The sequence below is a fragment of the Mesorhizobium sp. WSM4840 genome, from assembly GCF_055811755.1.
Window position 1 is genome coordinate 1 of record NZ_JBVVQD010000030.1, and the last position, 57,671, is coordinate 57,671.

A 57,671-nucleotide genomic window follows, 5' to 3' on the forward strand; every position below is an offset into this window, starting at 1 on the left:
TCTCCATAGCCATCGGCCGTGGCCCGCGGGTTCCTTCCTCGGGGACTTTCGTACGCCTGCCGGCGCCCGAAACTCTTCACGGAACCGGAATGGCTGCTTTGCGGGACACACTGGCAGAAGCGGACGTGCTGGAGAGTTGAAGGGGTTCGCCGGAGACGCCGCGCAATTAACCAGTCCGTGCTTTTAATCAGCGGGAGACCCTGATTGTCACAAGCATTATCAGGCCTGAGCCCGCGGCTGGATGTTCTGGTTCATCCGAAAGAGATTATCCGGATCGTATCTGGCTTTGATTTGTTGCAGGCGTGCATAGTTCGAGCCATATGCGGCGGCAACGGATCCGCCCATCTCGTCGTCACCAAGATAGTTGACGTAGCGGCCGGGCGCGAAGAATGGCTGCATCCTTTGGTAGGTTGTCCGCGCCCACGCGATGCACCGGTCCGTCGCATCGGGGTCTGTCCATTGCGCGAGCGCGAGAAAGTTGTAGCCCTCCTTGCGATGCACAAACGCCGTCTCGTCGGAGGGAATCCGCGTAGCCGCCCCGTGGACGTGCTCAAGCAGAAGCTGGCTCATTGTCGTTGGACATTCCGCAAAGCACTTAATAATCGTGGATATTGCGGCATCACTCAGTTCAATCAGGAAGTTCGACTTCCAGTAATTGAGCGCGCCCTTGGGGAAGCTCGCGTCGAGCATGCTGTTAACGTCCGAATAGGGCATCGGCCCGACGCCATCGAGGATCGGAGACCCGAACTGCTTGAGCGAGCGCATCGCTTCCTCGCCCTCGGCCAACGGGCCGCAATGGCAGGCGACGAGCGCCGCCACTGGTGTCCCGGACCCGTCGGGAGCATGGGTCAGGGCTGCGAAAATCGTGTGCTCGTCCGGCAACGCCGCGGTCGTCTCGCGGTAGAACGTCAGCAGCTCACGTGCTTGCTCGATTGCGTGGACGACGGGGCCTGCCGTGACGCTCGGGCCGACCGGGTGCAGCTGGAACTCGAACTCGGTTACGACGCCGAAGTTGCCGCCACCACCACGAATGGCCCAGAAGAGGTCTGGCTTCTCATCACTACTGGCCCGCAAGAGACTTCCCTCGCCGTCGACGAGTTCGGCCGAGAGGAGATTATCAAGCGTCAAGCCGAACTTGCCCATGAGCCAGCCGAGCCCGCCGCCGAGGGTCAAGCCGGCGATCCCGGTAGTGGACACGACACCGCCCGTGACTGCGAGACTATGGCGCTGCGTCTCGCGATTGACCTCGCCCCAGGTCACACCAGCTTGTGCTCGCACCGTGCGGCGCTCGGTGTCGACCTGGATTTTTTTCATCGGGCTCAGGTCAATCATGATCCCGCCGTCGATCGTCGCACGTCCGGCCACGTTGTGCCCGCCCCCACGAACCGCGACTTCCAGGCCGAGATCGCGCCTGAGCTTGATCGCCTCAACGACATCCGGAGTATTGTGGCAGCGGGCGATGAGTGCGGGACGCTTGTCGATCAGGCCGTTGTGGACGCGCCTCGCCTCGTCATAACCAGCGTCCGACGGACGCAGGAGCTCACCAGGGAACGCAACAGTGGCCTCGGGCCTGGCATCATTGACGGTTCGAACCGGGTTCATAGGCTGCCTCCGAAGAACGTCCGAGTGTCGCTCCGACCGCGCTTCGATTGCAAACGCGAAAATTTGAGCCTTAGATGAGTTCTGACTCATCTACGTTGGTCCGCCGATGTACAAGCTTCCACCTCTTGCCGAGCTACGCGCTTTCGAAGCCGCGGCGCGGCATCTCAGTTTCAAGCGTGCCGCGGCCGAACTGGGCGTCACGCCGACGGCGGTAAGCCATCACATCCGCTTGCTCGAGCGCCATTGCGGGCGAGCGTTGTTTCGCCGCCGCCCCCGACCGTTGACATTGACGGCGGCCGGAGCTCGCCTCTTTCCCGTGATCCGCGACGGGCTGCAATCGTTTTCAGCAACGATTTCGAGCATCAAAAGCGAGCGCGAAACCACACCTCTTCGCATCACGACGACGAACGCTTTCGCGAGCCGCTGGCTCGTGCCGCGGCTTCCGCTCTGGCGGGAAGCTCAACCCGGTACTCCCCTGGATGTAATCGGGACTGACAGCGTCCTGAGTCTGGAGTGTGGCGACGCAGACCTAGCGATCCGGTACTGCCGCTTGGCGCCCTCGGACGGAATAGCCGACCTGTTGTTCCAGGACACCTTCTGGCCGGTGTGCCGTCCCGAACTGTTCGGCAGTGGGGGCTGCCTGACTGGGGCGGAGCTTAGGAAGCATACGCTAGTTCATTGCTACTGGCCGCCGTCGGACGTTGAAGCGCCGACCTGGAGAAAGTGGCTTGCCGCCGCTCGAAGCAAGTGGCCTGATGTTCCTGAATTCAAGGAGATGGATCATCTGAGCTTTCACGAGGAGCTTCACGCGATAGAGGCGGTTATCGCCGGTCAGGGAATCGGCGTTTTCAGCGATATCCTTGTTGGTCGTGAACTCGCCTCAGGGAGGCTCGTGAAGGCTTTCAGTTTGAGTTTGCCGGGGTACGCGTCCTACTTGGTTCGTAAGCCCGAGCACCCGCGCGAGAAGATCATCTCAGCATTCGGCAAATGGCTGAGCGCGGCCGCTTAGCATGACTTCGTCATGCGATCGCAAGGTCCGCTTTTGGGAAGCCTGGGTCGGCGGAGGCGGCCGACATCGGGCGCAGAGCTGCCATTCAGAATCTGACGTGTGGGCGTCGCCTTCGGGTCATCTGTGCGATTCGTCCTTGGCTGACGAACTTCCGCTCGCGCCAAAACAACGTCGAGCCACGCCTCAACCGGCGGGTGCGTAGCGCAGCAGCGTCACGCCTTGGGTAAGGTTTTCCGTGCCCAGCGGCTTCAACGTCAGCGACAGGCCGGACTGGAAGTACGGCTTGCCGCCGCCCAGCACGACCGGGTGCATGTAGAGCCGGTACTCGTCGATGAGGCAGGATCGTGCGAGATGCGCGGCAAGATCGGCGCCGGCGACGGTTATCTGGCCACCCGCTTCCGACCTGAGAGATTTCACCACGTTCTCGACATCGCCGTTCGCCAGACGGGCATTAGTTCCGACTTCCCGAAGTGTCGTCGAAAACACGATCTTCGGGGTTTCGCGCCAGGCGCGGGCAAAATCCCGCTCGATTTCGCCACCGGTCTCTCGGTCCGGGCTGTCCCAGAAGCGCATCACCTCGTACATCCGGCGTCCACAGAGCGCGATCGAGGTCTGCCTCATCATGTCGTTAAAATGCCGGTGCAGCTCCCCTTCGGGTACCGGCAGGGCAATGTCTCCGTCCGGCCCGGCGATGTAGCCGTCCAAGGACATCAGCATGGCGTAGACGATCCTGGCCATTGGTGCCTCCGTCTGTCCGCGCACAAAGGTGCAAGACCGATTGCATCTCGCAACCAGTCTATCGCAAGATGCGTGGAATGCAAGCATGAGGCATCGTCGTCGCCAATTCAGATTTCATGCCATTGACAAAGATTGCCAAACACTCATTTATCCGGGCGAAGCCCAGGGCAGAGGAAGCGACATGGCAACGATGAACGTAAGCCTTCCAAGCGACATGGTCGAATTCGTGGAGCATGAAGTCTCCCAAGGCGGGTACGGTTCCTCGAGTGAAGTCGTCAGGGAAGCGCTGCGCTTGCTGCGACACGAAAAGGCCCAGCAGGCGGAGAAACTCGCCATCCTCCGGCGCGAAATCAGCATAGGGGTGGAAGCCGCCGACGCAGGACGCTTCTCGAAGAGAAGCGTCAGTGACATTCTCGACGAGGTGATGCTCGAATCGCCCAAGAGATGAGACACGGGCTTACCGAACCCGCCGAACGCGATATCCGGGACATCTTGCGAAATACGATGCAGATGTTCGGTCCGCAGCAGGTCCGGGCCTATGCCCGCATAATCGAACTTGGTATCCAGCTAGTCTCGGAAGCCCCGGATCGACCAGATTCCATCGAGCGCGGCGAACTCGCCGCGGGTGTTCGACTGCTGCACCTGGAGATCGCTGCGAGAAGGCGCGGAGGTGCTGCGCATTGCCTTTATTATATGAGGGGTCGCCTCTCGGACGATACGATCGGCGTCATTGTCGTTCGAGTTCTTCATGAGCGCATGGAGCCACGGCATAGAGTGATCAGAGCACTCAAGAAGAGCCAAGGTAGATAGCCCGGAGATACCCGGCGGTGATGAGTCGTCCAGTGGTCCGGGTTCCTCATTCGAAAGCAGTTGACGTTTCCATCGCCTAAAGTGGTCAGGCCAGGCGCACCAGTTGCCAACAAGCGAGGGTGTCTCCGACGCTTCTTGATCGATGGTGACTGAAATCAGCCGTTAACGGCCTGCTTGTGCTGAACCGGGTGGCTCTTCTTGAGCAGGTCCGACACCAGGAACGCCAGTTCGATCGCCTGGTCGGCGTTGAGGCGCGGGTCGCAATGGGTGTGGTAGCGATCCTGCAGCTCCTCGGCGGTGATGGCGCGAGCGCCACCGGTGCATTCGGTCACGTTCTTGCCGGTCATCTCGATATGGATGCCGCCCGGATGCGTGCCTTCGGCGCGATGCACCTCGAAGAAGGTCTGCACTTCCTTCAGGATGCGATCGAACGGCCGCGTCTTATAGCCGGCAGCCTCGATCGTGTTGCCGTGCATGGGATCCGACGACCACACCACGCTGCGGCCTTCCTTCTTCACTGCGCGGACCAGCTTCGGCAGATGCTCGGCGACCTTGTCGGAGCCGAAGCGCGCGATCAGCGTCAGCCGGCCGGGCTCGTTTTCCGGATTGAGCAGGTCGATGAGCTGCAGCAGGCCGTCCGGCGTCAGCGACGGGCCGCATTTCAGGCCCAGCGGGTTCTTGATGCCACGGCAGTACTCGACATGGGCATGGTCGGGCTGGCGGGTACGATCGCCGATCCAGATCATATGGCCGGAGGTTGCGTACCAGTCGCCTGAGGTCGAATCGACGCGGGTCAGCGCCTCCTCGTAACCGAGCAGCAGCGCCTCGTGGCTGGTGTAGAAATCGGTCTCGCGCAGCGCGTAATTGGTCTCCGAGGTGATGCCGACAGCCTTCATGAAGTCCATCGTCTCGGTGATGCGGTTGGCGAGCGACTCGTATTTCTCGCCCTGCGGGCTGTCCGACACGAAGCCCAGCATCCATTGATGCACGTTCTCCAGGCTGGCATAGCCGCCCTGGGCGAAAGCGCGTAACAAGTTGAGCGTCGCCGCCGACTGGCGGTAGGCCATCTCCTGGCGTGCGGGATCGGGAATGCGCGACTTGGCGTCGAACTCGATGCCGTTGATGATGTCGCCGCGATAGCTGGGCAGCGTCACGCCGCCCTTGGTCTCGTTGTCGGACGAGCGCGGCTTGGCGAACTGGCCGGCGACACGACCGACCTTCACCACCGGCTGCGCGCCGGCGAAGGTCAGCACCACAGACATCTGCAGGAAGACGCGGAAGAAGTCGCGGATGTTATCCGCGCCATGCTCGGCAAAACTCTCGGCGCAATCGCCGCCCTGCAGAAGGAATGCGTCGCCGGCAGCGACGTTCGCAAGCTGCTTCTTCAGCTTGCGTGCCTCACCTGCAAAAACCAGCGGCGGAAAGGTGGTGAGCTGGGCTTCCGTGTTCTTCAGCGCGGCAAGATCCGGATAGGCAGGAACCTGCTGGATCGGCTTTGCTCTCCACGAATTCGGCGACCATTTCGTCATCGTTGCACCCAACGTTCTTTCCAGCGGGTGCCATCGCCCGCCAATTCGCCCCCCAAATGGGGATCGCGGCTCCATACACGAAGCCGATTTCCTATTCTAGACCGGATTTCGACGTGTGGCGAATGACGTGACGCGACGAACAGCGGCGGAATGTTTGCGGCGAAACGCTCAGGCCAACGCCGTGCTAGACCGTTTTCTCCGCCAGCCTTGCCAGCTGCGTCATGACAACTGCGGAACCCGCCAGCCGCTTTTCGGGTGTAGACCAGTCGCGGACGAACACCACGCTGTGGTCCGGCCGTATCTTGGCCAAAGAGCCCTGCTCGCCGATGAACGTAACCAGCCCGACAGGATTGGAAAACTCCCGCTTGCGGAAGTGGATGACGACGCCCTTTGGCCCGGCATCGAGCTTTTCGACGTTGGCCTTGCGGCACAGCGCCTTGATGAAGACGATCTTCAGCAGATGCTTCACTTCCTCCGGCAGCGGTCCGAAGCGGTCGATCAGCTCGGCGCCGAAGGCGTCGATCTCCTCGGTGTTTTCGAGGTCGCCGAGGCGGCGATAGAGCGCCAGCCGCAGCTGCAGGTCCGGAACATAGCTTTCCGGGATCATCACCGCCGTGCCGACGGCGATCTGCGGCGACCAGCCGCCATCCTGCACCTCGCCGGAATCCTTCACCTCGGCAACAGCTTCCTCCAGCATCTGCTGGTAAAGCTCGAAGCCGACCTCCTTGATGTGGCCGGACTGCTCTTCGCCGAGAAGATTGCCGGCGCCTCTGATGTCGAGGTCGTGGCTGGCGAGCTGGAAACCGGCCCCCAGCGTGTCGAGCGACTGCAGAACCTTCAGCCGGCGCTCGGCGGTGTCGGTCAGCTTGCGGTTGGCCGGCAGCGTGAACAGCGCATAGGCACGCACCTTCGAGCGGCCGACGCGGCCGCGCAGCTGGTACAGCTGCGACAGGCCGAACATATCGGCGCGATGCACGATCAGCGTGTTGGCGGTCGGGATATCGAGGCCGGATTCGACAATGGTTGTCGACAGCAGCACGTCGTACTGGCCGTCGTAGAAGGCATTCATGATGTCGTCCAGCTCGCCGGGCGGCATCTGGCCGTGGGCGATAGCCACTTTCAGCTCGGGCACGGATTCACGAAGGAAATCATGAATTTCCGCCAGATCGCTGATGCGCGGCACGACATAGAAGGAATGACCGCCGCGGTAGCGTTCCCTGAGCAGGGTCTCGCGGATGACGAGCGGGTCGAAGGGCGAGATGAAGGTGCGCACCGCCAGGCGGTCGACCGGCGGCGTGGCGATCAGCGACAGTTCGCGCACGCCGGTCAACGCCAGCTGCAGCGTGCGCGGGATCGGCGTCGCCGATAGCGTCAGCACATGCACGTCGCTCTTCAGGTCCTTCAGCCGTTCCTTGTGCTTGACGCCAAAGTGCTGTTCCTCGTCGATGATCAACAGGCCAAGGTTCTTGAACGAGATCGACGAGCCGAGCAGCGCGTGAGTGCCGATGACAATGTCGACCGTGCCTTCGGCGATGCCTTTCTTGGCCTCGGCCAGTTCCTTGGCGCCGACCAGCCGCGAAGCCTGGGCGACGCGGATCGGCAGGCCGGAGAAGCGCTGCGAAAAAGTCTTGAAATGCTGGCGTGACAACAGCGTCGTCGGCACCACCACCGCGACCTGAAAGCCTTCCATCGCCGCGATGAAGGCAGCGCGAAGCGCAACTTCCGTCTTGCCGAAGCCGACATCACCGCAGATCAGCCGGTCCATCGGCTTTCCGGCGCCCAGGTCGCCCATGACCGAATCGATCGCCGTCTGCTGGTCGTCGGTCTCCTCATAGGGAAACCGCGCGGCGAATTCGCCATAGAGACCGTCCGCCGGCACCAGCGAAGGAGCGGCGCGCATTTGCCGCTCGGCGGCGATGCGAATCAACTGCCCGGCCATGTCGAGCAGCCGCCGCTTCAGCCGCGCCTTGCGCGACTGCCAGGCGCCGCCGCCAAGCTTGTCCAATGTCGCTTCGGCCGAATCCGAACCATAGCGCGACAGAAGTTCGATGTTCTCGACCGGCAGGAACAGCCGGTCGTCGCCGGCATAATGGATTTCCAAGCAATCATGCGGCGCGCCGACCGCCTCGATGGTGCGCAGTCCGATAAAGCGGCCAATGCCGTGATCGGTATGGACGACGATGTCGCCGGAGGACATCGCCGAGGCCTCGGCGATGAAGTCCGAAGCGCGCTTCTTGCGCTTCGAACGACGGATCAGCCGGTCGCCCAGGATGTCCTGCTCGGCGATGATGACCAGTTTCTCGGTCTCGAAGCCGGATTCGAGCGGCAGCACGGCAAGTCCCGCCTGCCCCGGTTCGAGCTTTTCCGCCTCGGCCAGTGTGGCGACCGGCCTGAGATTGCCGAGGTGATGCTCGGCCAGGATCTGGCCGAGCCGGTCTAGCGAACCTTCGGTCCAGCCGGCGATGACGACGCGGCGGCGAGCGGCCCGCTCATTGGCAATGTGTTTTACGACGACGTCGAAGACGTTGACATTGGGATCGGCGCGTTCCTCGACGAAGCTGCGGCCATGCCGCGAGCCGGCATGGAAGATTTTCTTGGCGCCGGCGTCGGGCGCGTCGAACGGCGTGAAGTCGATCCCTTCGCGCGGGCCAAGCGAGGCGATGAGGTTTTCGGGCGACAAATAAAGCAGGTCGGGCGGCACCGGCTTGTAGGGGACGGCGTCCTTCAGCGCGCCGTCGGCCTGCTTCCTGCGCGCCTCGTAATGGTCGAGGATCAGCGCATGGCGCTCGGCCAGCGCCTCATGCGCCAGATGGTCGAACACGACAGGCGCGTCCGGCAGATAGTCGAACACCGTCTCCAGCCGCTCGTAGAAGAACGGCAGCCAATGTTCCATGCCGGCGAAACGCCGTCCCTCGCTGACCGCCGCATACAGCCCATCGTCGCGCGAGGGTGCGCCAAAGGCATCGATGTAGCTGCGGCGGAAGCGGCTGATGGTCTCCGGCGTCAGCGCCACTTCGCTCATCGCCTGCAGCGCCATCGACTTGCGCTGGCCGGTGGTGCGCTGCGTGGCGGCGTCGAAGACGCGGATCGATTCCAGCGTGTCGCCGAAGAAATCGAGCCGCAGCGCTTCCGTCCAGCCCGGTGCGAACAGGTCCAGAATGCCGCCGCGCACGGCAAACTCGCCGACCCCGCGCACGGTCGGCACCCTTTCGAACCCGGAAATCTCCAGCCGCGACACCAGTGCATTCATGTCGATCTGGTTGCCGGGTTCGGCGTGAAACATCTGCGCCTCGACGAGGCTTGCCGGCGGGATGCGCTGCAGTAGCGCATTGGCTGTGGTGAGGATGACGGCGCGGTGTGGTTTCTTCGCCAGCGCGATCATCGCTGTGAGTGCATCGAGCCGCCTTGCCGCAGCATCCGCCCCGGGCGAAACGCGGTCGTAGGGCAGACAGTCCCAAGCCGGCAGTTCGAGCACCGGCAGGCCAGGCGCGGCGAATGAAAGCGCCTCGACGATCGAAGGCAGGCGCTGGCCGTCGCGTGCCACGAACAGCACCGGCTTGTCGGGCGCGATCTCGTGTGCCGCCTGCACCAGCGCAAAGGCTTCGTAACCGTCGGCGACACCGTCGACGATGAACTGGCCGGCGCGGCCTTTCGGCAGGCCGATCGAGGGAATGAGGCTCATGGATTACACGTCGTTCAGAATGTCATCGTCTGGCGCGACGCCAGGATTTTTTGCAGGACGGCACAATCGATATTTGCCGGAATCGGGCGTTCGCCGGTGATCACGGGCAGGAATTCGGTGTCGGGAACATCGAGGAGCCTCTCATATTGGTCGAGTTCGTCGCCGGTCAAGGCGCCGATCTCGGCGTCTGCGAAACTGCCGAGAATGAGGTCCATTTCGCGCATGCCGCGATGCCAGGACCGAAACAGAAGCTTGCGGCGGCGGGCGTCGAGCCCCTCGCTTGATCGTCTCGTTCCCGTCATTGACCAGCATCCTTGCCTGAAGCGGCGCATATAGCGTGGATAGAGGGCGGTGTCAGCCTTGCAACGGTGCGGTGGGTGTCTAACATCCCGGTGTGACGTACACTCCTGACAACATCAGCCCAGACACCCCCCTCTGTCCTGCCGGACATCTCCCCCTCAAGGGGGGAGATTTGCTGTCGCGCCTGGTTTCGTCAATCTCCACCGCTGCAAGATGGGCGATGAGGCCAAAGCTGCCAATCTCCCCGCTTGAGAGGGAGATGCCAAGTGATGGCAAAGTGGGCAGGCCGGAGGGGGGTAAGCGCCAACATCGGGTAGTCTCTCACCAATGAGACCTTCCCTCCTCGATCCGCTGTTTGTCCCGATCACCTCGCTTGCCGGCGTCGGGCCGAAGGTCGGCGCACTGATCGAGAAGGTCGTGCCGGCCGATCTCGGCGACCGCGCGGCGCGTGCCGGCGATCTTCTGTTCGTGCTGCCCCACACGGTGATCGACCGCCGCAACCGGCCTGGTATCGCCGGTTCGGCCGAAGGCGCGATCGTCACCCTCGAAGTGCGCATCGACCGCCACCAGCCGCCGCCGCGCGGCAACAGATCGGTGCCGTACCGGGTCTACGCCCATGACGACACCGGCGAGATCGCGCTGACCTTTTTCCATGCGCACGCCGCCTATCTTGAAAAGGCGATGCCCGAGGGCGAGCATGTCGTGGTCTCCGGGCGCATGGAATGGTTCAACGGCCGCCCGACTATGGTTCATCCCGACCACATCGCGTTGGCCAGTGAGGCGGAAAACCTGCCGCTGGTCGAGCCGGTTTATCCGCTCACCGCCGGGCTCTCGGGAAAAGTGCTGCGCCGGGCAATCGGCCAGGCGCTCGCTCGCTTGCCGGTGCTGCCGGAATGGCAGGACGGCGAGTTTCTGCGCCGCCAGACCTTTCCTGCCTTCGGCGACGCGCTCGCCCGCATCCACAATCCCGCCGACCCGCTCGACGTCTCCGTCGACGGCGCGGCCTGGCGGCGTCTCGCCTATGACGAGTTTCTGGCAGGCCAGGTGTCGCTGGCGCTGGTGCGGGCAAAAGTCCGCCGCTTGTCCGGAAGACCATTGGTCGGCGACGGACGCATCGTCGAAAAGCTGCGCGCCGCCCTTCCCTATTCGCTGACCAATTCGCAGGATATGGCGCTTGCCGAAATCAACACCGATCTCGGTGACCCCGAACGCATGCTGCGCCTGCTGCAGGGAGATGTCGGCTCCGGCAAGACGGTTGTCGCGCTGCTCGCCATGGCACGCGCCGCCGAGGCCGGCGGCCAGGCGGCGTTGATGGCGCCGACCGAAATCCTGGCGCGCCAGCATCTTGCGACGATTGCACCTTTGGCGGAACAAGCCGGCCTGCGCATCGCCATCCTCACCGGCCGCGAAAAGGGCCGCGAGCGCACCGAGACGCTGGCCGGTCTGGCCAGTGGCGAGATCGACATCGTCGTCGGCACCCACGCCCTGTTCCAGCAAACAGTGACTTTCCACGACCTTGTCCTCGCCGTCATCGACGAGCAGCACCGTTTTGGCGTCCACCAGCGGCTTGCCATCACCGCCAAGGGCGACGCGCCCGACATGCTGGTGATGACGGCGACGCCGATCCCGCGCACGCTGGTGCTGACCGCCTTCGGCGACATGGATGTGTCGAAGCTGACCGAAAAACCGGCCGGTCGTCAGCCGATACGCACTGTCACCCTGCCGCTCGAACGGCTCGACGAGCTGATCGGCCGCATGCGCGACGCCGTCGCCGACGGCCAGAAGATCTACTGGATCTGTCCGCTGGTCGAGGAATCCGAAGAGATCAAGCTGATGTCGGCGGAGGACCGTTTTGCCTCGCTGTATCAGCTGTTCGGCGACCGGATCGGCCTGGTGCACGGCCGCATGAAGGGCGCCGACAAGGACGAGGCGATGCGCGCCTTCAAGGCCGGCGAGACACGCATCCTGATCGCCACCACGGTCATCGAGGTCGGCGTCGATGTGCCGGATGCGACGATCATGGTCATCGAGCATGCCGAGCGCTTCGGCCTCGCCCAGCTGCACCAGTTGCGCGGCCGGGTCGGGCGCGGCGAAAAACCGTCCTCCTGCGTGCTGCTCTACAAGGATCCGCTCGGCGAGACGGCAACGCGCCGGCTGTCGGTGATGCGCGAGACCGAGGACGGCTTCCGCATCGCCGAGGAGGATCTGAAGCTGCGCGGCGAAGGCGAGCTGCTGGGCACCCGCCAGTCCGGCACGCCGGGCTTCCAGGTGGCGCGCATCGAGGCGCATGCCGACCTGCTCGAAGCCGCCCGCGACGACGCACGGCTCATCCTGTCGCGCGATCCGGAGCTGCAATCCGAACGCGGCGCCGCCCTTCGCATGCTGCTTTATTTGTTCGGCCGCGACGAGGCGGTGCGGCTCTTGCGCGCCGGCTGAGGCCCGGCACCCACCGGCGGATTGGCGATCTGCACGCCGATCGGCTTGCCGTTCAACGTCACCATTTTCGTCTTGACCTCCGGTGCCACCAGCCCGGCCGAGACGATCAGCTTGGCCCCGTCCTCGATCGTCATGTCGAGCAGCACGACATCGGATTTCGGCACATACATCAGGAAGCCGGTGGTCGGGTTGGGCGTGCACGGCATGAACACCGCGATCAGCGGGTTGCCTTCCTGGTCGAGCTTCTGGTTGATCTCGGTTTCCTTCTCGCTGGCGACGAAGACCAGCGACCAGACGCCCTTGCGCGGGTATTCGACCAGCCCGACCTGGCGAAACATGTCTCCCTTGTTCGACAGCACGGTCTCGAAGATCTGCTTCAGCGAGCCGTAGATGCCGCGCACCAGCGGCATGCGGCCGAGCAGGCGCTCACCAAACAGGACGATGGCGCGGCCGACGATATTGGCGGTCAGGAAACCGATCAGGGTGATCAGGATCAAGGCGACGATCAGGCCAAAACCCGGAACCGGCGCCGGCAAATAGCTATCGGGGTTGTAGCGCGCCGGAATATAGGGTTTCACCCAGGAATCGACCCAGCCGATGAAGGACCATGCAATGTAGGCGGTGATCGCCAGCGGCGCGCAGACAACAAAACCTGTCAGGAAATAATTCCGCAGCCGGGTCATGCCTGAGGTCTTGGAAGCATCGGACATGGTTCACCGCAGCACTGATTGCGGCACAACATTAGTGAACCGCAATCGGCTTTGGAACTGCAAAATTTTTAAACCACGGCTATTCCACAGTCACCGATTTCGCCAGGTTGCGCGGCTGGTCGACGTCGGTGCCCATGAACACCGCGGTGAAATAGGCCAGCATCTGGATCGGCAGCGCGTAGATGATCGGCGAGATGATTTCCGGCACGTCCGGCAGCACGATCGTCTCCATCGTCTTCACCGTGGCGTGCGCGGCACCCTTGCTGTCGGTGATCAGGATGATCTTGCCGCCGCGCGCAGCCACTTCCTGCATGTTCGACACGGTCTTTTCAAAGATGCGGTCATGCGGGGCAATAACGATGACCGGCATGTTCTCGTCGATCAGCGCGATAGGCCCGTGCTTCAGTTCGCCGGCGGCATAGCCCTCGGCATGGATATAGGAGATTTCCTTGAGCTTCAGCGCGCCTTCCATGGCCAGCGGGAAATTGGTGTCGCGGCCGAGATAGAGCACGTTCTTGTAGTGCGAGAGGTCGCGCGCAACCTTTTCGATCTGGCCGTCGAGCTTCAGGACCTGGTTGGCGTAGCGGGGCGCTTCCGACAGTTGGCGGACCAGCGTCGTTTCCTGCTCGCGCGAAATCGTTCCGCGCGCCACGCCGGCCCGCACGGCAAGCGAGGCCAGCACCGACAATTGACAGGTGAAGGCCTTGGTCGAGGCGACACCGATCTCCGGCCCGGCCAGCGTCGGCAGGATGACGTCGGACTCGCGCGCCATCGTCGATTCGCGGACATTGACGACCGCGCCGATCTTCATCCCGGCCTGCCGGCAATAGCGCAGCGAGGCCAGAGTGTCGGCGGTCTCGCCCGATTGCGAGATGAAGAAGGCGGCGTCTGTCTTCGACAGCGGCATCTCGCGGTAGCGGAATTCCGAAGCGACATCGATGTCGACCGGCAGCCGCGCATAGCGCTCGAACCAGTATTTGCTGATCAGGCCGGCCAGATAGGCGGTGCCGCAGGCCGAAATCGCCAGCCGATTGATCTCAGCGAAATTGAACGGCAGCTCGAGCGGCTTTGAGACGCCGCCAACAAAATCCACATAATGCGCCAGCGTGTGCGAGATCACCTCGGGCTGTTCATGGATTTCCTTCTCCATGAAATGGCGCCGGTTGCCCTTGTCGACCATGAAGCTGGTGCTGAGCGACTGCTGGCGCTTGCGGTCGACCTTGTTGCCGTCCATGTCGAAGATGCCGACGTCGTTGCGGCGCACCACCGCCCAGTCGCCATCCTCCAGATAGGTGATCGAATTGGTGAAGGGGGCAAGCGCGATGGCGTCGGAGCCCAAAAACATCTCGCCATCGCCATGGCCGACGGCCAGCGGCGGGCCGTTACGCGCGCCGACGATGAGATCCTCGTCGCCCTTGAACATGATGGCCAGCGCAAAGGCACCTTCCAGCCGCTTCAGCGCCTGGTGCGCGGCCTCGACCGGCTGCAGGCCCCTGGCCAGTTCGCGACCCACCAGGTGTGCGACGACCTCAGTGTCGGTCTGCGATGAAAATGTGTAGCCGTCGCGCATCAGCTCGTCGCGCAATTCGGCGAAATTCTCGATGATGCCGTTATGGACGATGGCGACGCCGTCGGAAAAATGCGGATGCGCATTGGTCTCGTTGGGCACACCATGCGTCGCCCAGCGCGTGTGGCCGATGCCGATCATGCCGTCGAGCGGTTCGTCCTTCAGCCGGCGTTCGAGATTGATCAGCTTGCCCTCGGCGCGGCGACGCGCAAGCTTGCCGTGCTCGACGGTGGCGACGCCAGCCGAATCATAGCCGCGATATTCGAGCCTTTTCAGTGCATCGACGATCAGTGGCGCGACCGGCGAGTGACTGACAATTCCGACGATACCGCACATAGACGTTGCCCCCGATTCCGGCATAAAAGCCCGGCGCCATTTAGGGTTGGCCGGGCTGCCGCGAAAATCACATTGCGTTTCGTCCCGTATCAGCCGGAACGATCTTGCACAGATGCACCATGACAGGGCGCTCTTGCAATCCGGTTACAGCAATCGCTCAGTTTCTCCGAGCATGCATCCTATCTCGCCTCGGTGGTTCCTGAAATCCGTCGAAGACATGATGCAGCTCGTTGCGGAGCTCCGTCAGGCTAGCCTTTTTTCCGGGCCGCCGCAGCCGAAGCAAAACGCTCGCGCAATTCCTTGCCCTTGCCGGGCAGCGTCCTCTGGCGGGCGCGGCCGAAGGCCAGCGCATCGTCGGGCACGCTTTCGGTGATCACGCTGCCCGAAGCGATGTAGCCGCCCTTACCGATGTTAACAGGCGCCACCAACGAAGAATTCGAGCCGACGAAAGCGCCCTCGCCAATGTCGGTGAAGAACTTCGAATAGCCGTCATAATTGCAGGTGATGGTTCCAGCGCCGATATTGGCGCCGGCGCCGACGCGAGCATCGCCGATATAGGTCAGGTGGTTGACCTTTGCGCCCTCCTCGATCGTCGCCTGCTTGACCTCGCAAAAATTGCCGACCTTGGCTTTTTGCCGGAGATCGGAACCCGGCCGCAGCCGCGCGTACGGTCCGACATCGCAATCGGAAGCGATCGTGGCGCCTTCAATATGGCTGAAGGCATGGATCTTGGCGCCCGGGGCGATCTTCACGCCGGGCCCGAACCAGACATTGGGTTCTACGATCGTATCGGCGCCGATCTCGGTGTCGTGCGAAAAGAACACGGTTTCCGGCGCGATCAATGTAACGCCGGAGAGCATGGCCTCGCGCCGCCGGCGCGTCTGCCAGATGCCTTCCGCCGCAGCGAGTTCGGCGCGATTGTTGATGCCGAGCACATTCTCGAAGCCGGCCTCTGCGGCAACGACGTCAAAACCCTGCCCGCCGGCGATCTCGACGATGTCGGTGAGATAATATTCGGCCTTGGCGTTGTTGTTGCCGACCTGGTCGAGCAGCTTCAGCGCTTGCTTGCCGGCAATCGCCATCAGCCCGCCATTGCAGAAGGTGATTTTCTTCTCCTCGTCGGTGCAGTCCTTTTCCTCGCGGATGGCGATGAGCTTGCCGCCTTTTTCGATCAGGCGGCCATAGCCGGAAGGATTTGATGTGCGGAAGCCGACCACCACGACGGCAGCGCCCTCGGCCAGTTTCAGGCGTGCAGCAACCAGCACCTCCGGATCGATCAGCGGCGTATCGCCGAACATTACCAGGACGTCATCGTAACCCTTTGATATCGCATCGCGAGCCGCCAAAACGGCATGCCCCGTGCCGAGCCGCTTGTCCTGGACGAAGGTCTCCGCCTTCGGCGCGAACTTTTGCGTGGCCTTGCGCATCTCGTCCGCGCCATGGCCGATCACCAGCGCCAGATCAACGCTGCCTGCGGCTTCCGCAGCCTTGACGACATGGGCGACCATCGGCAGGCCGGCGATCGGGTGCAGTACCTTTGGCACAGCGCTCTTCATGCGTGTGCCTTCGCCGGCGGCGAGTATGACGGACAGGCAGGTTCTCTGGCTCATGGAATGGCAACCATATGAAAAGGGTTGGGAATCAAGGCATGTCTAGCATTGGCGCCAATGCTGCGCCAATGCGGTTAAATTCCAGTGAGGTGGTTGTGCTGCGTCGCAAATTCGATTTCTAATCCGGCCAATGATCTATGCTGGCGCTGCCCCTCATCTGCCTGCCGGCATCTTCTCCCCGTATAGTGACGGGGAGAAGGAGGCTGGCCGCAACCTCGGCACCCTTTCTGCAACGCTGGAGATTGGCGAAATCCTTTGCGAAGGCGTCCTTCTCCCCGTCACTATACGGGGAGAAGTGCCCGGCAGGGCGATGAGGGGCGGCGCAAACCTGAAGCGATTACCGTGCCGGCAACGCCAGCTGCGATAGCTGTGAGTCGCATCAAGCTTTCGACTTGATCTAATCAACCCAGTTGCCCCAGCATCGGGAAATTCTCCAGCAGCCAGTAGGACGCGGCCTGCACGCCGCCGGTCAGGAAAAACACGCCGGCGACGACCAGCAGTGCGCCCATCACCTTTTCGACACGGCCGAGATGGACGCGGAATTTCGAGAGAAAGCGCATGAAGGCGCCGGAAAACAGCGCTGCGATCATGAACGGTATGCCGAGGCCGAGCGAATAGGCGGCAAGCAGCAGCGCGCCCTCGCCCACCGTCTCGCGGCCGCCGGCAAGCGTCAGGATCGGCCCCAGTACCGGTCCGATACAGGGTGTCCAGCCGAAGGCGAATGCCAGTCCCATGACGTATGCGGCAACGATACTGGCCGGCTTGCCCTGTGACTGGAAGCGCGCCTCACGCGACAGCAGCGGGATGCGCAATATGCCGAGGAAATTCAGCCCCATCAGGATGATCAGCACGCCGGCGGCCATGGCCAGCGGCTCCTGCCAGACGCGCAGCAGCCGGCCAATGGTCGAGGCGCCGGCGCCCAGCGCCACGAACACGGTCGAGAAGCCGAGAACGAATGCGATCGAGGCATAGAGCAGCGCGCTGCGTGCGTCGGCCTTGGCCGCGACGCCGGCATTGCCGCGGAAATCATCGACCGACACGCCGGCCATGTAGCAGAGATAGGGCGGCACCAGCGGCAGCACGCAAGGCGACAGGAACGAGATCGCCCCCGCCCCGACCGCGCTGACATAGCCGATATCCAATGCCATTTCCCGAACTCCAACTGTATCGGCGCCGATATAGCGGCGCACGAACTTGTCCGCCAATCACCATTGCGTGGCAAGTTGCCGCCTCGAATCGAGGAAGAAACGACCCACCAAGCGCGTTGATTCAACGAGGCCGCGGCTTTTCCGCGCGCTTCTCGATCATATCAGGGAGAGCGTCATGAAATCGATCACAGTTGGGCTGGCGGTGCTTTTGCTCGGCACCGCCACCTCATATGCCGCCGAAGCGTGGAAAGAAGCCGATGTCGGCGGCACCAAGATATACACCGATGCCAACGGCATGACCCTTTACACCTACGACAAGGACGAGATGGGCAAGTCGAACTGCTACGACAAATGCGCCGCCAATTGGCCGCCGCTGAAGGCTGAGGCCGACGCCAAGCCCGAAGGCGAATGGACAATCGTCGACCGCACCGACGGCACCAAGATGTGGGCCTACGAAGGCAAGCCGCTCTACACATTCATCAAGGACAAGAAGGCCGGCGATGTGACCGGCGACGGCGTCGGCGGCGTCTGGCACATCGCCAAGGCCGACTAAGCCCCAACCTCAATCCCCGCCCTTGACCGGCGGGAAATCCCTGGCTGCCGCGTATCCCTGCAGGCCTCCCGGCGGCCAGCTTCTTGTGCTGTCCCGCTGGACACACGAACCCCACTCGCCACGCCAGTCTCGCCCGCCAGCGTCGTCTCATCATGCCGGGCGTCCCTCAGCTGGGGCTGGCGCGTGATCGATGTTTCTCTTATATCCGCAGAAGATTTTGTCCCGTTTTCCCGGATTCATGCCGGCTTGTCCAACGATAGGGCAGCTGCTCCCCTTATCTGGGATTGCGGATATCACATGATGCGCCCTTGGGTTGCGCGCTCAATGCAGGACTGCATTTTGGGCGCTTCCCCTTGACCGGATGCAAAAGCGCGGCCATGTGAGCGACAATTGTACGAGATTTCGTCGCGCGCAGCGGAATTCTTCTGCCGCACCACAGCTGATATGAGACCTCATGGACGTCGTCGTCGTCGAATCGCCGGCCAAAGCGAAGACAATCAACAAGTACCTCGGAAAGAACTATAAGGTCCTGGCCTCGTTCGGCCACGTCCGCGATCTGCCGGCAAAGGATGGCTCGGTGCGTCCGGACGAGGATTTTGCCATGTCCTGGGCTGTCGATACCGCCTCGAGCAAACGTCTTGCCGACATCGCCAAGGCGGTCAAGGACGCCGACGGCCTGATCCTCGCCACCGATCCGGATCGCGAGGGCGAAGCCATTTCTTGGCATGTCCTGGAAGTGCTGAAGCAGAAGCGCGCGCTGAAGGACAAGCCGGTCAGCCGCGTGGTCTTCAACGCCATCACCAAGTCGTCGGTGCTGGAAGCGATGGCCAATCCGCGCCAGATCGATGCGCCGCTGGTCGACGCCTATCTCGCCCGCCGTGCGCTCGACTATCTCGTCGGCTTCACCCTGTCGCCTGTCCTGTGGCGCAAGCTGCCCGGCGCCCGTTCCGCCGGCCGCGTCCAGTCGGTGGCATTGCGCCTCGTCTGCGACCGCGAGTTGGAGATCGAGCGCTTCATTCGCGAGGAATACTGGCAAGTCGCCGCCATTCTCGGCACGCCGCGCAAGGAAAATTTCGAAGCGCGGCTGACCGCCTTCGACCGCAAGAAGCTGCAAAAGCTCGACATTTCGAACAAGGCGCAGGCCGACGACATCAAGGCGATGCTGGAAGGTGCGACCTTCAAGGCGCTGTCGGTCGAAGCCAAGCCGACCAAGCGCAATCCAGGTCCGCCCTTCACCACCTCGACGCTGCAGCAGGCCGCCTCCTCGCGCCTCGGTTTTTCGGCAAGCCGCACCATGCAGGTGGCGCAGCGGCTCTATGAAGGCATGGACATCGGCGGCGAGACCACCGGCCTGATCACCTATATGCGAACCGACGGCGTGCAGATGGCGCCCGAGGCGATATCAGCCGCGCGCGACGCGATCGCAAAAGAGTTCGGCCCAAAATACCTGCCTGAAAAGCCGCGCTACTACACGACCAAGGCCAAGAACGCCCAGGAAGCGCATGAAGCGATTCGCCCGACCGATTTCATGCGCACGCCCGCTTCGGTCAGGCAATATCTCGATGCCGACCAGGCACGGCTCTACGAGATAGTGTGGAAACGCGCCATCGCCAGCCAGATGCAGCCGGCCGAGATCGAGCGTACCACTGCCGAGATCGAGGCGGTCAACGGCGCCCGCACCGCGGAGCTTCGCGCCGTCGGTTCGGTCATTCGCTTCGACGGCTTCATTGCCGCCTATACCGACCAGAAGGATGAGGATTCGGAAGACGAGGAAGACCGCCGTCTGCCCGAGATCCGCGCCGGCGAACAGCTCGACCGCGAGGCGATCAACGCCACCCAGCACACCACCGAGCCGCCGCCGCGCTATTCGGAAGCCTCGCTGATCAAGAAGCTGGAAGAGCTCGGCATCGGCCGGCCGTCGACCTACACGGCGATCCTGAAGACGCTGGAGGACCGCGACTACGTCACCCTGGACAAGCGCAAGCTGTTGCCGCAGGCCAAGGGCCGGCTGTTGTCGGCCTTCCTCGAAAGCTTCTTCGAGCGCTATGTCGAATATAATTTCACCGCCTCGCTCGAGGAAAAACTTGATGAAATCTCCGACGGCAGGCTCGCCTGGAAGGATGTGCTCCGCGATTTCTGGAAGGATTTCTCGGGCGCCGTCGCCGACATCAAGGAATTGCGTGTCACCGACGTGCTCGACGCGCTCAACGAGGAACTGGCGCCGCTGGTGTTTCCCGCGCGGGAAGACGGCTCAAATCCGCGCATCTGCCCGAAATGCGGCACTGGCAACCTGTCGCTGAAGCTCGGCAAGTTCGGCGCCTTCGTCGGCTGCTCTAACTATCCCGAATGCTCCTTCACCCGCCAGCTCGGCGACGCCGCCAACCCCAATGGCGAAAACGGCAATGGCGAGGACGGCACCAAGGTGCTGGGCAAAGACCCCTACACGGCGGAGGAAATCACGCTGCGCAGCGGTCGTTTTGGCCCCTACATCCAGCGCGGCGACGGCAAGGAAGCCAAGCGTTCCAGCCTGCCCAAGGGCTGGACAGTCGATTCGATCGACCACGAAAAGGCCCTCGCCCTGCTGTCGCTGCCGCGCGACGTCGGCAAGCATCCGGAATCCGGCAAGATGATCTCGGCCGGTCTGGGGCGCTACGGCCCGTTCGTTCTGCATGACAGCACCTACGCCAATCTCGACAGCATCGAGGACGTGTTCTCGATCGGTCTCAACCGCGCCGTGTCGGTCATCGCCGAGAAGCAGTTGAAGGGCCCGGGCGGCCGCAATGGCGGCACGCCCGCCGCCTTGAAGGAGCTTGGCGAGCATCCCGCAGGCGGCGGCAAGATCGTCGTGCGTGACGGCAAATACGGGCCTTATGTTAATTTCGGCAAGGTCAATGCGACGCTGCCGAAGGGCAAGGACCCGCAGTCGGTGACAATCGAGGACGCGGTGGCGCTGATTGCCGAGAAGGAAGCCAAGCGTGGCAACGGCGGCAGAAAGCCCTTCCGCAAAGCGGCCGCACCTGCCAAAAAGCCTGCGGCGGCCAAAAAACCGGCGGCCCAAAAACCGGCGGCCAAGAAAGTGGCCAACAAAAAGGGATAGTGCATCGTGGCGCGCAGGGTATCCGGAAGAAGTCATGGCGATCTGCGCACCGCCGACACCAGGGCCAAAGTCAAAGACAACTACCGCCCGTCCCGTGACGAAATCCTGCGCTACATCGCCGAAAACCCGGATCGCTCCGGCAAACGCGACATCGCCAAGGCGTTTGCGCTGCGCGGCGAGGACCGTATCTGGCTGAAGGACATTTTGCGCGACCTGCAGGACGAAGGCCTGCTGACCAAGGAGCGCAAGCGGCTCGCCCGTGTCGGCGCCCTGGCCCATGTCGCCGTGCTCGACATCTTTGGCCGCGACGCCGACGGCGTGCTGCTGGCGCACCCGACCGAAGCCGTGGGCAACGGCGAGCCGCCTGTCATAGCGATCCGCGTGTCGCGCGGCGGCGGCCCGACACCGGGCATCGGCGACCGCGTGCTGGCCAAGACCTTTCCGACCGACGATGTGACAGGCCCTGCCTATACCGGGCGGGTGATGAAGATCTTCGAGAAGCGCACCGAGGCCGTTCTCGGCGTCTTCCGCGTGCTGCAGGACGGCACCTTCCGGATCGAGCCTGTCGAAAGACGCCAGCCGGAGCTGATCGTCGACAAGGAATTCCAGAACGGCGCCAAGAATGGCGATCTGGTCGAGGTCGAGCCGGCGCGGGCCTCCCGCTATGGGCTGCCCAGAGCCAAGGTGCTGGCGGTGCTCGGTTCGCTGACCAGCGAAAAAGCGGTCTCGATGATCGCCATCCACGCGCATGACATTCCGCATATTTTCCCGGCAGACGTCATTGCCGAGGCGGAGGCGGTCAAACCGGCGACGCTGGCCGGCCGCGAGGACTGGCGCGAGCTGCCGCTGGTCACCATCGATCCGGCCGACGCCAAGGACCATGACGACGCGGTGTCCGCCATATCGGATCCGGACGAGAAGAACCCCGGCGGCGTGGTGGTTACCGTGGCGATTGCCGATGTCGCCGCTTATGTGCGCTATGGTACCGCGCTCGACCGCGAGGCGCTGAAGCGTGGCAACTCGGTCTATTTCCCGGATCGCGTCGTGCCGATGCTGCCGGAGCGCATCTCCAACGACCTTTGTTCGCTGCGCGAAGGCCAGGACCGCCCGGCGCTGGCGGTCCGCATGACTTTCTCGGCCGATGGCCGCAAGCTCAGGCATTCGTTCCACCGCATCATGATGAAGTCGGCGGCGAAACTCGCCTATCGCCAAGCGCAGGCCGCGATCGACGGCACGCCGGACGACAAGACCGGCCAGATCCTCGACACGGTGCTGAAGCCGCTGTGGGACGCCTACGCCGTGGTGAAGCGCGGCCGTGAGACGCGCCAGCCGCTCGAGCTTGAATTGCCGGAGCGGAAAATCCTGCTCAAGGAGGACGGCACTGTCGACCGGGTCGTCGTGCCGGAGCGGCTCGACGCGCACAAGCTGATCGAAGAGTTCATGATCCAGGCCAATGTCGCGGCGGCCGAGACGCTGGAGGCGAAACGGCAGGCATTGGTCTACCGCATCCACGACGCACCTTCGCTCGCCAAGCAGGAATCGCTGCGCGAATTCCTGCAGACGCTTGGCCTGTCGCTGGCACGCGGCGCGCAGATGCGACCGAACCAGTTCAACGGGATTCTGGATCGCGTCCGCGGCGCCGACCATGAGGGACTGGTCAACGAGGTGGTGCTGCGCACGCAGATGCAGGCCGAATATTCGCCCAGCAACATCGGCCATTTCGGCCTCAATCTGAAGCGCTACGCGCATTTCACCTCGCCGATCCGCAGATATGCCGACCTGATCGTGCATCGCGGGCTGATTGCCGCGCTCGGCTTCGGTGCGGGTGGACTGACGCAGGATGAGGCGGAGCGGCTGGAAGAAGTTTCTGCGCTGATCTCAGCCACCGAGCGCCGCGCCATGGCTGCCGAGCGCGACACGGTCGACCGGCTGATCGCCGCCTATCTCGCCGAGCGTGTCGACGATCGTTTCGATGCACGCATTTCGGGCGTCACCAAATCGGGACTATTTGTCCAATTGCCGCAGTATGGCGCAGATGGTTTCATCCCGGTGTCAAGTCTGGAGGGCGATTACTACATATACGACGAAACTGCCCGATCGCTTTTCGGAGAACGCACCGGCAAGGGCTACCAGCTTGCCGACCGCGTCGAGGTTCGCCTGATCGAGGTGGCGCCTATGGCCGGCGCGATGCGTTTCGAGATGCTGACCGACCCGAAGCCGCTGCCCGGCTCCAAACGGTCGTTTCACAAGGCCAAAGGCCGCGCCCGTGCGTCGCAATCGCGTCCAGGCTCGCGCGGCAGGAGACGGTAATGCCAAGCGATTTGAAAATGAATCAACAGGTTTTCGGCGGCGAACATCACTCGGGCCGGATCGCCCGCCCGCTGTGGACGGCGATCAAGCGTGGCGCGCTTGGCCGCTGCCCGCATTGCGGCGAGGGAAAGCTGTTTCGCGCCTTCGTCAAGACCGTCGATAAATGCGATCATTGCGGCGAGGAGCTTCACCACCACCGCGCCGACGATCTGCCGGCCTATCTGGTGGTGGTCATCGTCGGTCACATCGTGCTCGGCGCCTTCATGGGCGTCGAAGCGACCTCCACCCTATCCACCTGGCAGCACATCGCCATCTGGGTGCCGCTGACCATCCTCCTGGCGGTCGTCTTGCTGCAGCCGGTCAAGGGCGCCGTCATCGGCCTGCAATGGGCGTTCTATATGCATGGCTTCGGCGGGGAAGAAGACCTGATCGAGTCGCATCCCGAGGCTTGAAACCGAGGCTGACGCAAATCGGCATGGCTGGACGCCACTTTCGCATCGGAGAAGATTCCGCTAGGTCGTGCGCATGGACGTTATGACCAAGGCGGAAGTCGACAAGGTTGAGCGGATCGCGCTCGACGCCAAGCCTATACGCCCGCGCGACGCCGCGACGCTGATCCTGCTCGACCGCAAGGGCGACGAGTTCCTGGTGCTGATGGGCCGGCGCCACACCCGTCACGCCTTCATGCCGGGGAAATTCGTCTTTCCCGGCGGCCGCACCGATCCGGCCGACAGCCGAATTCCCGTCGCCACCGCGTTGCACCCTGAGGAACAGGCGAGGCTGACCGCCGGCGTCGGCCGCACCAGCCCGGCCCGCGCCCGCGCCATCGCCCTGTCGGCGATCCGCGAGACCTATGAAGAAGCCGGCCTGCTGATCGGCCAAAAGGGCGCCTTCGCCACGACGAGGCGCGATTGGCAGGGTTTTGTCGAGCACGACGTAAGACCCTCGCTGGAAGCGCTGCGCTTCATCGCGCGCGCCATCACGCCGCCAAACCGGGTGCGGCGCTTCGACACGCGCTTCTTCAGCGCCTGGCGCGAAGATGTCGCCGTGGAGCTGCCGGACGGCGGTCCGACCAACGAGTTGGAGGAACTGGTCTGGCTGCCGCTCGCCAAGGCCAGAGAAGCTGATATTCCCGACATCACCAGGGCTATCCTCGAAGAGCTGGAAAAGCGGCTCGTCGATGATCCGCTGCTGCGCCCCGGTGGTTCCGTGCCGTTCTACCGGCTTGTCGGCAATCGCTTCGTTCGCGAAATTCTGTAGAGCATAGAGCATTCACATCCCATGACAGTCGATACCCAGCAAGAGGTCGAAGAACGCGTACATTGGCTGCCAATGATCGCGGCGATCTCGTCGATCAGCGTCGTCGGCATCGCCATCGGCCTCGGCATGCCGCTGCTCAGCGTCATCCTCGAAACGCGCGGCCATTCGGCGTCGATGATCGGCTTCAACACCGCTGTCGCCGGCCTCGCCTCGATCGTCGGCGCACCGCTCGCCACCCCGCTCGCCATGCGGTTCGGCGTCGCCTGGACGATGCTGGCCATGATCGCCACGGGAGTGCTGGCCTTTGTCGGCTTCCACTTCGCGCCGGACTTCTGGATGTGGTTTCCGCTGCGCGTCCTGCTGCACATCGCGCTGACGGTGCTGTTCATCCTGTCGGAATTCTGGATCAGCACATCGGCGCCGCCGCACCGGCGCGGCCTTGTCCTCGGCATCTACGCCACCGTGCTGTCGCTCGGCTTTGCCGCCGGGCCGTGGCTGTTCGCCCATCTCGGCAGCACCGGCTTCCTGCCCTTCGGCGTCATCATGGCGCTGGTGACGCTGGCCGCCATTCCAGTTCTGGCGGCACGCAACGAGAGCCCGACGATCGTCTCCAATGGCGAAACCAGCAACTTCCTGCGCTACATCTGGTTGGTGCCGACGGCGACCGCCGCGGTGCTGGTGTTCGGTGCGGTCGAGACCGGCGGCTTTGCGCTGTTCCCGGTTTATGGCAATCGCATCGGCTATTCCGAGGCCAACGCCGCCCTGCTGCTCACCATGATCGGCCTCGGCAACGTGCTGTTGCAGATCCCGCTCGGCATGATCAGCGACCGTGTCAGCGATCGCCGCTATCTGCTTCTGGCTTGTGCAATCATCGGCCTTGCCGGCACCATCTTCATGCCGCACTTCGCGCAGAATTGGCACCTGATGGCGGCGCTTCTGTTCGTCTGGGGCGGCGTGGTCGCGGCCATGTACACGATCGGGCTGGCCCATCTCGGCTCGCAGCTTTCCGGGCACGACCTGGCCTCGGCCAACGCTGCCTTCGTGCTCTGCTACGGTGTCGGCATGGTGCTCGGCCCGCAGGCGATCGGCATCGGCATGGACCTTTTCGGACCCTCGGGCTTCGGCTGGGCGCTCGGCATGTTCTTCGCCTTCTATATCGCGCTGGTCGGCGCCAGGCTGGTCCGAAAAATCCTGTAGAAAGACCGATCGATGCCTCATGTGGCGCGAGGCTGCTGACATAACCGTGTCAGCAGCACTTGGATAGATTGTCAGCAACACGCCACGAATTTGAGGATGCCACCATGATCGACTCCGGGTTCGAAACAAAATCGGTGCGGATGGAATTGCTGCTGCTCGTGACCTTTCAAGCACCGGTCGGCGATGTTGACCGCATCATGGAAGCGGTGGTCGCGATCGCGCCGCTGACCATGGACAAATACGACAGCAATGCCTACCAGTCGGAGCATGGCATCGAGCGCTACCGGCCGCTCGAAGGCGCTGCCGCCGGCGCCGAGACGGAATTGCGCCGACGGCCGGGTACGGTGGAAGTGTCGTTCGAGCTGCCCGACGACCAGGCGCTGGCGGCCCGCATCGTCGAAACGATCTTCCAGGCCCACAGCTATCAGGAGCCGGTGATCCGCATCCAGCCGATCCTCGCCAGCCGCTCCAAGGGGTTGGACGACCGCTCCAACCCGAACCGCTGGTGGAACACCACGGGAGACTGGAAGAAGGCCGCTCCAATTAAGGAAGATGCATAGAATCGGAAAGCAGCCTTCCCTTCTCCCCGTGTGGGAGAAGGTGGCCGAGCCCACGGGTCTTGCCTCCGGCAAGCCCGAGGACAGGCTCCGCTCGGTCGGATGAGGGGTGCTCCAGCTTGGCACTGACGGCACTCCGTCCAGCACCCCTCAACCGTCTTGGCGCTGCGCGCCAATCCACCTTCTCCCACAAGGGGAGAAGGACGAGGCAGCCTCACGGGGTTGACTTTCCGGGCGCGTTCTTTATGTGTCGCGCCAAGTTTCCCGCGTCCGGGTGTTTCCCCGTGCTCCAGCGGCCAAAACCCCACGAACATAACGGACTGATACAATGGCCAAAGCCGCAAACATCAAGATCAAGCTTCTGTCGACCGCCGACACCGGTTTCTTCTACGTGACCAGCAAGAACAGCCGCACCAAGACGGACAAGCTGTCGTTCCGCAAATACGATCCGGTCGCCAAGAAGCACGTCGAGTTCAAGGAAACCAAAATCAAGTAAATCTGGTTTCCTGCTTTAAAGCCAAAACGCCGCCCTGTGGGCGGCGTTTTTGTTTTCAAGGCTTCGAAAAGTCCAAAATTCCAATGCTTGGCGCAGAGTCTTGATGTCATTTTGAGAGGGGGCCGGTCGGCGTTTGGCAGCGGTACGAGGAGGCCACTATGTGCCAGCGCCGGCCGGCCGACCCCACGGACCCAGGAGATGCGGCGGACCTGAATCATGGGGTATTCTTCGGATCGACCCGGCGATCTACCCTCGCGCCGGTTCCGTCATTGGTCTGCACATTTGCGCAACAGCCTGTGAAAATCAACAATTTCTTAACCAAGCCCGGCGAATCGCTTGCGTTAAGGTAAATTCGTAACCCTGTCGCACTGACTGGATAATCAGGCGTCGGCGCCTGCCCCTGAACTGAGGTCTGTTGAGATTCAGGTGAGGCTGAGTCGAAAATGGCTCCCGAAAACCGGGACGGAGCGTGCGTTCGGGTAAGTCAGTACCGGAAGCGCAGGACACTGCCATTTGCAGGTCAGCTGAATATCAACGGACTTTAGGCCGCGTTGGCGACGACGCGGTTGCGGCCGGCGCTCTTGGCTTCGTAGAGCGCGAGGTCGGCGCGCTTCATCAGCCCGGCAACCGTATCCACGCCCTTCAGCACCGACGACACGCCGACGCTGACGGTAACCTCGATCGTGTTGCCGTCATGACCAACGGCAAACGGCATATGGGCGATCTCGGCGCGAATGCGCTCTGCGACCTTTTCGGCGACCGCGCCGTCCGTGTCCGGCATCACCACGACGAACTCCTCGCCACCGAAGCGGCAGGCGAGATCGATGCCGCGCACATTCTTGCGCAGCCGCCGCGCGAATTCGCGCAGCACCTCGTCGCCGCCGTCATGGCCATGTGCGTCGTTGATGGTCTTGAAGCGGTCGAGATCGGTGATCATCATCGACAGCGGCCGTCGCCGGGCCACGGCACGGTCGAACAGCGTCTGCAGATGGCTGTCGAGGTAACGGCGGTTGTGCAATCCCGTCAGGGCGTCGGTCACCGCCATCTCGATGGTCTGGGTGACGCTGGCGCGAAGCTGGTCGTTGTAGCGCTTGCGGCGCACCTGCGTGCGCAGCCGAGCGGTCAGCTCCTGCTGGTCGATCGGCCGCATCAGATAGTCGTTGATGCCGAGTTCGAGGCCGCGGACGATGCGCCCCTCCTCACCCTGCTGCGCCAGAAGGATGATCGGCACGAAACGGGTGCGATCGAGCGAACGCAGTTGCGAGCAGAGCCTGAGCGGATCGAAATCAGCAAAGGCCGTCGAGATCATCACGCATTCGTAGGGCGTCTCGGCGGCCTGGAAGAAGCCGGCATGCGGATCGGTGGCAATGTCGAGGTCGGCGCTGCCGCGCAGCATCTTCTGGACGCGCTCGACGGAAGATTTGCGCTCGTCGATCAGCAGAACCTTCGGCGCGGTGTCTGCGGATGCGAAGTTGCGGCTCAACAGCTCCTCGATGCCGATATTGCGCGTGGTCGAGGCGCGCAGGCGCAGCTCGTCCGTCAACGTCTTCAGCCTGACCAGGCTTTTGACGCGCGTCATCAATTGCAGATCATTGACCGGCTTGGTCAGAAAATCGTCGGCACCGGCCTCGAGGCCGCGCACCCGGTCCGAAACCTGGTCGAGCGCGGTGATCATGACGACCGGGATGTGCGACGTCGCCGGATCGCTCTTCAGCCGCCGGCAGACCTCGAACCCGTCCATATCAGGCATCATCACGTCGAGCAGCACGACGTCGACCTTGCCGTTTTCGCAGGTCTCGATCGCGTCCAGCCCGTTGGTGGCTGTCAGCACCTCGAAATATTCGGCAAGCAGCCGGACCTCGAGCAGCCTTACATTGGCAGGGATGTCGTCGACGACGAGGATCCGTGCGGTCATCTTATAAAGCTCCGGCTCGGCTGGAAGGGCGCATCAGGCGTCGCCCAGGTAGGATTTGATGGTTTCGATGAAACGCGGCACCGAGATCGGCTTGGAAATATAGGCTTCGCAGCCACCCTGGCGGATGCGCTCCTCGTCGCCCTTCATCGCGAATGCGGTGACGGCAATGACCGGTATGACATGGAGGTCGTCGTCCTCCTTCAGCCATTTGGTCACTTCCAGCCCCGATACTTCGGGCAGTTGGATGTCCATCAAGATGAGGTCCGGCTTGTGCAGTCGCGCCAGATCCAGCGCTTCCAGGCCGTTGCGTGTGCGTACCGTCTCGTAGCCGCTCGCTTCGATGAGGTCGCGAAAGAGCTTCATGTTGAGCTCATTGTCCTCGACAATCATGACCTTCTTAGGCATCAAATTCCCGTCCCGGCCTGCCTTCCGCTCGAAGGTTGCCGTCATGCGCCCTCGCCGGTACGCACCAAACCCTGCTCGACTCTACGGCAATATAATTGACGAAACGGAAACCGGCTGCCGGAAAAGCTTCGGATTTCACCTCGAACACCGCATTGCAGAGCTAGGTGGCTTGCCGCAGCCGACGCTTGCGATTACTGCCAAAAAGAGACTCATTCCACCGCGCAAGAAGGTAGTGATGGCAAACGCAGCGTCAATGCGCGAGGAAGCGGAAATCATTGCCGTGAAGGCATTGGGCTTCGTTGCCGCCGATCCGGAACTTCTGCCCCGTTTCCTGGCGATCACTGGCATCGAGGCGCATTCCATCCGCCTTGCCGCCGGCGAGCCGGGGTTCCTGGCCGGCGTGCTGCAGTTCATCCTCGCCCACGAGCCGACGCTCATGCGGTTCGCGGAGGAAACCGGCACGCCGCCGGCTTCCGTCGGCAAGGCGCTGCGGGCGCTGCCGCTTGGCGACGACGACCATGAACATTCGATATGAGCGACGATCGGATCGCGAAAACGCCTACGGCGTCGTTTCTTCTTCGCTGTCGTCGCCTTCATCATTCGAAACCGGATCGGCCGGCTTCACCATGACACCATTGACCGTGACCGAACCGTCCGGCTTGCCGTTGACGACCCATTCGATGCGGCCGTCCGGCAGCGTCTTGCCGAATCCCTTGATCGCAAGCGCCACCGGCACATATTGCGCGGCTTCCGGCTCCGACTTCGCCGCCGCCTGCAGGCTTTCCACAATTCTGTCGTAGCCTGCAATATCGATCGTCACATTTGCCTCGGGCTTCATGCCGGGGAACGTCATCTCGCCCTCCATCGCGATTTCCATGTCGCCGTTCTTCACCGTGCTGTGGCCGATGACAAATTTCGGCGTCTTGGCCATGAAATCAGCTTTGATCTGATCGCCAAAGTCAGCCGGCAGCGGCGGATTCTTGTTTAGATCAAAGGCTTCGATCGCCTTTTTCGCCATGCTGTAGAGATCGAAGTTGGCGCCGCCGAAATTCAGATTGATGTCGGTGGGCAGCAGCGCCGTACCCCAGGCGGGCACAAGATTCGGAGGGATCGTCAATCCTGCGGCCTTGATCGTATAGTTGATTGCTCCGTTCTGGGCGATGCCGTCGGACCCGAAGCTGGTGCCCAGCTCCGCCGCACCGAAATGTCCAACCGGGCTTTCGACAGTAACGTCCTTCAATCCGTAGCTGCCGTCGATCCGCTCCCACAGCGGCAGCGCGGCGAGCAAAAGTGATTTGAGCTGCGCCTGGTTGGCCTTCAGCTTGGTCTCGTCTTCATTGGCGACGGCAAATGCCAGCAGATCGAGAAACGGCTTTGTCCGCACGCCTTTGCCGGTCGCATTCACCGACAGCTCCGGTGATTTGATCGTAAGCGGGAATTTCAACCCGCTTTTGGGGTCGTCAAAATCAAGTGCTTCGGCGAAATCGGCGACCGTCTGCGTCGCGGTGAAATCCACGCCGCCATTAGCAGCTTTGGTTGCGTTCATGGTGGCAGTACCGGCGCCGGTACTCACCTTGGCGCGCTGCATGGTGTCCCGGGAATTCATCGTCATTCCGGCCATCGAGTGTGTGGCGCTGGTGAAAGCTGCCAGTTCGGGATCGTAGACGCCGGAAAACTTGCCGTCTGTAATCGAGAACTGCATGCTCTGCGGGCCCTCTGGCCCCTTGAACTCGAAGGAACCGCTTTGCGACACATCCGCCGAGACGCTCCATGTCCCGTTGCTGCCCGGCTTGACGAGCAATGCGTAGGGGCTGAAGTCGAACTTGAAGGAATGCTGCGCCGCCAGCAGGTCCACGACAGGTTTGACGTCGACAGCGAGTTTGTAAGCGTCGCCTTCCACGGAAACCTTCAGGAGACTGCTCGCCTTACTGCCGATATAGCGGGACAGATTTTCGGAGAGCTGCTTCGCACCCTCGTTGTCAACGGTCTGGCCGAAGACGGGTGCGCTGAGCGCGAGGACAAAGACGGCCGGAAGAACACGGTTCACGCAGAATCTCCGTTGCTATTCTTGTGACAAAAACGCCAACCGCAACCGTAAGCGGAAACGGACGAGGTGCAATCCCTCCTTGGCGCTAGAAGCCGATTTGTAGTGATCCTTCGCGCCCCCGGCTGTCCCTTCGGCATCAACAGTGAAGCTTCACGTCGCCTTCCTCGGCGTGACGACGCAAGCCCCGCGGGCATTGAGCAGGCCCCAGCCGAAGACGGCGTCCTTTCCCGGCGCGCCGAGATCTTCCGCCGACTTGCCGAGCGCGTCATGAATGTCGGCTGCGGTGGCGTTGCTGTTTGCCGATTTCATCAACGCCGCTGCGGCGGCAACAAATGGCGCCGCGAAGGAGGTGCCGGTCTTCGGCCGTCAGGCGAACTCAGCCCGGTCGCCACGATCTGGTCCGGCGCCTGCAACGGCAAAGGGACGGCGGGCTGCGCATCGACTGCCGGCAATTTGCGGAACCAGTCCGGCAAGACCGTCTTGGCCGCCACTGGCGGCGCGATGACGCCATGATCTTCCGGCCGACAGACAAACCGGATCGGGCGAGTGGTCTGGGAAAAATGAAACATCGATAGCCTCCATGGAAAAATCCGAGGAGGAACGGGCCGCAGGCGGATTTATTCCTGCTGGACGTCAACTGTCTGACTATGCAGGCCGGCCGCGACGGTTTGGCCGCCGCCGAGCGACCGCCGCGGCAGCGGCGCGCACAGCGGCACTGGCTCAAAGCACCAGTCGCATCAGCGGCCGGCCTGCCTTGCGCTCGACCAGCCTCTCGAAGCCGGCTTTCTCGAAGACCCGCGACGAGCCGACGAACAGCCCGATCGAACGCGAATCTTTCGACAGGTCGATCGGACACGCCTCGACCAGCCGCGCGCCATTCTGGCGAGCAAACTCGATGCCGCCTTCGACCAGCCGGTGCGTCACGCCCCTGCCGCGCGCCTTAACGCGGATGAAGAAGCATGAGATCGCCCAGACGCCCGGATCCGTGGCGTCGGCGGGATCGACCGGCGCCGACCCCCTGCCCTTATTGTTCCATTCGGGCACGTCGGCGCGCGGGCCGATCTGCATCCATCCGACCGCCTTGCCATCCTCGAACGCCAGCAGGCCTGGTGGCGGCCCGGCCTCGATCCGCGCCTTGATGTGGTCCTTGTTGCGCTCCCGGTTGCTGGCGCGGCGCACTGCCGGCGACAGCCGGAAATGTGTGCACCAACAGCCGTAGCAGGCGCCTTGCTTACCGAACAGATCTTCGAAATCCGCCCAAAGCTCGGGCACCAGCGGCGCTATGGTCGTATTCACGAGCTCTCTCCCGGCCCACCGCCTTGTCGTGGCGTCCGTCCTGACGTACCATTGCCTTTGTTCTCTTTATGTTCGCAGCGATGGCGGCTCCTGTCAACAATCCCGATCACGGTTTTTGCCGCGACTGCCTGACCTTTCAGCGCAGCGAGGCACGGCGCTGCGAACGCTGCGGCAGTCCACGGCTTGCCCGTCATCCGGAGCTCTACCGGCTGCATCTCGCCCATATCGATTGCGACGCGTTTTATGCGGCGGTCGAAAAGCGCGACAACCCGGCGCTGAAGGACCGGCCGTTGATCATCGGCGGCGGCAAGCGCGGCGTCGTCTCCACCGCTTGCTACATCGCCCGCATCCATGGGGTGCGCTCGGCGATGCCGATGTTCAAGGCGCTCGAAGCCTGTCCGGAAGCGGTCGTCATCCCGCCGGACATGGAAAAATATGGTCGCGTCGGCCGCGAGGTGCGCGCCATGATGCAGGCGCTGACGCCGCTGGTCGAGCCGATCTCCATCGACGAAGCGTTTCTGGACCTTGCCGGCACCGAGCGCCTGCATGGCTTGCCACCGGCGGTTGTGCTGGCGCGCTTCGCGCTCGGCGTGGAGAAAGAGATCGGCATCACCGTTTCATCAGGCCTTTCCTACTGCAAGTTCCTGGCCAAGGTGGCGTCGGACTTTCGCAAGCCGCGCGGCTTTTCGGTGATCGGTGAGGCCGAGGCGACCGGATTCCTGGCCGGGCAGCCGGTGACGCTGATCTGGGGCGTGGGAAAAGCTTTCGCCGCCACGCTTGAACGGGACGGCATCCGCACCATCGGCCAATTGCAGCGCTTGGAGCGCAATGACCTGATGCGCCGCTACGGCGTGATGGGCGACCGGCTCTACCATCTTTCACGCGGCGAGGACGAGCGCCGCGTCCATCCCGACCAGGATGCGAAAAGCGTCTCGGCGGAGACCACCTTCGACACCGACATTGCGTCCCTGGATGAATTGGTTTCGGTGCTGAGAGCGCTGTCCGAAAAAGTCTCGGGGCGGCTGAAGAAATCCGGCATCGCCGGGCGCACCGTCGTGCTGAAGCTGAAGACCCAGGATTTCAAGACCCGCACGCGCAACCGCCAGCTCGGCGACCCGACACGGCTGGCCGACCGCATTTTTTCGACCGGGCTCGAGCTGCTGCGCAAGGAAGCGGATGGCACGAAATACCGGCTGCTTGGCATCGGCGTCAGCGACCTCTCGGACGACGAAAAGGCCGATCCGCCCGACCTCGTCGACATCCAGTCGCGCAAGCGGGCCATGGCCGAAGGCGCCATCGACACGCTGCGCGACAAGTTCGGCCGCAAGGCGGTGGAGACCGGCTATACTTTCGGCAAGGGCCGCGGCGCCTACCCGCCCGAACCGATCGAGGACTGAGCCTTCGGTTCGGAAAAGATCGTGCCAGACAAGAAGATCAGCTGCGTCGCAGATCGATCCGGCTGGTCACCACCTTCTCGCCGGTCTTCGGATCGAGGTCGGTGACCGTCAGCCGCATGCCGTTCCCGCTGGTTTTCTCGACCGTCATTTGCGCCTTGCGATCACCGTTGACATTCTTCGCCCAGCGGATGCCGAGATTGATCGCATTGCCCGAGCGCCTGCCGCTGAGCTGTGCCGGCCCGGTGCGGGATCCGACATAAACGCCGGTGTACTTCGTCCCGCTGGACTTCAGATCCGCGCTGATGGCACGCGTCACCACGATAAGACCGCGGCAGCTGCCGTCCAGGGACAATGACGTCGAGGTTGCATCGGAATTGAAGTTACACGAGACATTCACCGTCGGTGCATCGGTGTCTACCTGGACGGTACCCTTGCCGGTGAATTTCCCCTGGAACGAGCTGAGGAAATTTGCCTCGTCGGCATGAGCCGCGCCGGCCGCAGCTAGCAGCCCGCCGGCAAATAGAAATCGCACGAATGATTTCATCGAATCTCTCCTCCTTGAGATCGGAGACACTTCCTGCCAAGGTCGGGCAAATACTGAGGATCAACGCCTTCCGTCACGGCAGGTTCCGTCTTCAACATGACCTTTTCGCATCGCGCCGCCTTTGGCCTAGCCGAATGCGCCGACTAGCGGTTGCGATCAAAGTCGCGGCTTGCGACATACGCGCATGGCACCCTCACCCTCGCTCCCCAAGGCCGCATTCTGGATGGCGCTGTCGATTGCTTCGTTTCTGACGATGTCGGTCGCCGGCCGCGCCACGACAGCCGAGCTCAATGTCTTCCAGGTGTTGGAGTTGCGCTCGGTGATCGGCTTTTTCATCCTCCTGCCGCTGGTGATGATGTCGGGCGGTTTTGCAGCGATGCACACCAAACGCCCCTTGGCCCATATCGCCCGCAACGTCGTCCATTATGTCGGCCAGGCGGCATGGCTCTACGCCTTGACGCTGATCCCGCTGGCCGTGCTGATCTCCATCGAATTCACGACGCCGATCTGGACGGCCATTCTGGCGGTCGGCTTTCTTGGTGAAAGACTAAGCCGGCCCAGACTTGCGGCCATCGTGCTCGGGCTGATCGGCGTGGTGATCATCGTCCGTCCGGGCGTCGGTGCCGTCGATCCGGGACATGTTGTCGTGCTGGGTGCCGCGGTCTGCTTCGGTATATCTGTGGTCCTGGTCAAATCGCTGACGCGGACGGACAGCGTCGTGTCCATCATCTTCTGGATGCTGGTCATCCAGTCGATGCTCGGCCTTGTCCCGGCGCTCTACGAATGGCGCAACCCGCCGCTCGAACTGTGGCCGTGGCTCCTGCTGATCGCCTTCACCGGCATGTCGTCGCATTTCTGCATGGCCCGCGCGCTCGCCTATGCCGACGCAACCGTCATCTCGCCGATGGACTTTTTGCGCGTGCCGCTGTCGGCGCTGATCGGCTGGCTGCTGTATCAGGAGCAGATCGACGCTTTCACCGCCGGCGGAGCCTTGCTGATCCTGCTCGGCAATCTGCTCAATCTGCAGAAGAAAGCGACCAAACCAGCGGAAGTGGCAGCGTCGTAGCATTTTGCAGCCAAACGTCTTCGTTTGGCGTCCGACAAAATGCGTTAAAGCAAAGAGCTAGAGCGCGGTTTTGGTTCCACCAAAACCGCGCTCTAGTCTCGCATTTCAGTCGCCTTCGTCGGGTAGTTTCAGACCCGGAAAGCAGTCAGACCGGTTCCGCCTCGATGACACTGATGCGAGGTCCGGCTTCAACAATATTCGCGACCCGAAAATCCGACGCCGCAAGCAGCAACCTGAATTCTTCCGCCGTGCGCTCCTGCCCGCCCGGCATGACCAGCATGTTCAGATCGCCAAATTTTGCGCTGGCGCCTTCGTTGGGCGCCGCCAGAATGCTCTCGAGCACCAGCAGCTTGCCTTCTGGGCGCATCGCCCGGCGGCAGGTTTTCAGGATCCGGATGTTTGTGTCGTCGTCCCAGTCATGCAGGATCCATTTAAGCACGATCGCATCGGCGCCCTCGGGCACCGAGACGAAGAAATCGCCGGCGACGATGTCGCAGCGATCGGCCACGCCCGCAGCCTCAAAGACCGGGCCGGCCTTCGTCACGACCTGCGGCTGATCGAAAAGAATGCCGCGCTGGCCGGGATTGCGGCGGAGGATTTCGGCAAGCAGCGCGCCCTGCCCGCCTCCGACATCCATGACGACAGAGAACGGCCGGAAGTCATAGGCCGCGATCACCGCAGCGGCGACGCCACGCGACGTGGCCGTCATCGCCCGGTCGAAGATGACGGACTCTTCCGGATGCTCCGCCCGGTATTCCCAAACGCCCTTGCCATGAGCGTGGCGAAAGGCGTTTTCGCCGGTGCCGACACTGTGCTGAAGATCGCTCCATGCCCGACGGAAATACGGCCGTCCGGCCAGAATCGCCCACGGCGCGACCGAATGCTGAACATCGGATCGCAACGCGCCGCCAACCGGGGTCAGTGAGAAGAAGCGGTCTTCCGCTTCATGGAACACGCCGACCGAAGCAAGGGCGCGCAGCAGCCGGTAGAGCGCCTGCGGATGGGTATTGGTCAGCGCGGCCAGTTCGCCGCTGGTGCGTTTTCCGTCCTTGAGATGGTCTGCAATACCCAGCGTGGCGGCGACGCATATCGCCTGAGATACCTGGAACCCATTGACCATTTTCTGGAGTTCGGCAGCGGCATCCCGCTCATCCATGACCAGCTCCCCTGGCCCGCCAAAAAGACCCAGGCCGCCGAGCTCACAATACCAGCGGCATCGTCACCGGGCAATGCGACCGGGCTGGCGGAATACGGTCGTTAGCTCACACCAGTTCCACTTCCACCACGCCCGGCACCGCGCGCATGGCCGACGCGATCTGTGGCGAGACGCGGTAACGGTTGGGCAGTTCGATCTCGACCTCGCCCTGCGCCTCATCCTTGATGACGATAATACTCACCTGGCTGTCGCCGCGCTGGGTAAGCTGCGATTGAATCGCCGACGCCGGTCGGTCATCCCTGACAAAGATGCGCAAGGCCTTCTGGATACGGCTTGCCTCGTCTTCCAGAGACTGCACGGTCTGGATGCGCAGGTTGACGCCTTCGGGCCTGTCCTCGGCCGAAACGGTGATCACCACCGAACGGCCGGGCTCGAGCAGGTCGCGATACTGCGCCAGCCCCTCGGAAAACAGCACCGCCTCATACTGGCCCGACGTGTCGGAAAACTGCACGACGCCCATCTTGTTGCCGGTGCGCGTCTTGCGCTCCTGCTTGGTGGTGACGGTGCCGGCAAGCCGCCCGGCGGCAGCACCCCGTTTGACGGCGGCCGAGAACTCGGCCCAGGTCTGCACCCGCATCTTCTGCAGCGCCGCCTTGTATTCGTCCAGCGGGTGCGCCGAGAGATAGAAGCCGACCACCTGGAATTCACGGTGCAGGCGGTCGGCGGCAAGCCACGGGTCGGTCGCCGGCAGATTGAGCGCCTGCGACTGCGCGCCGAGCGAGGCGCCAAAAATATCGTGCTGGCCCGACATTGCATTCTGCTGCGCCAGCGACGCCAGCCCCATCATCCGCTCGACGCCCGCCATCATCGCGGCGCGGTCGTGGCCGAAGCAGTCGAGCGCGCCGGCCATGATCAGGCTTTCGAAGACCCGCTTGCCGACGATCTTCGGATCGACCCTTTCGCAGAAATCGGCGAGGCTCTTGAACGGTTTTTCGCCGCGCATGGCGACGATGTGCTCGACCGCCGCGTCGCCGACGCCCTTGAGCGCGGCCAGCGAATAGAAGATTCGGTTCTCGCCGACCTCGAAGGCGCGGAAGCTGGTCATTACCGACGGCGCCACGACATCGATGCCGAGGCGCAGCGCATCCTGGCGGAAATCGGCGAGCTTGTCGGTGTTGCCCATGTCGAGCGTCATCGACGCGGCCAGGAACTCGACCGGGTAGTGCGCCTTCAGATAGGCCGTCTGGTAGGAGACGACTGCATAGGCGGCGGCATGCGACTTGTTGAAACCGTAGTCGGCGAACTTTGCCAGCAGGTCGAAAATGAAGTCGGCTTGCGGCTTGCCGACGCCACGTTCAACCGCGCCCGAAACGAAGCGTTCGCGCTGCTTGTCCATCTCGGCGCGGATCTTCTTGCCCATGGCGCGGCGCAGCAGATCGGCTTCGCCGAGCGAATAGCCGGCAAGCTCCTGCGCGATCTGCATCACCTGCTCCTGGTAGACGATGACGCCTTGCGTCTCCTTCACCAGATGGTCGATTTTCGGATGGATCGACGCCATCTCCTCCTCGCCATGCTTTCTGGCGTTGTAGGTCGGGATGTTCTCCATCGGTCCCGGCCGGTAAAGCGCGACCAGCGCGATGATGTCCTCGATGCAGTCGGGCCGCATACCGATCAGCGCCTTGCGCATGCCGGCACTTTCCACCTGGAACACGCCGACCACTTCGCCGCGCGACAGCATGGCGTAGGTGTCGGGGTCATCGAGCGGAATGTGGGCGAGATCGATCTCGATGCCGCGGCGGCGGATCAGCTTGACCGCGGTCTCCAGCACCGTCAGCGTCTTCAGGCCGAGGAAGTCGAACTTCACCAGCCCGGCCTGCTCGACATACTTCATGTTGAACTGGGTGACCGGCATGTCGGAGCGCGGGTCGCGATACATCGGCACCAGCTCCCATAGCGGCCGGTCGCCGATGACGATGCCGGCGGCGTGCGTCGAGGCGTGGCGGTAGAGCCCTTCCAGCTTCTGGGCCATGTCGAGCAGCGTCTGGACGATCGGCTCCCGTTCGGCCTCTTCGGCAAAGCGCGGCTCGTTGGCGATGGCGTCGGCGAGCTTGACCGGATTGGCCGGGTTCGACGGCACCATCTTAGAGAGCTTGTCGACCTGGCCATAGGGCATCTGCAGCACGCGGCCGACATCGCGCAGCACCGCGCGGGCCTGCAGCGTGCCGAAGGTGATGATCTGGCCGACCTGGTCGCGTCCGTATTTCTGTTGGACGTAGTGGATGACCTCCTCGCGCCGGTCCTGGCAGAAATCGATGTCGAAGTCGGGCATCGACACGCGGTCTGGATTGAGGAAGCGCTCGAACAGCAGCGAGAAGCGCAGCGGATCGATGTCGGTGATGGTCGTCGAATATGCAACCAGCGAGCCGGCGCCCGAACCGCGGCCCGGACCGACCGGAATGCCTTGCGCCTTCGCCCATTTGATGAAGTCGGCAACGATCAGGAAATAGCCGGGGAACTTCATCTTCTCGATAATGCCGAGTTCGAACTCCAACCGTTCGCGGTATTGTTCGACTGTGTAGCCAGGGGCCAGACCGTGCGCCGCGAGCCGCGCCTCCAGCCCTTCATGCGCCTGTCTGGCAAGCTCCTGCGCCTCCGCCTTCACCGCCGCATCAGCGTCGGCGACATCGCCGCCGGCAAAGCGCGGCAGGATCGGATTGCGGGTCTTGGGATAGTAGGAGCAGCGCAGCGCGATCTCGACGGTGTTGTCGATCGCTTCCGGCAGATCGGCGAACAGCCTCGCCATGTCAGCCTGGCTCCTCAGAAAGTTGTCGGGCGACAGGCGGCGGCGATTGTCGACGGCGACGACCGAACCTTCGGCGATGGCGATCAGCGCGTCATGCGCCTCATAGTCGTCGCGTGAGGAGAAAAACGCCTCATTGGTGGCGACCAGCGGCAAGTCGTTGGTATAGGCGAGATCGACTGACGATTTCTCGATGGCCCGGTCATAACCGGAAACCCGCTCGAGCTCGACATAGAGCCGGTCGCCGAACAGCGCTTTGAGCGCCAAAAGCCGCGTCTCGGCGAGATCGCGGCGATCCTCCTTCAAGGCATTGCCGATCGGGCCGCGCGGCCCGCCGCTGAGACAGATCAGGCCGTCGCAATGGCCTTGCAGCATCTCGGTCGTCAGATGCACGGCCTCGCCGGGCGGCGTTTCCAAATAGACCCGGCTGACCAGCCTGACCAGATTGCTGTAGCCGGCCTCGGTCGCAGCGATCAAAACCACCGGCCGCATCTCCGGGCCTTGCCGCCTGCGGTCGCGCTGGCTGTCGCTGGCTTCACCGGAAAAGGCGAGAGCGGTCTGGCAGCCGATGATCGGCTGGATACCCTCCTTCACCGCCTTCTGCGCAAATTCGAGCGCGCCGAACAGATTGTTGGTGTCGGTGACGGCGATGGCCGGGGCGTCATCCCTCACCGCATGGCCGACGACCGTGCCGAGCTGCAATGCGCCTTCGAGCAGCGAATAGGCCGAATGCACGCGCAGATGAATGAACGGCCGCGCCGGCAGTTCCGGCCGCGACGCCTTGACAAAGGCCTCACGTAGCAACGGGTCGCGTGGAAGTGTCTCATTCGCCATGGTTTTTAGCGCCGCTTGAAAGGACTCAGTCGATGAAGACGTATTGTCCGGCACCGGACGATGCGAGTCCAGCGAGAGCGGGCGCTCGACCGGCCAATTGTGGCACCGTCCCTCATCCGCCGGCCGACACCCTTCTCCCCGTATAGTGACGGGGCGAAGGGGCTGGTCGCAACCTTGGCACCCATTCTGCAAACGCTGGTGATTGGCGAAATCCTTTGAAAGGCAGCTTTCTCCCCGTCCCTATACGGGGAGAAATGCCCGGCAGGGCAATGAGGGGCAGCGCAAACCTAAGGCGATTGCCTTGTAGCTGCCAGTGGCTCAACTTGACAAGTGACGGCAGTTATGTTGCGCCAATGATCCGCCGCCGAGGCCGTTTTTTTGTTTTCAGCCTCACGCGAATTCCATGATCACCGCGTCGACGGCGAGACTGTCGCCCGGTTTTGCCCTGAGTTTCGAAACGGTGAGATCGCGCTCGGCGCGCAGCACGTTTTCCATCTTCATCGCCTCGACCACCGCCAGCGTCTCGCCGGTCTTGACCTCCTGCCCTTCGGCAACGGCGATCGACACGACGAGGCCGGGCATCGGGCAGAGCAGCATCTTCGAGGTGTCAGGCGCCACTTTTTCCGGCATCAGCCTTTCGAGCTCGGCGATGCGCGGCAGCATGGCGCGTGCGGTCACCGACATGCCTTTCCAGGCGATGCGAAGCCCGTTCGGTACCGGCCTGATCTGCGCCGCGATTCTTCGGTCGCCGACCGTGCCGCGCCAGATGAGATCGCCCGGACGCCAGTCGGAGGCTACCGTCAGCGCCTTGCCGCCGTCGATCGACAGACCGAACTCCATCGGAATGGAGATCATACCTTCGATAACCGAGGCCGAAAGGTAATCCCCACCGATCTTGACCACCCAGTCGCGTTTCAGGACACCCGAATGCGGCGCCAGCCGCCCGCCCAGCCGGTCGAGCCGATCGCGGCGCAGCAGTTCGACCGCGGTGGCGATCGCTGCCAGCACCGCCTTCTCCTCGCTATCAGGCACGATCGGCGCGAAGCCATCAGGATATTCCTCTGATATGAAGGCGGTCGATATCAGCCCTTCCCGCCAGCGCGGATGCTGCATCAGCGCCGCCAGGAACGGCATGTTATGCTCGATGCCGTCGACGACGAAGCTGTCGAGCGCCACGGACATGGCGTCTATTGCCGCGATCCGAGTAGGCGCCCAGGTGCACAGCTTGGCGACCATCGGATCATAGAACATCGAGATTTCCGAACCTTCGGTGACGCCGGTATCGTTGCGGACGACGATTTCGCCGAACCGTCCCTCTTCCGGTGGCCGGTATCTCGTCAGCCGGCCGATCGACGGCAGGAAATTGCGATACGGGTCCTCGGCGTAGAGCCGGCTTTCCACCGCCCAGCCGTTCAGCTTGACGTCGCTTTGCTTGATGACGAGCTTTTCGCCGGCAGCAATGCGGATCATCTGCTCGACCAGATCGATGCCGGTGATGAGCTCGGTTACCGGGTGCTCGACCTGCAATCGCGTATTCATTTCAAGGAAATAGAAGGTCTTTTCGCTGTCGACGATGAACTCGACCGTGCCGGCGCTCTGATAGTCGACCGCCCTCGCCAGCGCCACCGACTGCTCGCCCATGGCTTTCCGGGTCTTGGCGTCGAGGAAGGGCGAAGGCGCCTCTTCGACGATCTTCTGGTTGCGGCGCTGGATCGAGCATTCGCGCTCGCCGAGATAAAGCGCGTTGCCATGCGCGTCGGCCAGCACCTGGATCTCGATGTGGCGCGGATCGACCACGAACTTCTCGATGAAGACGCGGTCGTCGCCGAACGAGCTTTTGGCCTCCGACCGCGCCCGGTCGAACCCGTCGCGCACCTCGGCCTTGCTCCAGGCGATGCGCATGCCCTTGCCGCCGCCGCCGGCCGAGGCCTTGATCATCACGGGGTAGCCGATCTCGCCGGCTATTTTCTCGGCATGACCAGCATTCTCGATGACGCCGAGCCAGCCCGGCACCGTGCTGACTTTGGCTGCATTGGCGAATTTCTTCGACTCGATCTTGTCGCCCATCGCCCTGATCGCTCTGGATTTCGGGCCGATGAAGACGATGCCCTCCTTCTCCAGCGCCTCGCAGAAGGATGCGCGTTCGGACAAAAACCCGTAGCCGGGATGCACGGCTTCAGCACCTGTCGCCTTGCAGGCAGCGATGATCCTCTCCGGCACCAGATAGCTCTCAGCGGCCGGCGAAGGCCCGATATGCACAGCCTCGTCGGCCATCTCGACATGCACGGCGTCGCGATCGGCATCCGAATAGACCGCCACGGTGGCAATGCCCATCTTGCGCGCCGTCTTGATGACGCGGCAGGCGATCTCGCCACGATTGGCGACCAGGATTTTTGTGAACATGCGGGTTGCGTTCCCTCGGCTGCCTTTCTTTTATGGGCTTCGCCCGGCCGGTCAAGGCAAGTTGGCGCATATCCCCGGGCGCAAGTCGTCCGGCGCCGGCCAAAACCCGGCAACGAACTGTCAATTCGTCCCATAGTCCAGAACCTGCAGATACGCTAATGCTCGGCCCCGATTGCAGACTTGCCCCTGAGAGGAGAGCCCCGATGAAAACCCGTGCCGCTGTCGCTGTCGCCGCCGGAAAGCCGCTGGAAATCCTGGAGGTCGACCTCGACGGACCGCGCGACGGCGAGGTGCTGGTCGAAATCAAGGCGACCGGCATCTGCCACACCGACGAATTCACGCTGTCGGGCGCCGATCCCGAAGGCATCTTTCCGGCGATCCTCGGCCATGAGGGTGCAGGCATTGTCGTCGATGTCGGCAAGGGCGTCACCTCGGTCAAGAAGGGTGACCACGTCATCCCGCTCTACACGCCGGAATGCCGGCAATGTCCGTCCTGCCTGTCCAGAAAAACCAATCTGTGCACCGCGATCCGGGCCACGCAGGGGCAAGGCCTGATGCCGGACGGCTCGTCGCGCTTCTCGATCGGCAAGGACAAGATCTTCCACTATATGGGCTGCTCGACCTTCTCCAACTTCACCGTGCTGCCCGAGATCGCGCTGGCCAAGGTCAATCCCGACGCACCCTTCGACAAGATCTGCTACATCGGCTGCGGCGTCACCACCGGCATTGGCGCGGTGATCAACACTGCAAAAGTCGAGATCGGCGCCACGGCCGCCGTCTTCGGTCTCGGCGGCATCGGCCTCAACGTCATCCAGGGGCTGCGCCTCGCCGGCGCCGACATGATCATCGGCGTCGACCTGAACAACGACAAGAAGGAATGGGGCGAGAAATTCGGCATGACGCATTTCGTCAATCCGAAGGAGATCGACGGCGACATCGTGCCCTATCTCGTCAACATGACCAAGCGCGGCGCCGACCAGATCGGCGGCGCCGACTATACGTTCGACTGCACGGGCAGCACCAAGGTGATGCGGCAGGCGCTTGAGGCATCGCATCGCGGCTGGGGCAAGTCGGTCGTCATCGGCGTTGCCGGCGCCGGCCAGGAGATCTCGACGCGGCCGTTCCAGCTCGTCACCGGACGCACCTGGATGGGCACCGCCTTCGGCGGCGCGCGCGGCCGCACCGACGTGCCAAAGATCGTCGACTGGTACATGGACGGCAAGATCGAGATCGACCCGATGATCACCCACACGCTGAAGCTGGAGGACATCAACAAGGGTTTTGATCTGATGCACGAGGGCAAGAGCATCAGGAGCGTGGTGGTTTACTGACGAGAACCACCAGCCGCTGATACCGCGACTTGGACCGCGAAGAAGCAAGGCAATCGCTTCAGGTTTGCGCTGCCCCTCATTGCCCTGCCGGGCATTTCTCCCCGTATAGTGACGGGGAGAAAGACGCCTTCGCAAAGGATTTCGCCTATCTCCAGCGTTGCAGAAAGCGAGCCCCACCAACAGGTCCGGAGCGTTGCGGGGATAGCGACCACTCGAATATCATCGACGGGGCTTGGCGAAATCGCCCGGCTTCATACGCGTTGGAATGAACCATGTCCGCACCCGCCGTTTACGTCGACGCCGATGCCTGCCCGGTGAAGGCCGAGGTCGAGAAAGTCGCCGAGCGCCATGGCGTCGTCGTCACCTTCGTCTCCAATGGCGGCCTGCGCCCGTCACGTGACCCGATGATCCGCAACGTCGTCGTGTCCAAGGGCGCCGACGCGGCTGACGACTGGATCGTCGACAATGCCAAGCCCAACGACATCGTTGTGACATCAGATATCCCGCTTGCCGCCCGCACGGTGGCGCTCGGCGCCCATGTGCTTGGGCCGACCGGGCGCCCGTTCACGCCGGAAACGATCGGCATGGCGGTGGCGATGCGCGACCTCAAGCAGCATCTGCGCGAGACCGGCGAAAGCAAGGGCTACAATGCCAGTTTCGCGCCGCAGGACCGCTCGCGTTTTCTCGGCGAGCTCGACCGCATCTTGCGGCGTGCGTTGAAATCCGCCGCACCGGATTAGAACGCGATCTTGAGGCCCAGCTTGCCGCTGACGGTTGAACTGTCCTCGGACCATTTGCTGCGAATTTCAGTGCTGACGGTTGTCGATGAAGACATCTTCAGATTGAAGCCGGAGGACAGCGCCACCGAGAAGTCCGCATCCTCAAAATCGCTCTTCAGACCAGAAACGCTTGCCGTGTTCGAATAGCCGAAACGCTGCTGCAGATCGGCGCGCGCATAGGGGCTGATGACCACGCCGTTTCCGAGCTGGTAATCGGCGTAAACCCCAGGGTCGAACTTGATCGCGCCAAACGATAAACGGCTCTTTCCAAATTCAGTGCCGGTGTCGTCCGTGTATGCGTCGCCGGTAAAGGTAACGCCCAACAGCCCGCCACGAAGATCGAAACGCACGCGATCGGTCAAGTTGAAGATGCGGCCGATCGACCCTGTTATCGCGTAGCCTTGCGTGTCGTAGCTGCCGTCATTTCCCTTGACGTCCGTGTTGCCCAGGAACGCCGAGGCGGCCACAAGAGCATAGCTGGTGCCTTTACGATAAAGCCCATAGCCGCCGAACATGCCGCTGTTGTTGGTCGCGTCACCGACACCAAAAACGTCGACATTGACGTCAGCCGAGGCATAACCGCCGAACAGCCCCAGGTTCAATCCGTGCTCGCTGTCGAATCCGAAATGCTTTGCCGCATTGACGTCGACACTGACGGCAGCGGAGAATTCATCGACATCGAAGCTCGGTCCGTCAAAGACGTCAAAATCGTCCGAAACGGTGAAGCCGTCATGCTGCGTGTGGGCCAACTGGCCGGAAGCGAACACGCCGAACGGTGGAGACTGGGCCGGCGGAGCTGCGCTTGCGGGGCCGACATCCGCCTGGATGATGTCGTCGGACAATTTGAGAAGCGCATCCAGGGACGTGTCGACAATCGCGCTATTGACGGTCACGCCGACGTAGCAGTCCGTCTGCAGAGGGGGGCCTTCACTTTCGACTTCGATACAGGCGCTTGCCTTCGAAGGCAGGAAAACCAACGCAACGCCAATCGAAATTGAGCTCGCGCACAGGCGCAAACGCCAATTCTTGCCTTTCATTGTCCCCTTCCCCTGCTACTTGTGTCGTCTGGCTTAAATATCAGGACATGCAATGCGCAGTTGAACTATGAAAAACATCACTGACTGCAGTAGATGCGGGTGCAACACTACGCCAGCGCTGGTAGGAGCATAACAAATTATCTCTGGCGTGGATATGATTTCGTCTGGACCGCTGGCTTCCGGCGGGCCGAAATGGTTGCGGCGGCTATCGTCCGGCTGGACCCCACGGCATCTCTAGAAACCGAGCTCGGCCAGATCGAAGGCTGGGTTGCGCCTTACGCTTCCTTTGATTTGGGTTCTGGTGTAAAAATTGCGGCGGTCTTCGGTCGGGCGGACACTTCGGCGACTTGAAGATGTCACGCGCCGAAACGAGCCCTTGCCATGAGCTACCGTCTTCTCCTGCGCATTGCTGTGGTCCTGCTGGTTTCCCTTTTCGGATCCCTCGGCGTTCGAGCCGCGGTCGAGGAAGGCCAGTCGCCACAGCCAGGCAAGCGGCTCGCGATCGTCATCGGCAACTCCGACTACCGGAGCGCCCGTCTCCCGCATCTGGCCAATGCTGCAAACGACGCGACCAGATTTTCTGAAAGCCTGAAGAGGCTGAAATTCGATGTGCTAACGGCAACCAACCTGTCGTCCGACGGGTTCACCGAGCTTTTCAAACAAGCCGAGGGCAAGTTGGCAGGCGCCAGCGCTGTCCTCATCTTCTACGCTGGCCACGGCGTGCAACTCGGGGGCGAGAACTATCTTCTGCCGGTCGATACGCCCAACGCCGAGAACCTGCAGGAGTTGATCGCGGGCGCGGTCAAGCTCAACGATGTGATTTCGAGATTTGCCAGCCGTGAAAGGCAGACCTTCGTGTTTCTTGATGCCTGTCGTAACAACCCGATGGGCAAAGGCCCCAGCGCCATGGACGGCCTCGCGCAGATCGAAGTCGGTGAAAACACGTTCATTGCCTTTGCAACACAGCCTGGCAACGTTGCTGTCGACGGCTCGGGCGACAACAGCCCCTTCACCACGGCATTGTTGAAGAACGTCGAAATTCCCGGGCTCAGCATTTCGGATATGATGATCCGGGTGCGCAACGAGACAGAGGCAATCACCATCGGGCGTCAGGTTCCGTGGGATCAGTCGAACCTTCGCGAGCAGTTTTACTTCACCGAGCAGCAAGTGCTCGACCCGGCCCAGCTCAGCGCCAGCCTGTCGCGCATCCTGGCCGATCCTGCCGCCAAGGAGAGGTTGAAGGTCGAGCTCGCTTCCAACGACCTGCAGACGGCCGTGCTGATCGTTGGCCAGACATTGCGTTCGGTCGAGGTTTCGCCCTTACCCGACGCTGCGGCCAAGCCCGCCGGCACGCAGGTCGCCAGCCTCGAGGGGGCCAGGCAGAGCATCGTCTCCGGACTTGAAGCGCTGATCGTCGGTACTTCGGCGACTGAAACGGATTCCCAAAAAGCGACCGATCTCGCGCGCAGCATCCAGACCGAATTGCGACGTTTGGGCTGCTATCGGATGACAGTGGACGGAAGTTGGGGCAAGGGCTCCGTGCGCGCGCTCGCCAACTACTACAAAAACACCGCGAGAACCGCATCTGCGACCGAGCCTACGGTTGAACTCCTGAGTGACCTGTTCCTGCACTCCGGGCGGGTTTGCAAGGATCCGGTGGTCGTGCGGAAGATCAAGCCGGCGAAGGTGGCATCAGAGGCGGCTCCGGCGCGCAAGGGGGCGGGCAACCGAAAAGCCGCAAGGTCGCAGCAGCAATCCTCGCGCCCGGTTGCACCTCCGCCCGACATCAGCGGCGGCATTGGGATCGGCGGGGTTTTCTAACGCACGCCGCAAATCGGAATCGATTTTTTGCTTCGCCACCTTCGGTTCGGAAAGGATCATGCGCAGATTTCAAAAGTGTTACAGTGTCCTTTCGCGTCCGAAAGGACGCTCGGCACCGTAGAAGACGGACCGCCATCAGAGGCCGGGCCATGACGACCGAGCTGCCCCTGAAGAAACCACTGCACCGCCACATGCAGTTCGCGGTGTCGGCCTGCATCGGTGTAGTGGCACTGGCGATCGCGCTGGTCTTGCGCACTCCGCTGGCCCTTTCGATCGGCGCCAATGCGTTTTTCGCCGCCTACACCGTCATCGTCGTCGCCCAGATGCCGCTGCTCACCGACCGCTATCTGAGCAAGAACGCGCGGGCCACCGACCAGCCGGTGCTGGTCATCTTTGCGGTGACGCTGATTGTCGTCACCGTCGCCATCATCTCGCTGTTCCAATTGATCAATCGGGAGGGCAGCGCGCACCCTGTCGAACTCACCTTCGCGCTGCTGTCGATCCCGCTCGGCTGGTTCACCATCCACGCCATGACAGCGCTGCACTACGCGCATGTTTACTGGGTCAACGATGAAGAGACCAACCCCGGCAGCAAAGCGAAACAGAAAAAGCCGGTCGGCGGTCTCGTATTTGCCGGTAAGGAACGGCCGGACGGCTGGGACTTCCTCTACTTCTCGACCACCGTCGGGATGACCTCGCAGACCTCCGATACCGCGGTCTCGACCACGCAAATGCGTCACATCGTGCTTTTGCATTCGATCCTGTCGTTCTTTTTCAATACAGTGATCGTCGCCGCAGCGGTCAACCTCGCCGTCAGTCTCGGGAGCCGGTAGTATCGGGCAGCTCGTAATAATTCCGTGATCGGATGAAACATCGCTTTGGCTGGCAACGTATTGGGAGGAGAACGATCGGAAAGGCCGACTGAACGGCCGGGAGGACGCGAAAGAATGGAATCGGTTGCCAGGAGCCAATCCACCGTCGGGCCAGATACTGCCCTCCCGAAGGATGCGACGCTGATCTACCGGCAGTCGCGCTGGACGCGGCTGACGCACTGGCTCTGGGCCATCTCGCTGTTCTTCATGCTGCTTTCCGGCCTGCAGATCTTCAACGCCCGCCCACAGCTCTATATCGGCAAGGAGTCGGGATTTGCGTACAACAACACCGTCTTCGCCATTGGCGCCGAGAACACCGCAAACGGCCCGCGCGGCTACACCGAAATCTTCGGCAAACGCTTCGACACAACCGGTGTGCTCGGCTGGTCGGGGCCGGCGGGTCGGGAGACGTCCCGCGCCTTCCCGTCCTGGGCGACGATCCCCTCTTATTATGACCTCGGCACCGCCCGCGTTGTCCATTTCTTCTTCGCCTGGATACTGACCACGACACTGGTCGTGTGGCTGGTCGCCAGCCTGGTCAACGGCCATCTGCGCCGCGATCTGGCCCCGCGCATCGACGATCTCAGGCGTTTGCCGCGAGACATCGTCGATCATGCCAGGCTCAAGTTCCGTCACACGCGCGAATACAACACGCTGCAGAAGATGGCCTATGGCGGCGTAATGTTCGTGCTGCTGCCGCTGATGATCATCACCGGCCTTGCCATGTCGCCGAGCATGAACGCGGCGCTGCCGTTCCTCAACGATCTGCTCGGCGGACGGCAGACGGCGCGGACCATTCATTTCATTGTAATGCTGCTGCTCGTCGCCTTCTTCATCATCCATATGCTGATGATCTTCGCCGCCGGCCCGATCAACGAGCTGCGTTCCATCATCACCGGCTGGTACCGAACCGATCCGCCGGCGCATCGCGGCAAGGCGCCGGAAAGGAGTGCGTGAGATGGCGAAGTTTGTGATCAGCCGCAGGAAATTCCTGACCTCGGCCAGCCTCGGCGTCTCCGGTATCATGCTGTCGGGTTGCGATGCCTTCGACAGCCAGCTTCGCGTCGGCGACGGCCTGCGCAGCTTCCTCGAAGCCGCCAACGGACTGACGTGGCGCGCGCAACGTCTGCTCGCCGGCGATTCGCTGGCGCCGGAATTCACCGAAGCCGACATTCGCCAGCCGCAGCGGCCGAACGGCGTCACCGCGCCGGACGACGATGTCTACAAGGGTCTGCTCGCCAACAATTTCGCCGACTGGCGGCTCGAGGTTTCCGGCCTTGTCGAAAAGCCGCTGTCGCTGACCCGCGAGCAGCTGATGAACATGCCAAGCCGCACCCAGATCACCCGCCACGACTGCGTCGAAGGCTGGAGTTGCATCGCCAAATGGACCGGCACGCCGTTGTCGCTGGTGCTGGATCAGGCGGTGGTCAAGCCGCAGGCGCGCTACGTGATGTTCCATTGCCTCGACACGATCGACCGCAGCCTGTCCGGCGACATCAAATATTACGGGTCGATCGACCTGATCGATGCCCGTCACCCGCAGACGATCCTTGCCTATGGCTTGAACGGCAAGCCGCTGCCGGTCGAGAACGGCGCGCCGCTGCGTGTCCGCGTCGAGCGCCAGATCGGCTACAAAATGCCGAAATATCTCCGCAAGATCGAGCTGGTCGACAGTTTCGCCGCTATCGGCGGCGGCAAGGGCGGCTACTGGGAGGACAATGGCTACGACTGGTACGGCGGCATCTGAGGCCATAGCTCCGCCATTTCCGATCAGTGTTTTAGCGCTTTTTGCTCAAGCGACCTTGTCGATCAGCGGCTTGAGCACCGGATGGATTTCCGGCGAGGCATGTTTGATGAGTGTCAGCAGCGCGCGCTCGTTCTCATGCAGCGGCCGGTCGCTGCCAATGCGCTCGGCCAGCCACTTCGCCTCGCTGGCGTCGATGGTTTCGGCGCGGCGGGCCAGCGCCTCGGCTGCCTTGTTCTTCGATTCCCATTCGGATTCGATATCACCCGGCGCGCTATAGGCTTCCATGATGCCGGCGAGACCGCCCGATACCATGCGGCCGAAGAAGCCGCCGATCTCCGGATCGGCCTGATCCAGGAAAGAATCCCGGCGCAGCGCCACGTCGCGTACCGGCGCTTCGTAGCCGGCCGAGCACATGACGAAATTGGCGATCGCCTTGACGAAGAGATCGTTCCAGGATGGGTCATTGTGGACCGCCGCGGTCCGCTCGTTGATCTTGAATAGCATCTCGGCCTCGGCGCGAGTGATCGCAATGTTGCCGTCGCCGCCATGGGCGTAGAGAATGCGGCGCAGAAGCTCAACCTCGGCTTTGGCGATCAGGCCAGGAACCAGCTTGCCGCCGTGCATCAGTGGCCCCTTGCCGTCGATGACGGCATGGGCGACCTGCTCCAGCGCATAGGCGCAAAGCCCGTTCGGCGAGGATTTCGCCCTTTCCAGCACATGCACCAGCAATTCGAGTTCGGTCCAGCTGTCGACCATGCCGTCGCGCGAAATCGCTCGGACCAGCCAGTCGGCATTTTCCTGCGAGATATAGCCCGCCGGCTTTTCCTGATGAACGATGAACTCGGTGACGGCTTCGATGAAAAAGTCCGGCCATTCCGCGCATTTGTGCTTGGCCGTTGCGTCGAGCGCAAACAGCGCCTCGGCCTCGCCGCGCGTCACCACACCATCGCCGAACACTTCGCGACGCAGCATGACGACATCCTCGGCCGTGATGCGGTCCTTCGAGGTCATGATCAATCCGCCCATTTTCGTTCCCCGTCCAAACGTCGTTTGGACCCATATACCGGCAGTGTCTTGAGAAACCGGCAAACCGCGTGGTTAGCGAAGACTTGTCGGTAAGGTGTCGCTGGCAGGTGACAAGGTGTCGCCCACAGGCTATGGATGAAGAGTCGAGGGCTCAAATTGAGTCCTACCTGTTTGCGGGAGAGAGCAGCGAGAGCTGCCGCCGAAGGGGAAATCGCCCGAAATCTCTCAGGCAAAAGAACCGTAGACGGGAAAGACACTCTGGAAAGTCGGGGCTTGCCCCCGCGCCGAAGGTGTAAGCGCTGCCGACAGAGTTACGGGGCGCGAGTCTCTCAGGCTTCAGACAGAGGGGCACGGACTGGTCGCCATTCGCGGCCGATTGCGTGCGACTCTGGAGATGACATGACGGGCGACGACACCAAACACCTTCCCCTCGAAGACCTGCACGTGGCCGCCGGTGCGCGCTTTGGCGCGTTCGCCGGCTGGTCGATGCCGCTGACCTATCCGGCCGGCGTGATGAAGGAGCACCTTCATGCCCGCGAACATGCAGGGCTGTTCGACATCTCGCACATGAAGCTGTTCGAGATCAGTGGCTCGGGCACCGTCGCACTTCTGAACCGAGCCTGCCCGTTAGACGCCGGCGCGCTTGAGATTTCCCAGTCCAAATACACGTTCCTTCTCAATGAAGCCGCCGGCATCCTCGACGATCTGATCGTCACCCGGCTCGGCCAGGCACGCTTCATGGTCGTCGCCAATGCCGGCAATGCCGAAGCCGACGAAAAGCACCTGCGCGCCCTTGCCATGGATTTTGACGCAAAGGTGGACGCACTCGACCGCGTCTTCCTGGCGATCCAGGGGCCTGAAGCCTGGGCCGCCCTATCCCGCGGCGGCATCGAAACCGGATCGCTGCTGTTCATGCACGGCTTTGAGCCCCGCGAGAACTGGTTCATGAGCCGGTCGGGCTATACCGGTGAAGACGGTTTCGAGATCGGCCTGCCGGAAGCGGACGCGCGAAATCTCGTCGCCAAACTGCTCGTGGACGAGCGCGTGATGTGGGTTGGGCTGGCCGCCCGCGACAGCCTGCGGCTCGAAGCAGGGCTGTGCCTGCACGGACTGGACATCACGCCTGAGATCGACCCGGCCAGCGCCGGGCTGATGTGGGCGATCCCAAAGGAGGTTCGCGCCTCTGGCGCTTTCATCGGCGCCGACGCATTGCGTGCAATCCTGGAGCGCGGCCCGGCGCAGAAACGCGTCGGCCTGAAGCCGGAAGGCCGCCAGCCGGTGCGCACCGGCGCTGCCCTTTTCGACGCCGACGGCGATCCCGCCGGCCACGTCACCTCCGGCGGCTTCGGCCCCTCGGCCACCCATCCGGTCGCCATGGGCTACGTCCTGACAGCGCTGGCCAAACCTGGCACAAAACTCTTCGCCGACGTTCGCGGGACGAAAATCCCGGTCGATATCAATCCCCTGCCCTTCACGCCGCATCGCTACCGCAAAGGATGAACCTTCTCATGGCAAAAACCTATTTCACCGAAGATCACGAATGGCTCCGCGTCGAAGGCGGTGTCGCCACCGTCGGCATCACCGACTACGCACAGGAGCAGCTCGGCGATCTCGTCTTCGTCGAATTGCCGGAGCTTGGGAAAAAACTGGTCAAGGGCGATACGGCCGTGGTGGTCGAATCCGTCAAGGCGGCATCGGACGTCTATGCACCGGTCGACGGCGAGGTCACCGAGGCCAACACCTCGCTCTCGTCGGACCCGTCTTTGGTCAATTCGGCGGCAACCAGCGACGGCTGGCTGTGGAAGATGAAGCTGGCCGATGAAAGCCAACTCGAAGGTCTCCTGGATGAGGCCGCCTACAAAGCCCATATTGGTTGATAGAAGGACCAGGAAAGATGACTGCAGCACCCTACTCCTTCTCGGCCCGCCATATCGGCCCCGGCCTCAATGACGTCAGAGCCATGCTGGCGACGATTGGTGTTCCCTCGGTTGAGACGCTGATCAGCCAGGCTGTGCCGAAATCGATCCGGCTCGACCGGCCGCTGGCCTTGCCGGCCCCGGCGAGCGAAGCGGAGGCGCTGGCCGAGCTTTCAGCGACAATGGCGAAAAATACAGTTCTGAAGAGCTTCATCGGCGCCGGCTACCACGGCGTCCATGTGCCGCCGGTCATCCAGCGCAACCTGTTCGAGAATCCGGCCTGGTATACGGCTTACACGCCCTACCAGGCCGAGATCAGCCAAGGCCGGCTCGAAATGCTGTTCAATTTCCAGACGCTGGTCACTGAGCTGACCGGGCTGCCGGTGGCGTCTGCCTCGCTGCTCGATGAAGCGACGGCGGTGGCCGAGGCGGTCGGCATTGCGTTACGCCATCATCGCGACAAGCGGACCAAAGTGGCGCTGGCCGGCACGCCGCATCCGCAGACGCTCGACGTCGTGCGCACCCGCGCCGAACCGCTCGGCATCGAGGTCGACGGCGAAACCATCGACGACAATACCGCCGCTCTGCTGGTCTCCTGGCCCGACACGTTTGGGGTCTATGGCGACCACAAGGCGGCAATCGAGAAGGCCCGTGCCATCGGCGCGCTGGTCGTCTTCATTGCCGATCCGCTCGGGCTGACGCTGACCGACGCGCCGGCAAGGCTTGGCGCCGACATCGCCGTCGGCCCGATGCAGCGGTTCGGCGTGCCGATGGGCTTTGGCGGGCCGCACGCCGCCTATTGCGCCGTATCCGACAGGCTGACGCGGCTGATGCCCGGCCGCCTTGTCGGTCAATCGACCGACAGCAAGGGCCGCCCCGGCTATCGCCTTGCGCTCCAGACGCGCGAACAGCATATCCGCCGCGACAAGGCGACATCCAACATCTGCACCGCGCAGGCGCTGCTCGCCAACATGGCGACGGCCTATGCGATCTGGCACGGCCCCGCCGGGCTCCAGGCGATTGCCGGCCGAACCCATGAATTGGCTAACCGGCTGGCTGCCGGTCTCAAGGCAGCAGGCGTTTCGGTGCTTGGCGCAAGCCGCTTTGACACCGTGACGGTGGGAGTGAAAGGCAAAGCCGGCGCAATCGCCGCCGCTGCTGAAAAGACCGGCCGATTACTGCGCGTCATCGACGCCGACCACATCGGCATCAGCTTCGATGAGACCTCGACCGATGCCGATCTGGACGCGATCGCGGCGCTGTTCGGCGCCAAGGCGGGCGCCGCTGCCGGCAGCAGCATGCCCGGACAGCCGCGCGGCAAGGAGTTTCTCACGCAGCCCGTCTTCCACGACAACCGTTCGGAAACCGAAATGATGCGGTTCCTGCGTCGGCTGGCCGACAAGGACCTGGCGCTTGACCGCGCCATGATCCCGCTCGGCTCCTGCACCATGAAGCTCAACGCCGCCGCCGAGATGATGCCGGTAAGCTGGCCTGATATCGCCAACCTGCACCCTTTTGCCCCGGCAAGCCATTCGGCCGGCTACCGCGCGATGATCGACGAGCTGGAAGGCTGGCTGGCGGAGATAACCGGTTTCGACGCGGTAACCCTGCAGCCCAATGCCGGCAGCCAGGGCGAGTATGCCGGGCTGCTCGCCATTCGCGGCTATCACCGCTCACGCGGCGAAGGCCACCGCACGGTCTGCCTGATTCCGTCATCCGCGCATGGCACCAATCCGGCGAGTGCGGCGATGGCCGGCATGAGCGTTGTCGTCGTTCGCTGCACCGAGGATGGCAATATCGACATGGACGATATGAGTGCCAAGGCGGCCGAGCATGCGCAAAACCTCGCGGCGCTGATGTTCACCTATCCCTCGACGCATGGCGTCTTCGAGGAAGGCGCGCGCGACCTCTGCGCCCTTATCCATGAGCATGGCGGCCAGGTCTATTTCGACGGCGCCAATCTCAACGCGCTGGTCGGCCTCGCCCGGCCGGGCGACATCGGCGCCGATGTCTGCCACATGAACCTGCACAAGACGTTCTGCATCCCGCATGGCGGCGGCGGTCCGGGCGTCGGCCCGATCGGCGTCAAGGCCCACCTGAAGCCCTATCTGCCAGGTCATGTCACCGAGGGCTCGGCGCATGCCGTGGCGGCCGCACCCTTCGGCAGCGCTTCGATCCTGCCGATCACCTGGATGTACATCCGCATGATGGGCGCCTCCGGTCTGAAGCAGGCGACCGAGACGGCGATCGTTTCCGCCAACTATGTGGCGACGCGGCTCGCACCGCACTTCCCGCTCCTCTACAAGGGCAGGCACGATCGCATCGCCCATGAGTGCATCCTCGACACCCGCGTGCTGAAGGAGAGCTCCGGCATCAGCGTCGACGACGTCGCCAAGCGGCTGATCGACTATGGTTTCCATGCGCCGACTATGTCGTTTCCGGTGGCCGGTACGCTGATGGTCGAGCCGACCGAGTCCGAGCCCAAGAGCGAGGTGGATCGCTTCTGCGAAGCGATGATCGCGATATCGGGCGAGGCAGCCAAGGTGGCGAAAGGCGAATGGCCCTTGGCCGACAATCCGCTGGTCAATGCGCCGCATACAGCGGCCGAGGCACTGGCCGGCCAGTGGACCCATCCCTATTCGCGCCTGGAGGCGGCCTACCCAGCCGGTGATGTCGACACATCAGCCAAATACTGGCCGCCGGTGTCGCGCATCGACAATGTCGCCGGCGATCGCAACCTCGTCTGCTCCTGCCCGCCGCTGTCGGAATATCTGGGTGCGGCGGAGTAGACCATGATCCCGAAAAGTGGAATCCGGTTTTCGGACAAGATCATGGTCTAACAAGAAGATAGAAGCCTCAATCAGGCAGAACGCAAGGCCGGCGCGTCGGCCTTGCTCGTCTTCTGGGCGACGACGCGATTTCGCCCGGCGCGCTTTGCCGCATAGAGTGCGGCGTCGGCTTCGGCCAGCACATGGTCGAGACTGGCCCCATCCGTCCCGCCAAAGCCGATGCCGCCACTGACTGTGCTGCGCAACGGACCAAGCTGGGTGGCCACGACTTCCGTGCCGAAGGCGACGCTGATCTTGCTTGCAATGTCGTAAGCCTTCTCTTCAGTCATCCGCGACATGACGAGGACGAATTCCTCGCCGCCCAGCCGGAAGGCGTCGACTCCGGTCCTGGCATATTTCCTGATGACAGCGGCGAAGCGGCGCAGGACCTGATCGCCGACCGGATGACCGAATACGTCGTTCGTATTTTTGAAATGATCGAGGTCGAACATGGCAACGGACATGAACGGGCCGAAAACCCGCTCACCGTAGAATGCCGTCAACGCCCGCCGGTTCATCAGCCCGGTCAATGGGTCGGTCATGGTCTCGGCCTTCAATTCGATCTGCGCCTGCAAGTGGTGCAGGGAGAGCGTCAGTGCGCCGAGCCCGGTCATGCAGGCGACCGCCACGACGGAATTCAACCGTTCGGCCCAGTTGTCGGGTGCAACGCCGAGCACCCATTGGCCCTCGACCAGCAGGACCGCGCCGCAAAGCACGAAGGACAGCGCACAGACGCCGCTCAGGAACGATACGACCAGCAATATCCGGCGATCATGACCTCCTTTGATCCAGAACATCACCCCGATAAGCGAGAGCAGCGCCGTTACCGTCGCGTAGGTTACGATGAAGCCGACGCCATCAAGGCCCAGCGACGTCGCGCCTGCGCAAACCGCCATCGCAGCCACGGTCGGCAAGATGGCGCGCCTGTAGTCGCGCACGCCGAGATACTGCATGGCCGACAGGCAGAGGGTCAGGAAGCCCAGGCTGAGAAGCGCAAGCACAATCTGGCAAAGCCACGGGCTGGGATGCCTGGCATAATGCCAGAACAAGACCACATGCACGACGAGCACAAGAATGCCGCACGCCACCGTCAGCATAGAGCGTGCCTGTGGCGCGGTGAACCAGATCGCAAACATGGTGATGCTGATGCACGTGCCCGACAGCGCCGCCGCGAGCAGGAGCGAACTGTAATCCAACATGCGTAAGCAGCAGCCTCTTCAGGAGTTCCGTTGCATTGTAGGCCAGCGGCAGTGCGCAGATACCGTTTTTCGGCCAACCTTTCGACGTAACCTTCGGACAAGGTTTACAAAGCGTCGATGCCCATTTCCGCCGCTTGGTTGTCGAATGGTTTTGCAGTAAGAGGCTCTATCCTCGAACGTAACAGGAACCTCCGTCGCCTGCCCGCAAAAAGCGTGGCAGTATCGGGTGGTGATTCGCAGCATCGGAATCCAGGACCAGCATGGACGACAGTAACGATCTTTTCGGCAGTTTGGACAAGCAGCCG

General features: G+C 62.7%; 45 protein-coding genes, 2 pseudogenes and 1 riboswitch (1 of these 48 running past the window's edge). Of the genes and pseudogenes, 25 read left to right on the forward strand and 22 right to left on the reverse strand.

The window, feature by feature from the left end; all coding sequences use genetic code 11:
* Positions 1-219 precede the first annotated feature (219 nt).
* Positions 220-1,602: an FAD-binding oxidoreductase gene (locus AC0L3I_RS29190; protein ID WP_473529192.1), complete on the reverse strand. Its 1,383-nt coding sequence runs from the start codon at positions 1,600-1,602 to the stop codon at positions 220-222.
* Positions 1,603-1,708: 106 nt separating this feature from the next.
* Here AC0L3I_RS29190 and AC0L3I_RS29195 point away from each other — a divergent pair, with 106 nt between their 5' ends.
* A complete protein-coding gene (locus AC0L3I_RS29195; RefSeq protein ID WP_473529193.1) occupies positions 1,709-2,611 on the forward strand; it encodes a LysR substrate-binding domain-containing protein in 903 nt (300 codons plus the stop codon).
* A gap of 183 nt (positions 2,612-2,794) precedes the next feature.
* Here the strand turns inward: AC0L3I_RS29195 and AC0L3I_RS29200 are convergent, their stop codons facing one another.
* Complete coding sequence (locus AC0L3I_RS29200; RefSeq protein ID WP_473529194.1) at positions 2,795-3,349, reverse strand: dihydrofolate reductase family protein; 555 nt, start codon at positions 3,347-3,349, stop codon at positions 2,795-2,797.
* Positions 3,350-3,530: 181 nt separating this feature from the next.
* Between AC0L3I_RS29200 and AC0L3I_RS29205 the strand changes: the two genes are divergently transcribed.
* Both AC0L3I_RS29205 and AC0L3I_RS29210 read left to right on the forward strand, forming a co-directional pair.
* Positions 3,531-3,797 carry a type II toxin-antitoxin system ParD family antitoxin gene (locus AC0L3I_RS29205; RefSeq protein WP_473529195.1) on the forward strand — a complete coding sequence of 89 codons (267 nt, stop codon included), beginning with the start codon at positions 3,531-3,533 and terminating at the stop codon, positions 3,795-3,797.
* Positions 3,794-4,159, forward strand: a complete 366-nt coding sequence (locus AC0L3I_RS29210; RefSeq protein ID WP_473487279.1) for a type II toxin-antitoxin system RelE/ParE family toxin — start codon at positions 3,794-3,796, stop codon at positions 4,157-4,159. The genes AC0L3I_RS29205 and AC0L3I_RS29210 overlap by 4 nt, the downstream gene beginning before the upstream one ends.
* A 155-nt stretch (positions 4,160-4,314) precedes the next feature.
* Here AC0L3I_RS29210 and AC0L3I_RS29215 read toward each other — a convergent pair whose 3' ends face one another.
* The 3 genes from AC0L3I_RS29215 to AC0L3I_RS29225 form a co-directional block, all read right to left on the reverse strand.
* Positions 4,315-5,688, reverse strand: a complete 1,374-nt coding sequence (locus AC0L3I_RS29215; RefSeq protein WP_473529231.1) for a class II 3-deoxy-7-phosphoheptulonate synthase — start codon at positions 5,686-5,688, stop codon at positions 4,315-4,317.
* A gap of 184 nt (positions 5,689-5,872) precedes the next feature.
* Positions 5,873-9,370 (reverse strand): transcription-repair coupling factor, encoded by a 3,498-nt coding sequence (gene mfd, locus AC0L3I_RS29220; RefSeq protein WP_473529196.1) that lies wholly within the window; start codon positions 9,368-9,370, stop codon positions 5,873-5,875.
* Between the two features lie 14 nt (positions 9,371-9,384).
* Positions 9,385-9,672, reverse strand: a complete 288-nt coding sequence (locus tag AC0L3I_RS29225) for an FAD assembly factor SdhE (RefSeq protein ID WP_123145930.1) — start codon at positions 9,670-9,672, stop codon at positions 9,385-9,387.
* A gap of 325 nt (positions 9,673-9,997) precedes the next feature.
* Between AC0L3I_RS29225 and recG the strand changes: the two genes are divergently transcribed.
* Positions 9,998-12,106, forward strand: a complete 2,109-nt coding sequence (gene recG / locus AC0L3I_RS29230; RefSeq protein ID WP_473529197.1) for an ATP-dependent DNA helicase RecG — start codon at positions 9,998-10,000, stop codon at positions 12,104-12,106.
* Here the strand turns inward: recG and AC0L3I_RS29235 are convergent.
* From AC0L3I_RS29235 to AC0L3I_RS29250, 4 genes are all read right to left on the reverse strand, one after another.
* Positions 12,058-12,816 carry a DUF502 domain-containing protein gene (locus tag AC0L3I_RS29235; RefSeq protein WP_473487276.1) on the reverse strand — a complete coding sequence of 253 codons (759 nt, stop codon included), beginning with the start codon at positions 12,814-12,816 and terminating at the stop codon, positions 12,058-12,060. The two genes, recG and AC0L3I_RS29235, sit on opposite strands and share 49 nt — an antisense overlap.
* A gap of 79 nt (positions 12,817-12,895) precedes the next feature.
* Complete coding sequence (glmS, locus tag AC0L3I_RS29240; protein ID WP_473487275.1) at positions 12,896-14,719, reverse strand: glutamine--fructose-6-phosphate transaminase (isomerizing); 1,824 nt, start codon at positions 14,717-14,719, stop codon at positions 12,896-12,898.
* Positions 14,720-14,967: 248 nt separating this feature from the next.
* On the reverse strand, positions 14,968-16,329 hold the full coding sequence (gene glmU, locus AC0L3I_RS29245; RefSeq protein ID WP_473529198.1) for a bifunctional UDP-N-acetylglucosamine diphosphorylase/glucosamine-1-phosphate N-acetyltransferase GlmU: 1,362 nt from the start codon (positions 16,327-16,329) through the stop codon (positions 14,968-14,970).
* A 401-nt stretch (positions 16,330-16,730) separates the two neighbouring features.
* On the reverse strand, positions 16,731-17,477 hold the full coding sequence (locus AC0L3I_RS29250) for a cytochrome c biogenesis CcdA family protein (protein WP_473487302.1): 747 nt from the start codon (positions 17,475-17,477) through the stop codon (positions 16,731-16,733).
* 175 nt (positions 17,478-17,652) lie between these two features.
* Here AC0L3I_RS29250 and AC0L3I_RS29255 point away from each other — a divergent pair, with 175 nt between their 5' ends.
* From AC0L3I_RS29255 to rpmG, 8 genes are all read left to right on the forward strand, one after another.
* Positions 17,653-18,030, forward strand: coding sequence for a COG4315 family predicted lipoprotein (locus tag AC0L3I_RS29255; RefSeq protein WP_254020229.1), 378 nt, complete (start codon positions 17,653-17,655; stop codon positions 18,028-18,030).
* Positions 18,031-18,484: 454 nt separating this feature from the next.
* Entirely contained in the window at positions 18,485-21,127 is a 2,643-nt protein-coding gene (topA, locus tag AC0L3I_RS29260; RefSeq protein WP_473529199.1) for a type I DNA topoisomerase, read from the forward strand.
* 6 nt (positions 21,128-21,133) lie between these two features.
* Positions 21,134-23,437: a ribonuclease R gene (rnr, locus tag AC0L3I_RS29265; RefSeq protein ID WP_473529200.1), complete on the forward strand. Its 2,304-nt coding sequence runs from the start codon at positions 21,134-21,136 to the stop codon at positions 23,435-23,437.
* Positions 23,437-23,889 (forward strand): DUF983 domain-containing protein, encoded by a 453-nt coding sequence (locus AC0L3I_RS29270; RefSeq protein ID WP_123150736.1) that lies wholly within the window; start codon positions 23,437-23,439, stop codon positions 23,887-23,889. The genes rnr and AC0L3I_RS29270 overlap by 1 nt, the downstream gene beginning before the upstream one ends.
* 73 nt (positions 23,890-23,962) lie before the next feature.
* Entirely contained in the window at positions 23,963-24,697 is a 735-nt protein-coding gene (locus AC0L3I_RS29275; protein WP_473529201.1) for an NUDIX hydrolase, read from the forward strand.
* 21 nt (positions 24,698-24,718) lie between these two features.
* Positions 24,719-25,894 (forward strand): MFS transporter, encoded by a 1,176-nt coding sequence (locus AC0L3I_RS29280; protein ID WP_473487268.1) that lies wholly within the window; start codon positions 24,719-24,721, stop codon positions 25,892-25,894.
* A 104-nt stretch (positions 25,895-25,998) separates the two neighbouring features.
* Complete coding sequence (locus tag AC0L3I_RS29285) at positions 25,999-26,454, forward strand: YqfO family protein (RefSeq protein ID WP_473529202.1); 456 nt, start codon at positions 25,999-26,001, stop codon at positions 26,452-26,454.
* Between the two features lie 325 nt (positions 26,455-26,779).
* Positions 26,780-26,947, forward strand: coding sequence for a 50S ribosomal protein L33 (gene rpmG, locus AC0L3I_RS29290; protein WP_006201775.1), 168 nt, complete (start codon positions 26,780-26,782; stop codon positions 26,945-26,947).
* A 541-nt stretch (positions 26,948-27,488) separates the two neighbouring features.
* On the opposite strand, the gene AC0L3I_RS29295 is transcribed toward rpmG, so the two are convergent.
* Complete coding sequence (locus tag AC0L3I_RS29295) at positions 27,489-28,862, reverse strand: PleD family two-component system response regulator (RefSeq protein ID WP_473487266.1); 1,374 nt, start codon at positions 28,860-28,862, stop codon at positions 27,489-27,491.
* Positions 28,863-28,895: 33 nt separating this feature from the next.
* Entirely contained in the window at positions 28,896-29,252 is a 357-nt protein-coding gene (locus tag AC0L3I_RS29300) for a response regulator (RefSeq protein ID WP_287247952.1), read from the reverse strand.
* 250 nt (positions 29,253-29,502) lie between these two features.
* On the opposite strand from AC0L3I_RS29300, the gene AC0L3I_RS29305 reads away from it, so the two are divergent.
* A complete protein-coding gene (locus tag AC0L3I_RS29305) occupies positions 29,503-29,802 on the forward strand; it encodes a DUF3572 domain-containing protein (protein ID WP_473487265.1) in 300 nt (99 codons plus the stop codon).
* Between the two features lie 24 nt (positions 29,803-29,826).
* Here the strand turns inward: AC0L3I_RS29305 and AC0L3I_RS29310 are convergent, their stop codons facing one another.
* The 4 genes and pseudogenes from AC0L3I_RS29310 to AC0L3I_RS29325 all read right to left on the reverse strand — a co-directional run bounded on the left by AC0L3I_RS29310 (position 29,827) and on the right by AC0L3I_RS29325 (position 32,610).
* Positions 29,827-31,314: a hypothetical protein gene (locus tag AC0L3I_RS29310; RefSeq protein ID WP_473529203.1), complete on the reverse strand. Its 1,488-nt coding sequence runs from the start codon at positions 31,312-31,314 to the stop codon at positions 29,827-29,829.
* A 150-nt stretch (positions 31,315-31,464) separates the two neighbouring features.
* Positions 31,465-31,680: pseudogene (locus AC0L3I_RS29315) on the reverse strand (S8 family serine peptidase); the annotation flags it as partial.
* Positions 31,681-31,751: 71 nt separating this feature from the next.
* Positions 31,752-31,883 (reverse strand): annotated as a pseudogene (locus AC0L3I_RS29320) (DUF6065 family protein); the annotation flags it as partial.
* Between the two features lie 151 nt (positions 31,884-32,034).
* Entirely contained in the window at positions 32,035-32,610 is a 576-nt protein-coding gene (locus AC0L3I_RS29325; protein WP_473487263.1) for a GNAT family N-acetyltransferase, read from the reverse strand.
* Between the two features lie 68 nt (positions 32,611-32,678).
* Between AC0L3I_RS29325 and AC0L3I_RS29330 the strand changes: the two genes are divergently transcribed.
* Complete coding sequence (locus AC0L3I_RS29330; RefSeq protein ID WP_473529204.1) at positions 32,679-34,007, forward strand: DNA polymerase IV; 1,329 nt, start codon at positions 32,679-32,681, stop codon at positions 34,005-34,007.
* A gap of 37 nt (positions 34,008-34,044) precedes the next feature.
* Here the strand turns inward: AC0L3I_RS29330 and AC0L3I_RS29335 are convergent, their stop codons facing one another.
* Positions 34,045-34,551 (reverse strand): hypothetical protein, encoded by a 507-nt coding sequence (locus AC0L3I_RS29335; protein WP_473487261.1) that lies wholly within the window; start codon positions 34,549-34,551, stop codon positions 34,045-34,047.
* A gap of 184 nt (positions 34,552-34,735) precedes the next feature.
* On the opposite strand from AC0L3I_RS29335, the gene AC0L3I_RS29340 reads away from it, so the two are divergent.
* Complete coding sequence (locus tag AC0L3I_RS29340) at positions 34,736-35,617, forward strand: DMT family transporter (RefSeq protein WP_473529205.1); 882 nt, start codon at positions 34,736-34,738, stop codon at positions 35,615-35,617.
* Between the two features lie 145 nt (positions 35,618-35,762).
* Here the strand turns inward: AC0L3I_RS29340 and AC0L3I_RS29345 are convergent, their stop codons facing one another.
* From AC0L3I_RS29345 to AC0L3I_RS29355, 3 genes are all read right to left on the reverse strand, one after another.
* A complete protein-coding gene (locus AC0L3I_RS29345) occupies positions 35,763-36,773 on the reverse strand; it encodes a methyltransferase (protein ID WP_473529206.1) in 1,011 nt (336 codons plus the stop codon).
* Positions 36,774-36,879: 106 nt separating this feature from the next.
* A complete protein-coding gene (gene dnaE / locus AC0L3I_RS29350) occupies positions 36,880-40,407 on the reverse strand; it encodes a DNA polymerase III subunit alpha (protein ID WP_473529207.1) in 3,528 nt (1,175 codons plus the stop codon).
* Between the two features lie 390 nt (positions 40,408-40,797).
* A complete protein-coding gene (locus AC0L3I_RS29355; protein ID WP_473529208.1) occupies positions 40,798-42,810 on the reverse strand; it encodes an acetyl-CoA carboxylase biotin carboxylase subunit in 2,013 nt (670 codons plus the stop codon).
* A gap of 203 nt (positions 42,811-43,013) precedes the next feature.
* Between AC0L3I_RS29355 and AC0L3I_RS29360 the strand changes: the two genes are divergently transcribed.
* On the forward strand, positions 43,014-44,141 hold the full coding sequence (locus tag AC0L3I_RS29360; RefSeq protein ID WP_473487256.1) for an S-(hydroxymethyl)glutathione dehydrogenase/class III alcohol dehydrogenase: 1,128 nt from the start codon (positions 43,014-43,016) through the stop codon (positions 44,139-44,141).
* Between the two features lie 272 nt (positions 44,142-44,413).
* Positions 44,414-44,881, forward strand: coding sequence for a YaiI/YqxD family protein (locus tag AC0L3I_RS29365; RefSeq protein WP_473487255.1), 468 nt, complete (start codon positions 44,414-44,416; stop codon positions 44,879-44,881).
* On the opposite strand, the gene AC0L3I_RS29370 is transcribed toward AC0L3I_RS29365, so the two are convergent.
* On the reverse strand, positions 44,878-45,957 hold the full coding sequence (locus tag AC0L3I_RS29370; protein ID WP_473529209.1) for an autotransporter outer membrane beta-barrel domain-containing protein: 1,080 nt from the start codon (positions 45,955-45,957) through the stop codon (positions 44,878-44,880). The two genes, AC0L3I_RS29365 and AC0L3I_RS29370, sit on opposite strands and share 4 nt — an antisense overlap.
* 381 nt (positions 45,958-46,338) lie before the next feature.
* On the opposite strand from AC0L3I_RS29370, the gene AC0L3I_RS29375 reads away from it, so the two are divergent.
* The 4 genes from AC0L3I_RS29375 (at position 46,339) to AC0L3I_RS29390 (ending at position 50,397) form a co-directional block, all read left to right on the forward strand.
* Positions 46,339-47,778, forward strand: a complete 1,440-nt coding sequence (locus tag AC0L3I_RS29375; RefSeq protein ID WP_473529210.1) for a caspase family protein — start codon at positions 46,339-46,341, stop codon at positions 47,776-47,778.
* Positions 47,779-47,927: 149 nt separating this feature from the next.
* On the forward strand, positions 47,928-48,611 hold the full coding sequence (locus AC0L3I_RS29380; protein ID WP_473487252.1) for a DUF1345 domain-containing protein: 684 nt from the start codon (positions 47,928-47,930) through the stop codon (positions 48,609-48,611).
* 114 nt (positions 48,612-48,725) lie between these two features.
* Positions 48,726-49,607 carry a cytochrome b/b6 domain-containing protein gene (locus AC0L3I_RS29385; protein ID WP_473487251.1) on the forward strand — a complete coding sequence of 294 codons (882 nt, stop codon included), beginning with the start codon at positions 48,726-48,728 and terminating at the stop codon, positions 49,605-49,607.
* Between the two features lies 1 nt (position 49,608).
* Positions 49,609-50,397, forward strand: coding sequence for a molybdopterin-binding protein (locus AC0L3I_RS29390; RefSeq protein ID WP_473487250.1), 789 nt, complete (start codon positions 49,609-49,611; stop codon positions 50,395-50,397).
* 45 nt (positions 50,398-50,442) lie between these two features.
* On the opposite strand, the gene AC0L3I_RS29395 is transcribed toward AC0L3I_RS29390, so the two are convergent.
* Positions 50,443-51,423, reverse strand: coding sequence for a hypothetical protein (locus AC0L3I_RS29395; RefSeq protein WP_473529211.1), 981 nt, complete (start codon positions 51,421-51,423; stop codon positions 50,443-50,445).
* Between the two features lie 164 nt (positions 51,424-51,587).
* A riboswitch (glycine riboswitch) is annotated at positions 51,588-51,674 on the forward strand.
* Positions 51,675-51,822: 148 nt separating this feature from the next.
* On the opposite strand from AC0L3I_RS29395, the gene gcvT reads away from it, so the two are divergent.
* Genes gcvT through gcvP form a run of 3 tightly spaced genes read left to right on the forward strand, consistent with a single transcriptional unit; the run spans position 51,823 to position 56,128 of the window.
* A complete protein-coding gene (gcvT, locus tag AC0L3I_RS29400; protein ID WP_473529212.1) occupies positions 51,823-52,923 on the forward strand; it encodes a glycine cleavage system aminomethyltransferase GcvT in 1,101 nt (366 codons plus the stop codon).
* A gap of 8 nt (positions 52,924-52,931) precedes the next feature.
* The gene (gene gcvH / locus AC0L3I_RS29405) at positions 52,932-53,300 is read left to right on the forward strand and encodes a glycine cleavage system protein GcvH (protein WP_123150707.1); all 369 of its coding nucleotides are present in this window, start codon (positions 52,932-52,934) and stop codon (positions 53,298-53,300) included.
* A 17-nt stretch (positions 53,301-53,317) separates the two neighbouring features.
* Positions 53,318-56,128 (forward strand): aminomethyl-transferring glycine dehydrogenase, encoded by a 2,811-nt coding sequence (gene gcvP, locus AC0L3I_RS29410; RefSeq protein ID WP_473529213.1) that lies wholly within the window; start codon positions 53,318-53,320, stop codon positions 56,126-56,128.
* Positions 56,129-56,199: 71 nt separating this feature from the next.
* Here the strand turns inward: gcvP and AC0L3I_RS29415 are convergent, their stop codons facing one another.
* Positions 56,200-57,366 carry a GGDEF domain-containing protein gene (locus tag AC0L3I_RS29415; RefSeq protein ID WP_473529214.1) on the reverse strand — a complete coding sequence of 389 codons (1,167 nt, stop codon included), beginning with the start codon at positions 57,364-57,366 and terminating at the stop codon, positions 56,200-56,202.
* 260 nt (positions 57,367-57,626) lie between these two features.
* Here AC0L3I_RS29415 and parE point away from each other — a divergent pair, with 260 nt between their 5' ends.
* On the forward strand, positions 57,627-57,671 hold the beginning of the coding sequence (parE, locus tag AC0L3I_RS29420) for a DNA topoisomerase IV subunit B (protein ID WP_473529215.1). Its footprint extends 2,007 nt past the window's final position; 45 of the gene's 2,052 nt are visible here — the first part of the coding sequence; its start codon is at positions 57,627-57,629; its stop codon lies beyond the right edge, outside the window.

Excerpts from the sequence above, each read along its gene's own strand:
- AC0L3I_RS29190 (WP_473529192.1), bottom strand. The coding sequence starts at position 1,602 with ATGAACCCGGTTCGAACCGTCAATGATGCCAGGCCCGAGGCCACTGTT.
- AC0L3I_RS29195 (WP_473529193.1), top strand. The coding sequence starts at position 1,709 with ATGTACAAGCTTCCACCTCTTGCCGAGCTACGCGCTTTCGAAGCCGCG.
- AC0L3I_RS29200 (WP_473529194.1), bottom strand. The coding sequence starts at position 3,349 with ATGGCCAGGATCGTCTACGCCATGCTGATGTCCTTGGACGGCTACATC.
- AC0L3I_RS29205 (WP_473529195.1), top strand. The coding sequence starts at position 3,531 with ATGGCAACGATGAACGTAAGCCTTCCAAGCGACATGGTCGAATTCGTG.
- AC0L3I_RS29210 (WP_473487279.1), top strand. The coding sequence starts at position 3,794 with ATGAGACACGGGCTTACCGAACCCGCCGAACGCGATATCCGGGACATC.
- AC0L3I_RS29215 (WP_473529231.1), bottom strand. The coding sequence starts at position 5,688 with ATGACGAAATGGTCGCCGAATTCGTGGAGAGCAAAGCCGATCCAGCAG.
- mfd (WP_473529196.1), bottom strand. The coding sequence starts at position 9,370 with ATGAGCCTCATTCCCTCGATCGGCCTGCCGAAAGGCCGCGCCGGCCAG.
- AC0L3I_RS29225 (WP_123145930.1), bottom strand. The coding sequence starts at position 9,672 with ATGACGGGAACGAGACGATCAAGCGAGGGGCTCGACGCCCGCCGCCGC.
- recG (WP_473529197.1), top strand. The coding sequence starts at position 9,998 with ATGAGACCTTCCCTCCTCGATCCGCTGTTTGTCCCGATCACCTCGCTT.
- AC0L3I_RS29235 (WP_473487276.1), bottom strand. The coding sequence starts at position 12,816 with ATGTCCGATGCTTCCAAGACCTCAGGCATGACCCGGCTGCGGAATTAT.
- glmS (WP_473487275.1), bottom strand. The coding sequence starts at position 14,719 with ATGTGCGGTATCGTCGGAATTGTCAGTCACTCGCCGGTCGCGCCACTG.
- glmU (WP_473529198.1), bottom strand. The coding sequence starts at position 16,329 with ATGAGCCAGAGAACCTGCCTGTCCGTCATACTCGCCGCCGGCGAAGGC.
- AC0L3I_RS29250 (WP_473487302.1), bottom strand. The coding sequence starts at position 17,477 with ATGGCATTGGATATCGGCTATGTCAGCGCGGTCGGGGCGGGGGCGATC.
- AC0L3I_RS29255 (WP_254020229.1), top strand. The coding sequence starts at position 17,653 with ATGAAATCGATCACAGTTGGGCTGGCGGTGCTTTTGCTCGGCACCGCC.
- topA (WP_473529199.1), top strand. The coding sequence starts at position 18,485 with ATGGACGTCGTCGTCGTCGAATCGCCGGCCAAAGCGAAGACAATCAAC.
- AC0L3I_RS29270 (WP_123150736.1), top strand. The coding sequence starts at position 23,437 with ATGCCAAGCGATTTGAAAATGAATCAACAGGTTTTCGGCGGCGAACAT.
- AC0L3I_RS29275 (WP_473529201.1), top strand. The coding sequence starts at position 23,963 with ATGGACGTTATGACCAAGGCGGAAGTCGACAAGGTTGAGCGGATCGCG.
- AC0L3I_RS29280 (WP_473487268.1), top strand. The coding sequence starts at position 24,719 with ATGACAGTCGATACCCAGCAAGAGGTCGAAGAACGCGTACATTGGCTG.
- AC0L3I_RS29285 (WP_473529202.1), top strand. The coding sequence starts at position 25,999 with ATGATCGACTCCGGGTTCGAAACAAAATCGGTGCGGATGGAATTGCTG.
- rpmG (WP_006201775.1), top strand. The coding sequence starts at position 26,780 with ATGGCCAAAGCCGCAAACATCAAGATCAAGCTTCTGTCGACCGCCGAC.
- AC0L3I_RS29295 (WP_473487266.1), bottom strand. The coding sequence starts at position 28,862 with ATGACCGCACGGATCCTCGTCGTCGACGACATCCCTGCCAATGTAAGG.
- AC0L3I_RS29300 (WP_287247952.1), bottom strand. The coding sequence starts at position 29,252 with ATGATTGTCGAGGACAATGAGCTCAACATGAAGCTCTTTCGCGACCTC.
- AC0L3I_RS29305 (WP_473487265.1), top strand. The coding sequence starts at position 29,503 with ATGGCAAACGCAGCGTCAATGCGCGAGGAAGCGGAAATCATTGCCGTG.
- AC0L3I_RS29330 (WP_473529204.1), top strand. The coding sequence starts at position 32,679 with ATGTTCGCAGCGATGGCGGCTCCTGTCAACAATCCCGATCACGGTTTT.
- AC0L3I_RS29335 (WP_473487261.1), bottom strand. The coding sequence starts at position 34,551 with ATGAAATCATTCGTGCGATTTCTATTTGCCGGCGGGCTGCTAGCTGCG.
- AC0L3I_RS29340 (WP_473529205.1), top strand. The coding sequence starts at position 34,736 with ATGGCACCCTCACCCTCGCTCCCCAAGGCCGCATTCTGGATGGCGCTG.
- AC0L3I_RS29345 (WP_473529206.1), bottom strand. The coding sequence starts at position 36,773 with ATGGATGAGCGGGATGCCGCTGCCGAACTCCAGAAAATGGTCAATGGG.
- dnaE (WP_473529207.1), bottom strand. The coding sequence starts at position 40,407 with ATGGCGAATGAGACACTTCCACGCGACCCGTTGCTACGTGAGGCCTTT.
- AC0L3I_RS29355 (WP_473529208.1), bottom strand. The coding sequence starts at position 42,810 with ATGTTCACAAAAATCCTGGTCGCCAATCGTGGCGAGATCGCCTGCCGC.
- AC0L3I_RS29360 (WP_473487256.1), top strand. The coding sequence starts at position 43,014 with ATGAAAACCCGTGCCGCTGTCGCTGTCGCCGCCGGAAAGCCGCTGGAA.
- AC0L3I_RS29365 (WP_473487255.1), top strand. The coding sequence starts at position 44,414 with ATGTCCGCACCCGCCGTTTACGTCGACGCCGATGCCTGCCCGGTGAAG.
- AC0L3I_RS29370 (WP_473529209.1), bottom strand. The coding sequence starts at position 45,957 with ATGAAAGGCAAGAATTGGCGTTTGCGCCTGTGCGCGAGCTCAATTTCG.
- AC0L3I_RS29375 (WP_473529210.1), top strand. The coding sequence starts at position 46,339 with ATGAGCTACCGTCTTCTCCTGCGCATTGCTGTGGTCCTGCTGGTTTCC.
- AC0L3I_RS29380 (WP_473487252.1), top strand. The coding sequence starts at position 47,928 with ATGACGACCGAGCTGCCCCTGAAGAAACCACTGCACCGCCACATGCAG.
- AC0L3I_RS29385 (WP_473487251.1), top strand. The coding sequence starts at position 48,726 with ATGGAATCGGTTGCCAGGAGCCAATCCACCGTCGGGCCAGATACTGCC.
- AC0L3I_RS29390 (WP_473487250.1), top strand. The coding sequence starts at position 49,609 with ATGGCGAAGTTTGTGATCAGCCGCAGGAAATTCCTGACCTCGGCCAGC.
- AC0L3I_RS29395 (WP_473529211.1), bottom strand. The coding sequence starts at position 51,423 with ATGGGCGGATTGATCATGACCTCGAAGGACCGCATCACGGCCGAGGAT.
- gcvT (WP_473529212.1), top strand. The coding sequence starts at position 51,823 with ATGACGGGCGACGACACCAAACACCTTCCCCTCGAAGACCTGCACGTG.
- gcvH (WP_123150707.1), top strand. The coding sequence starts at position 52,932 with ATGGCAAAAACCTATTTCACCGAAGATCACGAATGGCTCCGCGTCGAA.
- gcvP (WP_473529213.1), top strand. The coding sequence starts at position 53,318 with ATGACTGCAGCACCCTACTCCTTCTCGGCCCGCCATATCGGCCCCGGC.
- AC0L3I_RS29415 (WP_473529214.1), bottom strand. The coding sequence starts at position 57,366 with ATGTTGGATTACAGTTCGCTCCTGCTCGCGGCGGCGCTGTCGGGCACG.